At 42.1% G+C, this 57671-nt stretch carries 53 protein-coding genes and 1 pseudogene (1 of these 54 running past the window's edge); 11 read left to right on the top strand and 43 right to left on the bottom strand.

Annotated features, from left to right (window positions below; translation table 11 throughout):
• Positions 1-626: the 3' portion of a Coq4 family protein gene (locus tag RRG12_RS04385; protein ID WP_420758477.1), read on the top strand. Its footprint begins 46 nt before the window's first position; the window shows 626 of its 672 coding nt (coding positions 47-672); its start codon lies off the left edge, out of view; the stop codon is at positions 624-626.
• Positions 627-785: 159 nt separating this feature from the next.
• Here RRG12_RS04385 and RRG12_RS04380 read toward each other — a convergent pair whose 3' ends face one another.
• The 6 genes from RRG12_RS04380 to RRG12_RS04355 form a co-directional block, all read right to left on the bottom strand.
• Positions 786-1160, bottom strand: coding sequence for a hypothetical protein (locus tag RRG12_RS04380; protein WP_420758476.1), 375 nt, complete (start codon positions 1158-1160; stop codon positions 786-788).
• Positions 1150-2157 carry an LLM class flavin-dependent oxidoreductase gene (locus tag RRG12_RS04375; RefSeq protein WP_420758475.1) on the bottom strand — a complete coding sequence of 336 codons (1008 nt, stop codon included), beginning with the start codon at positions 2155-2157 and terminating at the stop codon, positions 1150-1152. Before RRG12_RS04375 ends, RRG12_RS04380 begins: the two co-directional genes overlap by 11 nt.
• A 136-nt stretch (positions 2158-2293) precedes the next feature.
• Positions 2294-2656, bottom strand: coding sequence for a hypothetical protein (locus RRG12_RS04370; protein WP_069068421.1), 363 nt, complete (start codon positions 2654-2656; stop codon positions 2294-2296).
• Positions 2657-3093: 437 nt separating this feature from the next.
• The gene (locus RRG12_RS04365) at positions 3094-3405 is read right to left on the bottom strand and encodes a hypothetical protein (RefSeq protein ID WP_069068422.1); all 312 of its coding nucleotides are present in this window, start codon (positions 3403-3405) and stop codon (positions 3094-3096) included.
• 2 nt (positions 3406-3407) lie between these two features.
• The gene (locus RRG12_RS04360; RefSeq protein ID WP_420758474.1) at positions 3408-3689 is read right to left on the bottom strand and encodes a hypothetical protein; all 282 of its coding nucleotides are present in this window, start codon (positions 3687-3689) and stop codon (positions 3408-3410) included.
• 39 nt (positions 3690-3728) lie between these two features.
• The gene (locus tag RRG12_RS04355; RefSeq protein WP_069068424.1) at positions 3729-4151 is read right to left on the bottom strand and encodes a hypothetical protein; all 423 of its coding nucleotides are present in this window, start codon (positions 4149-4151) and stop codon (positions 3729-3731) included.
• Between the two features lie 1019 nt (positions 4152-5170).
• On the opposite strand from RRG12_RS04355, the gene cysK reads away from it, so the two are divergent.
• Positions 5171-6130 carry a cysteine synthase A gene (gene cysK / locus RRG12_RS04350; RefSeq protein WP_069068425.1) on the top strand — a complete coding sequence of 320 codons (960 nt, stop codon included), beginning with the start codon at positions 5171-5173 and terminating at the stop codon, positions 6128-6130.
• 82 nt (positions 6131-6212) lie between these two features.
• Here cysK and RRG12_RS04345 read toward each other — a convergent pair whose 3' ends face one another.
• From RRG12_RS04345 to fdxB, 9 genes are all read right to left on the bottom strand, one after another.
• Positions 6213-6683 (bottom strand): GAF domain-containing protein, encoded by a 471-nt coding sequence (locus tag RRG12_RS04345; protein WP_420758473.1) that lies wholly within the window; start codon positions 6681-6683, stop codon positions 6213-6215.
• A 626-nt stretch (positions 6684-7309) separates the two neighbouring features.
• Positions 7310-7789, bottom strand: coding sequence for an ArsC/Spx/MgsR family protein (locus RRG12_RS04340; RefSeq protein WP_069068426.1), 480 nt, complete (start codon positions 7787-7789; stop codon positions 7310-7312).
• 95 nt (positions 7790-7884) lie between these two features.
• On the bottom strand, positions 7885-8496 hold the full coding sequence (locus RRG12_RS04335; RefSeq protein ID WP_069068427.1) for a cupin: 612 nt from the start codon (positions 8494-8496) through the stop codon (positions 7885-7887).
• A 5-nt stretch (positions 8497-8501) separates the two neighbouring features.
• A complete protein-coding gene (locus RRG12_RS04330) occupies positions 8502-8672 on the bottom strand; it encodes a hypothetical protein (RefSeq protein WP_176726902.1) in 171 nt (56 codons plus the stop codon).
• A 129-nt stretch (positions 8673-8801) separates the two neighbouring features.
• On the bottom strand, positions 8802-9287 hold the full coding sequence (locus tag RRG12_RS04325) for a hypothetical protein (RefSeq protein WP_420758472.1): 486 nt from the start codon (positions 9285-9287) through the stop codon (positions 8802-8804).
• 135 nt (positions 9288-9422) lie between these two features.
• The gene (locus tag RRG12_RS04320) at positions 9423-10019 is read right to left on the bottom strand and encodes a cytochrome c oxidase subunit 3 (protein WP_069068429.1); all 597 of its coding nucleotides are present in this window, start codon (positions 10017-10019) and stop codon (positions 9423-9425) included.
• Between the two features lie 321 nt (positions 10020-10340).
• Positions 10341-12029 carry a cytochrome c oxidase subunit I gene (gene ctaD / locus RRG12_RS04315; protein WP_069068430.1) on the bottom strand — a complete coding sequence of 563 codons (1689 nt, stop codon included), beginning with the start codon at positions 12027-12029 and terminating at the stop codon, positions 10341-10343.
• 153 nt (positions 12030-12182) lie between these two features.
• Positions 12183-13172, bottom strand: coding sequence for a cytochrome c oxidase subunit II (locus RRG12_RS04310; protein ID WP_420758471.1), 990 nt, complete (start codon positions 13170-13172; stop codon positions 12183-12185).
• 527 nt (positions 13173-13699) lie between these two features.
• Positions 13700-13993 (bottom strand): ferredoxin III, nif-specific, encoded by a 294-nt coding sequence (gene fdxB / locus RRG12_RS04305; protein ID WP_069068483.1) that lies wholly within the window; start codon positions 13991-13993, stop codon positions 13700-13702.
• A 930-nt stretch (positions 13994-14923) separates the two neighbouring features.
• Here fdxB and RRG12_RS04300 point away from each other — a divergent pair.
• Positions 14924-16519 (top strand): helix-turn-helix domain-containing protein, encoded by a 1596-nt coding sequence (locus RRG12_RS04300; protein WP_420758470.1) that lies wholly within the window; start codon positions 14924-14926, stop codon positions 16517-16519.
• 181 nt (positions 16520-16700) lie between these two features.
• Here RRG12_RS04300 and RRG12_RS04295 read toward each other — a convergent pair whose 3' ends face one another.
• Both RRG12_RS04295 and RRG12_RS04290 read right to left on the bottom strand, forming a co-directional pair.
• Entirely contained in the window at positions 16701-17678 is a 978-nt protein-coding gene (locus RRG12_RS04295) for a sucrase ferredoxin (protein ID WP_420758469.1), read from the bottom strand.
• Between the two features lie 323 nt (positions 17679-18001).
• Complete coding sequence (locus RRG12_RS04290) at positions 18002-18334, bottom strand: hypothetical protein (RefSeq protein ID WP_420758468.1); 333 nt, start codon at positions 18332-18334, stop codon at positions 18002-18004.
• Between the two features lie 710 nt (positions 18335-19044).
• On the opposite strand from RRG12_RS04290, the gene RRG12_RS04285 reads away from it, so the two are divergent.
• On the top strand, positions 19045-19659 hold the full coding sequence (locus RRG12_RS04285; protein WP_420758467.1) for a Uma2 family endonuclease: 615 nt from the start codon (positions 19045-19047) through the stop codon (positions 19657-19659).
• A gap of 50 nt (positions 19660-19709) precedes the next feature.
• Here RRG12_RS04285 and RRG12_RS04280 read toward each other — a convergent pair whose 3' ends face one another.
• The gene (locus RRG12_RS04280) at positions 19710-19832 is read right to left on the bottom strand and encodes a hypothetical protein (RefSeq protein WP_420758466.1); all 123 of its coding nucleotides are present in this window, start codon (positions 19830-19832) and stop codon (positions 19710-19712) included.
• 43 nt (positions 19833-19875) lie between these two features.
• Here RRG12_RS04280 and RRG12_RS04275 point away from each other — a divergent pair, with 43 nt between their 5' ends.
• Both RRG12_RS04275 and RRG12_RS04270 read left to right on the top strand, forming a co-directional pair.
• A complete protein-coding gene (locus tag RRG12_RS04275; RefSeq protein ID WP_420758465.1) occupies positions 19876-20847 on the top strand; it encodes an ROK family protein in 972 nt (323 codons plus the stop codon).
• Between the two features lie 19 nt (positions 20848-20866).
• Entirely contained in the window at positions 20867-21508 is a 642-nt protein-coding gene (locus tag RRG12_RS04270; RefSeq protein ID WP_420758464.1) for an HAD family hydrolase, read from the top strand.
• 55 nt (positions 21509-21563) lie between these two features.
• Here RRG12_RS04270 and RRG12_RS04265 read toward each other — a convergent pair whose 3' ends face one another.
• The 11 genes and pseudogenes from RRG12_RS04265 to RRG12_RS04215 all read right to left on the bottom strand — a co-directional run bounded on the left by RRG12_RS04265 (position 21564) and on the right by RRG12_RS04215 (position 31344).
• Entirely contained in the window at positions 21564-22166 is a 603-nt protein-coding gene (locus RRG12_RS04265; protein WP_420758463.1) for a Uma2 family endonuclease, read from the bottom strand.
• 51 nt (positions 22167-22217) lie between these two features.
• Positions 22218-23321: a glutamate 5-kinase gene (proB, locus tag RRG12_RS04260; protein WP_420758462.1), complete on the bottom strand. Its 1104-nt coding sequence runs from the start codon at positions 23319-23321 to the stop codon at positions 22218-22220.
• Positions 23322-23607: 286 nt separating this feature from the next.
• The gene (locus tag RRG12_RS04255) at positions 23608-24147 is read right to left on the bottom strand and encodes a YqeG family HAD IIIA-type phosphatase (RefSeq protein WP_069068441.1); all 540 of its coding nucleotides are present in this window, start codon (positions 24145-24147) and stop codon (positions 23608-23610) included.
• Positions 24148-24200: 53 nt separating this feature from the next.
• A pseudogene (locus tag RRG12_RS04250) lies at positions 24201-24827 on the bottom strand (hypothetical protein).
• Between the two features lie 233 nt (positions 24828-25060).
• Complete coding sequence (locus RRG12_RS04245) at positions 25061-25633, bottom strand: DUF3727 domain-containing protein (protein ID WP_069068442.1); 573 nt, start codon at positions 25631-25633, stop codon at positions 25061-25063.
• Between the two features lie 143 nt (positions 25634-25776).
• Positions 25777-26274, bottom strand: coding sequence for a Holliday junction resolvase RuvX (ruvX, locus tag RRG12_RS04240; RefSeq protein WP_069068443.1), 498 nt, complete (start codon positions 26272-26274; stop codon positions 25777-25779).
• Positions 26255-27511 carry a GNAT family N-acetyltransferase gene (locus tag RRG12_RS04235; RefSeq protein ID WP_069068444.1) on the bottom strand — a complete coding sequence of 419 codons (1257 nt, stop codon included), beginning with the start codon at positions 27509-27511 and terminating at the stop codon, positions 26255-26257. The genes ruvX and RRG12_RS04235 overlap by 20 nt, the downstream gene beginning before the upstream one ends.
• 204 nt (positions 27512-27715) lie before the next feature.
• A complete protein-coding gene (locus RRG12_RS04230; protein ID WP_069068445.1) occupies positions 27716-27922 on the bottom strand; it encodes a hypothetical protein in 207 nt (68 codons plus the stop codon).
• A gap of 150 nt (positions 27923-28072) precedes the next feature.
• Positions 28073-28561 (bottom strand): hypothetical protein, encoded by a 489-nt coding sequence (locus RRG12_RS04225; RefSeq protein WP_420758461.1) that lies wholly within the window; start codon positions 28559-28561, stop codon positions 28073-28075.
• 118 nt (positions 28562-28679) lie between these two features.
• Positions 28680-30818 carry a pentapeptide repeat-containing protein gene (locus RRG12_RS04220; protein WP_420758460.1) on the bottom strand — a complete coding sequence of 713 codons (2139 nt, stop codon included), beginning with the start codon at positions 30816-30818 and terminating at the stop codon, positions 28680-28682.
• 181 nt (positions 30819-30999) lie between these two features.
• Positions 31000-31344: a hypothetical protein gene (locus RRG12_RS04215; RefSeq protein ID WP_420758459.1), complete on the bottom strand. Its 345-nt coding sequence runs from the start codon at positions 31342-31344 to the stop codon at positions 31000-31002.
• A 592-nt stretch (positions 31345-31936) separates the two neighbouring features.
• Between RRG12_RS04215 and RRG12_RS04210 the strand changes: the two genes are divergently transcribed.
• Positions 31937-32368: a hypothetical protein gene (locus RRG12_RS04210; protein WP_420758458.1), complete on the top strand. Its 432-nt coding sequence runs from the start codon at positions 31937-31939 to the stop codon at positions 32366-32368.
• A gap of 42 nt (positions 32369-32410) precedes the next feature.
• Here RRG12_RS04210 and RRG12_RS04205 read toward each other — a convergent pair whose 3' ends face one another.
• From RRG12_RS04205 to petB, 6 genes are all read right to left on the bottom strand, one after another.
• Positions 32411-32782, bottom strand: a complete 372-nt coding sequence (locus tag RRG12_RS04205; RefSeq protein WP_420758457.1) for a hypothetical protein — start codon at positions 32780-32782, stop codon at positions 32411-32413.
• A 44-nt stretch (positions 32783-32826) separates the two neighbouring features.
• Positions 32827-34014 (bottom strand): glycosyltransferase family 4 protein, encoded by a 1188-nt coding sequence (locus RRG12_RS04200; protein WP_069068450.1) that lies wholly within the window; start codon positions 34012-34014, stop codon positions 32827-32829.
• Positions 34015-34024: 10 nt separating this feature from the next.
• Positions 34025-35038, bottom strand: a complete 1014-nt coding sequence (locus RRG12_RS04195) for a GDP-mannose 4,6-dehydratase (protein WP_420758456.1) — start codon at positions 35036-35038, stop codon at positions 34025-34027.
• 546 nt (positions 35039-35584) lie between these two features.
• The gene (locus RRG12_RS04190) at positions 35585-36028 is read right to left on the bottom strand and encodes an ATP-binding protein (protein ID WP_069068486.1); all 444 of its coding nucleotides are present in this window, start codon (positions 36026-36028) and stop codon (positions 35585-35587) included.
• A 430-nt stretch (positions 36029-36458) separates the two neighbouring features.
• Positions 36459-36941 (bottom strand): cytochrome b6-f complex subunit IV, encoded by a 483-nt coding sequence (petD, locus tag RRG12_RS04185; protein ID WP_069068452.1) that lies wholly within the window; start codon positions 36939-36941, stop codon positions 36459-36461.
• A gap of 255 nt (positions 36942-37196) precedes the next feature.
• On the bottom strand, positions 37197-37844 hold the full coding sequence (gene petB, locus RRG12_RS04180; protein WP_069068453.1) for a cytochrome b6: 648 nt from the start codon (positions 37842-37844) through the stop codon (positions 37197-37199).
• Between the two features lie 406 nt (positions 37845-38250).
• Here petB and ctpA point away from each other — a divergent pair, with 406 nt between their 5' ends.
• Positions 38251-39495 (top strand): carboxyl-terminal processing protease CtpA, encoded by a 1245-nt coding sequence (ctpA, locus tag RRG12_RS04175; RefSeq protein ID WP_069068454.1) that lies wholly within the window; start codon positions 38251-38253, stop codon positions 39493-39495.
• A gap of 166 nt (positions 39496-39661) precedes the next feature.
• Here the strand turns inward: ctpA and RRG12_RS04170 are convergent, their stop codons facing one another.
• Both RRG12_RS04170 and RRG12_RS04165 read right to left on the bottom strand, forming a co-directional pair.
• Positions 39662-45988 (bottom strand): AAA family ATPase, encoded by a 6327-nt coding sequence (locus RRG12_RS04170; RefSeq protein ID WP_420758455.1) that lies wholly within the window; start codon positions 45986-45988, stop codon positions 39662-39664.
• A gap of 183 nt (positions 45989-46171) precedes the next feature.
• The gene (locus RRG12_RS04165) at positions 46172-46906 is read right to left on the bottom strand and encodes an MBL fold metallo-hydrolase (protein WP_420758485.1); all 735 of its coding nucleotides are present in this window, start codon (positions 46904-46906) and stop codon (positions 46172-46174) included.
• Positions 46907-47176: 270 nt separating this feature from the next.
• On the opposite strand from RRG12_RS04165, the gene RRG12_RS04160 reads away from it, so the two are divergent.
• A complete protein-coding gene (locus RRG12_RS04160) occupies positions 47177-48703 on the top strand; it encodes a site-2 protease family protein (protein ID WP_420758484.1) in 1527 nt (508 codons plus the stop codon).
• A gap of 197 nt (positions 48704-48900) precedes the next feature.
• Here the strand turns inward: RRG12_RS04160 and grpE are convergent, their stop codons facing one another.
• The 3 genes from grpE to RRG12_RS04145 all read right to left on the bottom strand — a co-directional run bounded on the left by grpE (position 48901) and on the right by RRG12_RS04145 (position 52631).
• On the bottom strand, positions 48901-49701 hold the full coding sequence (grpE, locus tag RRG12_RS04155) for a nucleotide exchange factor GrpE (RefSeq protein WP_420758454.1): 801 nt from the start codon (positions 49699-49701) through the stop codon (positions 48901-48903).
• Positions 49702-49771: 70 nt separating this feature from the next.
• Positions 49772-50068, bottom strand: a complete 297-nt coding sequence (locus tag RRG12_RS04150) for a molecular chaperone DnaJ (RefSeq protein ID WP_420758453.1) — start codon at positions 50066-50068, stop codon at positions 49772-49774.
• Positions 50069-50141: 73 nt separating this feature from the next.
• Positions 50142-52631 (bottom strand): tetratricopeptide repeat protein, encoded by a 2490-nt coding sequence (locus tag RRG12_RS04145; RefSeq protein ID WP_420758452.1) that lies wholly within the window; start codon positions 52629-52631, stop codon positions 50142-50144.
• On the opposite strand from RRG12_RS04145, the gene RRG12_RS04140 reads away from it, so the two are divergent.
• On the top strand, positions 52620-52778 hold the full coding sequence (locus RRG12_RS04140; protein WP_420758451.1) for a hypothetical protein: 159 nt from the start codon (positions 52620-52622) through the stop codon (positions 52776-52778). The genes RRG12_RS04145 and RRG12_RS04140 overlap by 12 nt on opposite strands.
• A gap of 157 nt (positions 52779-52935) precedes the next feature.
• Here the strand turns inward: RRG12_RS04140 and RRG12_RS04135 are convergent, their stop codons facing one another.
• Positions 52936-54195, bottom strand: a complete 1260-nt coding sequence (locus RRG12_RS04135) for an FAD-dependent hydroxylase (protein WP_420758450.1) — start codon at positions 54193-54195, stop codon at positions 52936-52938.
• A 330-nt stretch (positions 54196-54525) separates the two neighbouring features.
• Between RRG12_RS04135 and RRG12_RS04130 the strand changes: the two genes are divergently transcribed.
• Positions 54526-55737, top strand: a complete 1212-nt coding sequence (locus RRG12_RS04130) for an endonuclease (protein WP_420758009.1) — start codon at positions 54526-54528, stop codon at positions 55735-55737.
• A gap of 153 nt (positions 55738-55890) precedes the next feature.
• Here the strand turns inward: RRG12_RS04130 and RRG12_RS04125 are convergent, their stop codons facing one another.
• On the bottom strand, positions 55891-56778 hold the full coding sequence (locus RRG12_RS04125) for an N-acetylmuramoyl-L-alanine amidase (protein ID WP_420758449.1): 888 nt from the start codon (positions 56776-56778) through the stop codon (positions 55891-55893).
• Positions 56779-57224: 446 nt separating this feature from the next.
• On the bottom strand, positions 57225-57671 hold a 447-nt coding region (locus RRG12_RS04120; protein WP_420758448.1), incomplete at its 5' end, for a leucine-rich repeat domain-containing protein.

Here is a 57671-nt window from a genome sequence, read left to right as displayed (position 1 = left end):
ACATTCAATTTCTAGCATCTAGCGCCCAAAAAATTGGAGATGGTAATACTGATAGAGTATTTGACTTCGAGGACGCACTCGACCAAACAGAAATGGCACAGCTAGCTGTTGATGAACTAAAAAAAATCCCTGAAGTCAAGGCATTATTTACAGAACGCTGGCTACCAGCCCCTTTCAATTTAGATGATTTAGCCAAACTCCCAGAAGGGACTTTAGGTAATGTTTATGCCAGAGGAATGAAAGCCAGAGGATTCGATCCCTATTTTTACAAAAAAGTTCCTGTTGTTGATGACATTTCCTATCTCAAAATGCTTTGGAGATCCACTCATGACATATATCATGTAGTTGCTGGATTTGACACCGATGTAGTTGGTGAAATTGGTCTACAAGCTTTTTTCTTAGCTCAGACTCCAATACCTATCAGCGTCATGCTTTTGAGTTTGAGTATGGTAATAATTAGCCTTTATCAACCGAATAATTTCAAAGCTTTAATGACAGAAATATCTCGTGGCTACAAGGTGGGTTCTCATACTCCAGGCAAGTTTATCGGGCAAAAATGGGATCAACTTTGGGATGTACCAGTCAGTGAAATTCGTGAGCATCTGGGAGTATATTCTACTCCGTAAAACGGCTATTTTAAGAGTAGATTTGTTGAATAAGAATTCATTCTGAATTCTGACTCCTGACTCCTGAATTCTGTTCAATAAAAATTGCAACACCCTGCACTTTAGGAGTACAGGGTGTAAGACAGCTATATTTTGTGTGATTCCCAGTTTCTATTTACCTCAAAGCCAATCTCGGTAAGCTGATATTTCATTTACGCTGATTTCAAATGGCATCCCCTTGCCAAATGGCGGATAAACGCGGATTTTGCCATTGCTAGCAAACCGCTCTAACCTATTACCCAACTGGGCAATATTGCTAACAATATGCCAGTAAGATACTAAGTTAGGGCAGTCAACAATTAATGTGAGGATGCTAGCATTTGTTGTGATATACCATTGACAATTAGATAACAGGACTCGCGTAATGCGATCGCAAGCTAGAAAAAAACATCTGCCAGTAGACTGTTCTAGCTCCATTTGCAGCATTCCATCCTGTTTCGTTACCTCAGTGGGAGGTAAATCATCCGGAGGAAGCAAGTATAGTTTAGAAGACATAATTTCGCACCTCTTGGTTGTAGCGCGTCAAACTGTCCAGGTTTTTTTGCAGATCCGCAGACGAGGGTTTGAGTGCTAGCGTACCTAAATCTAATTCGTCCTGAAATTTCTTGATTTTGTCTCGACAAGTCTCCACATCACCGATAATTGAATTCTCAATCAAATAATCTTCATCGAAACAAATATTTGTGCGATCAAATGGTTTTTGGTTGGGATTCGCACTATTTTGCAATACTTGAGCCGTATTAGCTTTCATTTTCTGGCTAAATTGGCGAACGAAAGGTAACGCTTCACTCACAGCCTCATCAAATGTTTTGCCAACAAAAAAGAAGCGTGCCAGCACCAACTTTTCCGCACCACTAGAATTTAAGGCTCGATATTTGGCAACAGTATCTTTCAATCTCTGTAGGGAAAATGGCGGCCCACCCATCAAGCTGAAGGAATGTTTAGCGGCAAACTCGATACCATCATCGCCGCCAGTAGCAACATACACTGGTATTTGACTCTGCAATGGTTTTGGGTAAATTGTCAGGCGATCGCACTGATAATACTTGCCATTAAATGATACATCAGTTTCATATAACAGCTTGTGAATCAGTGCGATCGCCTCTAGCATTTTAGGACGGGCTTCACTGGGGAGTGTCGCAAAATGCTTATTTTGTTGGGGAAAGGGGCCACCTTTAGCAACTCCAAACAATAATCGTCCATTGCACAGATTATCCAAGGTAGCGATATCTTCCGCTACCCGAATCGGGTTATGGAATGGCAGCAACACCGCCGCAGTCCCTAATTGGATAGTTGAAGTCAATCCCGCCAAGTGTGCCATTAACAGCAACATAGACGGGCTGAGATTGGATTCACTAAAATGGTGTTCACTCACCCAGGCTTCCTCAAAACCTAAGCTTTCTGCCTGTTTTACCAGCGCGACTTGCTCAAACATGGCACGACGAGCATCTTGGTGAAAATTATCGTAATTGCAGAAAATTCCAGTTTTCATTACTTGCGTTAATACTTTGTACTCACCGTAGGTGCTGGCTATTCTGGTTTGTAGTAAGCACTTTAGTGCTTAAATATTTGAAGACTAAATTCCTCTCTACAAACACATTTCCCCTCTTAATTAATGCGATGAATTACTAAGTTGCAACCCACTGCAACTCCAACCATAGGCGTGGGTTGTTCTCTTTTACCTTCGACATCGGATCGCGCAACAATCGCTTGGCATTCATGCAGACAACCTGGATTAAACCCATATTGTCTGCTACTTCTCTGAGTATTTCTTTTTGAGCTTGCACACAGGAAATCATTTCGTCAGAGCAATAAATTCCTATATATTGCAAACGTCTGGCAGGTCGTCCCCAAAAACAGGTGATGACTTTCACATAACACCCATCCAGCAATTCCCCAACTTGCGGATAGTAATGGTTGACGACTCTTGTGAATTCTTTGGCTAAGATATCTTCAGCAATCATTGGAACTGATATTTCTGTAGCGTCCATCACGCTATTTAATATAACATAATTTTGTCAGTTAAATATGACAAAATAGCCTAATAGGGTTAAATAAAATCTTAAATATTAATTGAATAATAATTCAGGAGTCAGAATTCAGAATTCAGAATTCAGAATCAAGATGCGATGCTCGAAAATACTCGCTATCTGCTTTTTCAGTCAGAATTAATTCTGTTATACCATTTCACTCAAATCTTGATACATATAGATTTTTCGTAGGGGTTTAGCACTGCTAAACCCTTACCCATGTATTTGTATCATTATTAAAGTGAAATAGTATTAGCGGTAACGGGGCGTTTAGCCCATTCTGGCTCCTGACGCTTGAATTCTGCTCAATAAAAAAAGAGGTGTACCTTATTTAGGTATCACCTCCGTGCGTAAAGCATCTTTATTGTTGAATCCTAACTTTTGAATTTTAATTATTATTATCGAGCATTGCGTTCACAAACTAAAACCTCTGCTACGATATCCGGCACATTCATACAGTCTGTGAATCCTTCAGAACCACGAATTGGTGATATGAATGTATAGTTTGGATCACACTCTCCATTGTCATATACTTGAATAAACCACCGATCGGGAAATCCTTCTACACCTAGTTCCACAGTGTACCAACTCTCGCCAATCAGACGAGAGTTAAAGATTGTGAACCACTCTCTATTTTCTTCTGAGATATTCCAATCTGCCATGAGCAGTTCTAAAGCTATTTGTCCTGCATCCGTTGAAGTCAACAGCATTTTTACTCCTTATTTGCAACTTCAGTATTTGCAACTTCAGTACTGGAAACTTCCGGGTATAAACCCAATTCTTTAGCTAGTTCACGCGCCACAAAAAATAAAAATTTTGCACCATCTTGATTGCCTTCATGGGCAAACATAGTTGCTACTTGTAACATTGTTTCTACGAAACCAGAATCAATCAATTCTGGCTTTGATTCCAAAATTTCTGGTTCTTGGCCATTAGGACATCTGAGTAATTCGTCAATCAGATTAAAATACAGTTGTTGGCGTTGTTCTGACATGGTATTTTTGTTGATTTGATTGGGTAAATTGTGAATAGGTTACTGTTCGATACTTTGCTGCCACAGCCTTTCCAACATTTCAACTTGTTCTTTTAAAACAGCAGCACGATGAACAAGATACCTGTCGTAAAAGAGAATCCCTAACCCAACACAAATCGGGGTTAACAAGAAGAACCATTGCAGGATAGTAGCAAATTTATATTGTTCAGCAACAGTCAGCATTTGATGAACCACATTACGATCAGAGGATTGAATGTTAGTCTGAGGGGAATGTGTACCCTCTATCCGGGGAGCCAAGGCGGGAGAATCTGTATTAGTGTTGTTAACTTCGTAAGCTAAATTCTGGGATTTTATTAACTCCAGATGTCGCTCCCAAATTATGCCAAATACTACTAGCCCTGGTGAAAGCACTGCTAAGGTAACGACGAAAACTGTAAGGACATTTAAAAGTTTGGCTTTCATCTTGGCTCTCCCTTGCTAGGTAGTATGCACCCAGTAAGAAAATATCTTTTGCTGTTTAGCTAAAGTAGTTATATATTTCTACCTCTGAAACAGTTTTGATATTAAAATATGTGTAAACGGTAATTTTCATAATTGTTAGTTCTCAGTTATTTTTATAATCACCACTGATCACTGACTAATGAAAATTTACCAACTTTTTCACAAAATGTCGGATTATTCAGTCAGAAATAACGCACTTAGATTCTGGAACCTGCTTGCATCCTACTCTCAAAAGAGAGATTAAGAAGTCCCCCCTAGTTCACTCAGCTTGCGCTCAGGAATGTTGGGGGGTAGAGGGGAATCTCTGCGTAAATCCTATACGATTTATATCAGCCCCTCTCCACCAAACAGTTTACCCTAGCCCTGTTAAGATTATTAAATTCATTAGAATAGTACTCAAAGGCTGTAATTCCCATCTGATAAGTCTTATAAAAATTAATTGGGGTATGGGTGCTAGTGTTTTTGAGACGAGGCTCTAGTGTTTTCGAGGTGGGGTTCTGGTGTTTTTGTACTCAACCTAAATGCAATGTAGACAATGATTAAGGACTGTTTTTGATGCAATTTTGGACGGGCAAAATCTGCACTCAAAAGAGAATACCAATGCCTCTTGATCAAGATAGACTAATAATTTAAGAAAAGCAATTAAATGTTTTGAAAGCAAATTATATTTCCATAACAAATAGAAAAAATGGTGAAAATTATTCATATATACAGAATTACAGAAATCGAATCTCAACCAAAGAGACAATAGTCAGCAATTCCAAATGGTAAAATAGAAGGATGCTTCCCCAGTCCTCTGCTGAAGTGAGAATCAATGGGAACATCTTATAAAAGTTCTTCCTAAACTTTCATATTTTGTGGTTTAGTTAGAATACATAGTATATGCACTCATTGACACTACACTACAAATTAAATACACAAAAGCTTATTGTTATAAGTAAATACTCTGTACTAAGATTTAGGATTTTAGGAGTTAAATAATGCGGATTGCTCAAGACATAACAGAACTGATCGGACGAACTCCTTTAGTTCAATTGAACAAGATTCCTCAAGCTGAGGGAGTAGTAGCAAGGATAGTTGTCAAATTAGAAGGTATGAACCCAGCGGCTTCGGTGAAAGACCGCATTGGTTTAAGTATGGTACTCTCAGCAGAAGCCGCTGGCTCAATTTCCCCTGGAAAGACTATTTTAGTTGAACCCACCTCTGGTAATACAGGAATTGCTTTGGCGATGGTAGCAGCAGCGCGTGGCTACCGTTTGATTTTGACAATGCCAGAGACGATGAGCCAAGAACGACGAGCTATGCTGAGAGCTTATGGTGCATCTTTAGAGTTGACACCAGGTGCAGAGGGAATGCGGGGAGCAATTCGCAAAGCCGAAGAAATTGTGGCTAATACTCCCAATGCTTTTATGTTGCAACAGTTCCGCAACCCTGCTAATCCCAAAGTTCACCAGGAAACTACCGCCGAAGAAATTTGGGCCGATACAGACGGGGAAGTAGATATCGTTATTGCTGGTGTAGGTACTGGTGGGACGATTACTGGGATTGCAGAAGTACTCAAACAGCGCAAGGGGACTTTTAAAGCGATCGCAGTTGAACCCAGCAACAGCCCAGTTCTCTCTGGTGGTGAAGCTGGATCACATAAAATTCAAGGTATCGGTGCGGGATTTATCCCAGATGTTCTCCGCCTAGAATTAGTTGATGAAGTAATTAGAGTCAGTGATGAACAAGCGATCGCTTATGGACGACGCTTGGCAAAAGAAGAAGGCTTATTATCTGGGATATCCTCTGGTGCAGCTTTGTGTGCTGCAATTCAAGTAGGTAAACGTCCAGAAAACGCCGGACGTTTAATCGTGATGATTCAACCTTCCTTTGGTGAACGTTATCTCAGCACACCTATGTTTCAAGATTTGTCCTTAGAAACTGCTGGGGTGCGTTAAGGAGATAAGGGGCAGAGAGGCAGAGGGAAAGGTGCAGAGGTGCAGAGGAAAAGAGTTTTCCCCCTACTCCCTTGCCTCTTTTTCAACTGACTATTTTCCGACTTATGGCCTCTCCAATCTCCATCAATGTATCTTCCTCTTTGGGAGTAAATTCGTAGGGAATCGGCTTGGCAATGCCCAAAGTTCCATGCAATCGGCCATTCAACATCAGAGGCACCGTGATTGAGCCTTCTACCTTGGTTTCTTTTGCTGAGGGTATAGCCACCCCCGATTCGTCGGTTTGCAGGTTGCAAATCTGTACAGGTCGCTTGCGTTCGGCGGCGACACCGGCCATCCCTTTGCCAATGGGAATTACCGTCATTTTAGGCAACAAGAATTCTGGAATACCCTGGTAAGCCTTTAGGTGCAACAACTGGCTGTCCTGATCCAGGGTATGGATAGTACCTGTAGAGCAGTCAAAAGCGCTCAGGATTTCAGCCAGCAGGCCATTCCAGCCGATGGCAGATCCTTCGTCAGCCAAGGTTTCAAAAATGGGTTTGGTATCTAAAGTCATAATGGTAGAAAAGTTTTTTAGAGTTCCATAATTATTGTGAATTTTATGTCACACTTTTGTAATATAACTCCGAAAAATTGTAGGCTTAACTCACTTTTTGGAGCAAACGATTGAAATTATGGTTATTTAGGGACTTCCAAGTAAAAAATATTCCATTGGGATTGTTGATCGTTGACGGTTCACAGTCAACAGTCAACAACTTTAAGCGGAATAATTTATTTTTTGGAGTTCCCTAAGATAATGCCACACTATAGCAATCCGATAGCGAAGCGGTAGCGAGTCTTGTCTACGACACGCTACGCGAACGAGCGTCTTTGATTTCTGAATCACTCGTAGAGGTAAGGGACTGGGTATTGGGGACTAGGGACTGGGAAGAAGGAATAAAGGTGTACTGAGTTTTGTTCAAAAATCAAATATGATTCCTATAGATAAATCCAAATATTAATAATTAAAAATTATAAAGCTACAAATAGAAGCCGAATGGCAGAATAACCCAGAATCCCCGCAATTAGATTGCGGGGAGTGCGTTAAAAAGACTAATTCACTCCAAAGTTGTATATTGAGATTTGGGAGCATCGTCGCATCTCAAACTCAATAACTCACGATTTTAACGCAAATATCCTGTACTAATGTTTACAGTTGCCTTTCTTTTGGTGTTCATGACCATGTTCATGATGACCATGACCGTGGGAGCAGCCTTGCAAATTCTCTTTCATCAGATTGTCGCTAATTTGTTGCAAGGATTCATCCACAGCTTGTAAGCCAATCCAAGCATCAATCTTTTGTACATCAAATCCTACCTCGCGCTGTTCGCCTACTTCTAACAAAGGACGGCGAATCAACAACGGCTCTTTCAGCATCAGCGCCAAAGCGGTTTGTTCATCCACTTTTTCAGGAACTACCTCACCAGATTTTACCTTTGGGGCGGAAGGATTAAACCATTCAGCTACGGGGCGATCGCCAAAGAATGAGCGCAACCGTTCAACTGTCCAAGGTTCTGTTAGCAGGTTGTATGGTATCACCTCATGACCAGCAGCCGTAAGCAAAACTTTTTGCTTAGTACCACCTTTACAGCCTGGTTTGCTATAGAAACTTACTCTCGCCATGAAATTATCTCCTAATTACTCAATTGTTTGTAGTTGGCGCTTTAGCGCTAAAACGCCAACTACGAACCGATGAAATTAATCCCAACGATTCCTAATTAAAAATTCCTAGCCTGATGATTCACTAAGTCAAACTCAAATCTCTCATCTGGATCAGTTTCGCCGTAGATATTAAAAGTCACAGTTGGTTCATCTCCCATTGCTTCTACGCTGTGAATTGCATCGGAAGTGAAGCTAATAATATCCCCTGGAAATAGAGTTATCTCTCCCGTCTGTTCAATTTTGTCCTGAAATTCTGGGTTATTAGTGCGTCGCCAAAAAGTATTTTTTTCCTCACCTTTTAACACCGCCACTATTCCCCATGTCCCATGATTATGAATGGTTGATCGGGTTCCTGGTGCAAATGTTACTGTTTGCACCGTCAACGGAAAACCCAATTCATCATATAGGAGTAAAACAGAGTTTCCCGTTTTGGGTGAAGGCTCTAAATTTTGACTTTGCACCCAGTAGGAATTTACTATCAAGCGCCTTACGAGCATCCGAATTTCTGGCAGACAATTTGCTTCATTGTCACCACTATTGAGAACATCTTCCACCTCAGTTAAAAACCGATAAAGGCGGTAATTTTCTCTCAATAAATCCCATGCTCTCACAGATTTACAGGCTTGATACTGACCGTCCCCCGTTAGCAGCCAATCCCTACCTTTCATAACTTTTAAATTGATAACGGCGAAGATTGGATAATCAGGATCGGAGAGACATTAGGAATATTACCTACAGGAAGTTTAGTAGGTATGGTGATGGGAGGAAAGATAGAGTTACTATCAGTAGTCGCTCCTAACAGCGAGTAAGAAGAATATGATCTAGTAGATAACCAATTGTTCATGATTGTTCACCTTGATTTTTGATTGCTGACTAATTAACGAACTTTGAGGGTTTAAGTCCCCAGCAAGACAGGCAGCCCGTTTTGAGTCGGGGTCTAAATCTCCGTCACAAAACGTAATTGCGAATTGTTTTAATCATCTTCTTCTGGCGGACGTGTCAAAATATCCAGCAGAATCCCAGCACCAAAATCATTCTTGTCGTCTATCTGTTTGACTCTGGTACTGATTTCTTTTGCTTCCTCGATTGCCCCTAAATTTGCTAGCACTAATCCAGAAGCAGCATAAGCGTTTAAGTACAATCGAATTTGTGGGTCTTCTTTGCGATTGACTAATATCAACTTAAGTTGCTCCCAATCATCAGGCAATTTTTCTAGTTCTTTAATTTTATCTAATAATTTGATTGTTGTTTGTAGTGCAAGAGAATAATTATTTTTATAATAGAAAAATCTATATACTGCTACTAAGACATCTGTATTTTCACCAGTCTGTGCTAAAGCTTGTTGAATATACTTTTCCGACTCTGATGTGTTTTCCCAGTTTTGTGCAGCTAAAATTAATAGATTTTTGATGTCTTCTGGAACCTCGAACCATGAGAATTTGTTTGTATTAGCTTGCATATTGGTAACTGGGGAGTGGGGAGTAGGGAATAGGGAGTGGGCAATAACTCAGCATAATTACGAATTACGTTAGCGCAGCGTTAGCGACGCAGGAGCGTCATTACGAATTACGAATTGTTAATGCCCCACTCCCCTTTAAAACAAAGTAAGAACGTACACCAAGGTGAATAATACAATCCAAATAATGTCTACGAAGTGCCAGTAAATTTCTGTCATTTCGATGAAAGTATGATTGGTTGCAGAATATTCACCGGGAAGACGCGATCGCCACAATACTCGTAAAATCAATAACAGTCCCACAAAGACGTGCAAACCGTGGAACCCTGTCATGATATAAAAGCAGTTGGCGAAGACGTTGGTAGTCAGACCGTATCCTAAAGTTGAATACTCATAAACCTGACCACCCAAGAAAATTGCCCCCATGATTGCAGTAATCGCATACCACAGTTGCATTCCCTTGACATTATTCTTTTTAATCGCCTTATCACCGAAGTGAATCACGAAACTACTAGACACCAGAATAATGGTGTTAATTGTCGGCACAAGTAGTTCTACTTCAGTTTCTTCTGGAGGCCAAACTGCTGTAATACCTCTAAAAAACAAGAAAGTGGCAAAAAATCCGCCAAACATCAAGGATTCAGAGGCGAGGAATGTCAAAAGTCCCCAAACTCTTAAATCGGGATGTTCTTCGTGTCCTGCACTGTGATCTTCGCTTGTCGTAGCTATGGTCATATTGTTTACCCTTAAAGGTGAAGCGTCGGGCAATTGAATTCTTCACAATCTTGATTCTCTTGTGGGATGGGTGTCTCACCCGTCTTAGATTCAGGGCGAGTAGGATGCCATTGGTGTCAACTTAAGCCAAAAATAGCGTACTGATTGGGTGTTGTTCACCCGCCAGGGATTGTAAATCCCTGACTAATTGCTCAAGTCTACTGAAGTAGACTGAAAATTTTTGCGCTATGAAGTCCTCTTCAGAGGACTTTAGCTATGAGACAGGGATTTACAATCCCTGGCAGTGGCTTTTCGGCCCACCCCACAAGAGTTATTTCATCACTAAGCACTAGCTTCCGGCGTTGCAGATGTCTCTACTTCATTACTATGACCATGACCGTAGTCATAAGGGCCATGAGTCACAACAGGCAACACTTCCCAGTTTTCAATTATGGGTGGTGAGCTAGTTGTCCATTCTAATGTCAAAGCTTGCCAAGGATTATCACCAGCCAAGGGGCCTTTCAGCCAACTGTAGATCATGTTGATGGCGAAAGGAATTACCGATATCCCCAAAACAAATGAACCAAAGGTGCAAATTTGATTGAGGTCGATAAATTGGGGGTCATACATTGCCACTCGTCGGGGCATTCCTTTCAAACCCAATTCGTGCATGGGTAAAAAGGTCAGATTAGTACCGATGAAGGTGAGGGCAAAATGAATCCGTCCCCAGGTTTCATTCAGCATTCGTCCGGTCATTTTGGGGAACCAGTGATAAATACCGGCGTAGATACCAAACACGGAACCGCCAAACAGAACGTAATGGAAATGTCCGACAACATAATATGTGTCGTGGACGTGAACATCAAAGGGGGCTGTTCCCATCGTCACACCACTTAAGCCGCCCATGACAAACATGGATAACAAGCCAATGGCGAAAAGCATCGCACCTGTGAAGCGGATTTTACCACCCCAGAGGGTAGCAACCCAGGCAAAAATCTTCACGCCAGTGGGAACTGCAACTATGAGGGTGGAGATGGTGAAGAACATCCGCATCCAGCCGGGTGTACCACTGGTGAACATGTGGTGTACCCAAACGAACAAACCCACAACGCAGATGGCTACACTAGAATAAGCGATCGCTTTATAACCAAAAATTGGCTTACGAGCGTGAACTGGAATTACCTCCGACATGATGCCGAAGATGGGCAGAATCATTAAATAGACTGCCGGGTGAGAATAAAACCAGAATAAGTGTTGATAAATTACAACGTTACCGCCTGCATCTGGTTTAAAGAAGGAGGTGCCAAAGTTGAGGTCAAATAACAGCAGAACTAAACCGGCTGCTAATACAGGTGTGGAGAGAAGTGCCAGGATTGAGGTTGCCAAGATTGCCCAGCAAAACAGGGGTACTTGATCCCATTTCATGCTAGGAACCTTCATCATCAAAATGGTGATCACAAAGTTCAGTGAACCCAAAATTGAAGAAGTTCCTACCAAGACGATCGCAAGTATCCACATAGTTTGAGCGATTGGTGCTGTCACCAAACTCAATGGTGGGTAAGCTGTCCAACCAGATTGCGAACCGCCAAAAATGAAACTACCTAATATGAGTAATCCGGCTGGTGGGTTTAACCAAAAGGCGATCGCATTCAGCTTCGGGAAAGCCATATCCCTAGCACCAACCATCAACGGCACTAAATAGTTACCAAATCCGCCAATAGCGCTAGGGACAATCCACAGGAAGATCATGATCGTCCCGTGATTGGTCATGAAAGCGTTATACAAATTGGGGTCGAGTACGTCTGCATCTGGTGTTGCTAATTCGACACGGATAGCGATCGCCATCAGTCCGCCGATAAGATAGAAGACAAACGCCGTCACTAGGTATTGGATACCAATAACCTTGTGGTCAACATTAAATGTAAAATAATCTTGCCATTTCCACGCCTTCGGATGAGAGGTGTGGCCAGCCACCATTTCCGGTTTATTTCCTTCTGGTGGAGTATTCCGTGGAAATTCTACCTGTGTCATATTTTTTACCCTTATGCAAAGTCCAGGGTTAAACGTCCTGCAATTTTAGATTTTGGATTTTGGATTTTGGATTAAAAGAATTTTTTGGTTTATGCCTCAGTGGCGTAGCGGAACCAATCTAAAATCGTAAATCTAAAATCCAAAATCGTTTGACTAATGACCAATGACCATTGACTCTAGAGTTGCTGCACTAATTCCCATTTCATGGGTGTGGGGTGCGAGAAACTCTGATGTTGATAAGTCAGCCGGATTAATTGCAACAACTTGATTTAGGTTTTGTTGTTGAGCAATCTGGTTTTCTGTCCGCCAGCTATCATATTCTTCCGGTGTGTGGACAATTACCTGTGTCCGCATTGAACCGTGATAACCGCCGCACAACTCAGCACAAACTACGGGATATGTACCTGGTTTGGTGGCGACAAATCTTAGCTCGGTAGGGATACCGGGAAGTGCATCTTGTTTCAAGCGGAAGTTTGGAACCCAAAATGAATGAATTACATCTTGTGCTGAAAGGTTGAGTTGAACATCAGCACCGACGGGTATGTGCAATTCCCCAGAGGTAATGCCACTATCAGGATAGTTAAATATCCAGGCATACTGTATGCCTTTGACATCAACAACTAAGTCGGCTGGTTTCCCCAGGGTTTGAGGAGATGCGCCAATCCCAATTGTTGGGGCAATTGTTGGAGCAGTTGTTGCTTCAGAAGCATCACTTAATGTAGCTGCAATCGCTGTTCCCGACTTATGAGCAACATGAGCTGCTGAATGAGGATGACCGGCAGGTTCAAAGCCGCCCATTTGGTTAAAAACATCTACGCTGTAGATGCCCAAACAGAGAACAATCACTGTTGGAATTGCTGTCCAGAAGATTTCTAAGGGAACGTTACCTTCTATTGGCAAACCATCAGTATCATCACCGCGACGGCGACGAAACTTCACCAAAAAAACTACAATTGTTCCTTCTACCACCAAGAAGAGTGCGATCGCAATGGTAAGCATGACGTTGAAAAAACCGTCTACCAAAGGCGCTTGGAGCGATGCTTGCACCGGCATCAGAGTATGATTCTGACCAATCCAAATACTGATTGCTGTAACTACTATCCCAGCAACCAGAGTCCATAGTGAAACAGGAACTTGTTGCATACATGCTACCTGTGTAAACAGTCTTTAAAGGTGTGATTTTCTGGTATTAGGTTTTAGGGGAGAGGTTACAGGTTACAGGTAATAGGAATTCATCTATTCCCTGTAACCTGTACCCTATTCCCTTGTTCTTTCCCATTCCCTATTACCCATTTCCTTTTCACTTATTAACTTTCTAACGTGTAGCCATAAAAAAAGGGGGAAACTTCCAGATTTTTTCCATATCTTTCCCCCAGAAAATTACAAATTATATTTCAACTAATACCACAAAGTTAGCCCCCTGCTTTCCAAAAAGCTAGTTGTTCCAAGAGGGCACTGTTAGTCCTAATATTGATTAGGCTATATTAGCAGCAAGTTTAAATTTGTTAATAGCTAGCATTTTGCGATTTACGGATTTGTTTACTGTGAACTTTTTATTAGTTTCAGTAAATATTTTGTATTCCCCTCAAGTTACCTTGCCTATTGCTATAGCGCTTTATACAAACAGTGCCTCCTTGAATGAACAACAATTTTGACTAACTTCAAAAACCTTAATTGTTTAATACAACGTGGGTGTAGCAATTCTTGGGGCAAATCCGCGAACAAGCTTCACAACCAATACAATTCTCTGGAGAAGTAACTGCCATTACTTTCCGTTCGATTTCTTCATCATCTTCATCTTCCACAAATTCGCCTTCTTCATTGAGCGCCTTCAAACCTAGCACATTGTAGCCGCATACTTTAACGCATCTGCCACAGCCGATACATTTATCCTTGTCAATTTCTTGAGCAAATTTTGGCGTCCAAGCCTTACCACCAAATGTCAAACCTGTTAGTTGTGCCATGAATAATTCCTCGGCAATTTTGCCTGTAAATCTGTTTGTGCATTAATCATCATATTATCCTAACCTTTTCTTTTTTTTGTATTAAAAACTTACTTTTATCTCATCAAAAATCGATGACTTTGAACACAATTGCGCATTGTTTTTTATTTAAAATAATAGATGAAAGTTATTGCCAATAATTATTATGCATATTTGGTTAGAAACCTAAGCTCTCAGCCCCAAATCCTAGTAGATAATGGCGATAAATCAAAACCTCTCTCCTTGTAGAAAAGAGGTTTTCCAAATAAAAATGATGATATTATTTTTCAAATATATTTAGGTTTAGGCAGATATATATAGATAAACTGTATACATAAATACAAAAAAATATGTTCGTGAGTTACAGTTTGATATATGCAATATGTATTTTATAAAGCAACAATTTTCAATTCGCTTTGGATTCAATTATTTAGATAAATGATGACATTTTTCTTTCATGTGAAGAAATCGAATTGATTTATGAAGGAACTGTAAATTTAATGGCAGAATATGATCATGCATTAAATATTAAAATTATTAATAAATCAGATGAAATCAAATCGTCACAGGCTTAAATATGTCCTAAAAACACTTTATGGTCAAATCTAAAATGTTCATTAAATACGTAATTAAATAAATGTTAAGGTTTTTTTCTAAGCTCGACACGAACAAATTAATCATTTTTTTCATGAAATGTATAGTTAATAAAGAAGTTTCATCAGGCTCGGTTTAAAAGCCTTAAATAGCTTCCAATTGGATGCAAAGTCAAAATATGGATGTGGGAAGTGAATTTGGTGAGAAAAAATTATTCTCGCCAGAAAGATAATGTGGTGGCGAGTCATGAATAAACAGGACTCATCCAGGGGAGAACTGAGACAGACATCTCAACGATTAGAGTGGGAAAAGAGCCTTATGCCTTATACAATTCCTAACAACAGTTGCGTTGGATGTGACAACTGCCGCCCCCAATGTCCTACGGGTGCAATCAGAGTAGAGGACAATGAATACTGGGTTGATCCTGGTCTTTGTAATAATTGTGAGGGCTATTATCCAGAACCACAATGTGTAATAGCTTGTCCAACTAAGTCTCCCATTCCTTGGCAGGCGAAAAAGGGGAGATGCAAAGTGGAACCGAGAGATGCTACCAGTTTAGACTTGTTTTCTAATGGTAAGAATAATCCATTTGCTTCTGCGATCGCAATTTGGGAAGCTTGTAATGTACTAGCGCAACGTACATCGCTACATTGGGAAACCGATGAAGAAGGCTACATCAGTTATGGGCGACAAGTCAATCAAGGCCGAGGTGCGATCGCTTTTCACATCCAAGATCCCTTCAAAGTTAACGACAAAGCCACAGATATAGCCGCAATTGAAGGGCTTGACATCAGAGCCACTTGCATACATCTGATTTTTGCAGCTTACGCCACAGCCTTAGATCAACCTTGGGAGCAAGAATTTGCGATCGATGAGCGACAAATTGAGAAATATTTGGGGATGGAGAAACGCAAAGATTTAAGCAAAGCTGCCAAACTAGCTTTGATGAAAAATCTTGTCCAGCAAGCTTGTTCCCTGATTATCTCCATTGACTGGCCCCAACAAGGCCGAATCAACGGATTCTCAGTTACAAACAGCCGCTTATGGCACTTAGTAGACATTCAACACCACTTTCAAGAAGACAATCTCGGATGCAAATATCTGATTGGGCTAACTTTTAAAATAAAAGCAGGTTTATGGGCACAATATTTCTTAAATAAACAAGCGTGTAAAGAGCGAACCGCCTTCTATCAATACGGTAGTCTCCCCAAAACGCTGCTAACCACAGTCATGAGCATTTGGCAGCAACATGAAGGCGCAGTCCGACTAATGCTGTGGTTGCTGTTTAAAACCAAAATGGGCAAAGAACAACGCATCACCATTCCTACCTTGCTACGTATTGCTTATGGTGAGGAAAAAGTTGCCCTTGCATCCAGACAACGAGAAGAACGTAAACGTCTGCTGCGAACTTTTGAAAGTGATTTGGAAATTCTCAATCACTATGGAATGAAACCACTTTTCGATCCAGTTACTTACCCACCAGAAATTCAACCTTTGTGGGCGAAGTTAATTGATCTTCCCGAAGATCCAGATGAAGCATTAGAATTTTGGACTAATGACGGTGGTGCTGAAACTCGCCTCACAGACACAGGCCCCCGTGGTAAATGGAATCTACTAATGAATGCGCGGATTTTGGCTTTTGAACTTCCAGCAGAATGGGAACAGCAAATCTCAGAATCAGAAAAAAAGCAACGACGAACTGCTAAAGCTAAAAAAAAGCCTAAAACTACAAATGATTTACTAGGTGAACAGATTTTGCAGGCGCGAAAAAATTTGAATCTTTCCCAAAGAGAGTTGGCAAAACTCACAGGTAAAAGCCAAAGCTGGATTCGAGATATTGAAAGTGGCCGTTTAAAAGCCAAATTAGAAGACCAAGTATTGTTACGAAAAGTGCTAAATATCGGTCAATCTTAATTTGGTATTTGGAATTTAAATGCATAGGGGCGCAAAAATTGTATTCCGAATTTGTGCAGCTTTATACTAAATAGAGCATTTAATGAATTCGTAGCGAACTAAACTTAGCAATCCTCTGCATTCCTCTGCGCTTCCCTTTGCGTCCCTCTGCGTTTAAAAACTCACCTCTTCCTCACCTCTTCTATGTACTATAACTCATGACCTTACTAGAGGTAATCCAGAGACTACCTACAGCATATTTAGTAACTACTAACTCTCGTGTAGCATTACATGAACTCTTCAGTTGTTGAGTCTTAGTTTCATCTTTCACAAATTTAGCCTGGTAAGTGTAGAAAGAACCAGAAGGCTTTTCAAAACTTAGTTCAGCTAGGATAGTATTATTGTCTAAACTTTGCTCCAAAATTTTGCCTGCAACTTTGTAGTTAAACCAATCCCATCCATTGCAGAGGATTAGTTCTCTTTCCAAAACCTGAAGTGCAGCAGGCAGAATTCCCCAGCCGCGATAGACTTTATTTAAGCATTGAATATCGCCAGTCCGAGTCAAAATTGATCTAAATGAATCTTGTTCAAGCCGACCATAGTATCTTGCTTCAGGCAAATCTATGACTGTTGGTGCAAACCGATGTCCACCAAAGTGCGATGATTTCCAAATTCGCACATTATCCAAGCACAAATCAGCATTACTCGCTGTAATTTTGAAGTAAAAAGGAGCGCCATATCTGGCACAGCACTTATCATGGCTACCGTGGGTACAAACTAAAATATCTCTAGTTGTACTAGTTTCTACCTCAGAATTAGAACTGATACCCCATAACCATTTTTGGACAACTTCTGCTACTTGCTCAATATTGTCTAGCTTAAACTCTTGCTTATGGTATCCATTACTTAAACCTTCTTTTTTTTGATAAATCAAAAGCGTAGTGTGGTTTATTTTGTGTGATACATCATTAGCAATTAAGAGGAATCTAATCGGTAATTTAGCACGCTTCACTTCATCTACCAAAATCCTTAAATTCTGAGGCACCCATTTGGAATTCAAGGCTTCTGATGTCCAAGGTAAAGGACACTCAACTAAAATATAAGTTTGATAATTGGTGGCACTACCAATAACATCTTCTCCTACTTGCTGTGAATCGTCAGAACAAAAAAAAGTATTCATCTATCTATACTCATTAGCGTATTTTATGGACAAAAGGTATTACAAACTACAATTGTGTTCTGGGCTACAATATCCTTCAGTCAAGGAGATAAAAAAGAACAATATGTATTTCCCAGTCAAAACTAGGTAGCCACTTTATAACATCATTATTGATCAAGGTCTTTCCGGTTAATAAATTCTCCATAATAGAAATAAATAGTGTCAAGATAGATTTTTCCGTATAAGCGGCGTTAATTTTGTATCTAGTTTTATTGTTATTTGGTATTTTATAAATTTTCACTTGCTGAAACTCGGCTTTTCTGAACTTGGTTTCTTTCTCCAAATCAAATATATTCAATGCTGTGTGTATACGCAAAGCGGCTTGAAAAGTTACCAACTATTAGCTTACTTGCAATATCGATGTAGCTGATATTACAATTCAAGATATTGCTAGCAGCAACACACTTATTTAAAGTTTTGCTGAAATTATCTACATAACTAGTTACAAATCCTGTTTTTACACATAAAGATATAATGCTGTGTCGCTCTTGTGAAAAACATATTCCTAAAGGTAGATGCGGAAATATTTGATAAGTAGACATCACTTTAGTAAGCCAATACTGTTTTAATACTTCTTCCACACTATCTGCTTTTAATGCATCTATTGAAGTGTTCATGTTGCAAATAATTCTCAATTAGATGAGAAAAATAAAAATAACAAAGTTAGGGGTAAATCCTTTACTGCCCCGTACTCCATGTGCGATAAGTTAAGAATCAAAACTAGTGACTAATTATTAGCAGCGTCACTGGGATTAACCTTAACAAACCTACTATTTACCTTTTAACCTAATCTAACTTCCTGAAGTTAATGTCAGGGTTTGATGATAGGTATCTGCTTTGACTGTAACTGAAGTCAATTAGAAATGCAAGTATTTAGGAATCTTTATGGCTTCTTTACAGTTTGTTGCTTCCAGGAGGTTGGTGAAATCAAGTTTAATGGGCATTTGATAGTGGAGATAGCTGATTAGAACAAGTATTTATACTTTCAATATAATAGATAAAGTTTTGCAATTGTGACAAATTGTTGCTAGTCAGGGTGTATAGTTGTGTGCCTCTACTAATCGAAATAACTGTGGTTATGGCGATCGCATATTTTTAATTTCATGCAGAATTGAATCATTTTTTACCAAAGCACTCTCATTTTGTTGAGGATAAAGCCTCAATCGACTTTCTTGAGCTTGGGTTTTACCAAATCAGCGATCGCAAAAGGGTAAAACACCTTGATATAAATACTATGAAAGTCAAAAAATATATATTAAATATATTGAATTATCCAACGGAAATTGTAAATATTTTGATAAAGTAAAACAGATGTGGAGGTAAGATTATGACCCAAGCCTTGCCCAAATTACTCACCTTTAATGAATTTAGCGAATGGTATCCCAACGATAGTAAACGCTATGAATTACACAAGGGAATAATTGTTGAAATGCCACCCCCAACCGGAGCGCATGAAAAAGTTGTTGCGTTTTTGTCGCGGAAATTAACCGTGGAGTTTGATCGTCTTAATTTACCCTACGGAATTCCCAAAACCGCATTAGTCAAAACTCCTACTGCCGAATCAGCTTATTCGCCTGATGTGCTGCTACTAAATCTTGATAATCTCGACAATGAACCGCTTTTTCAAAAACAGTCAACAGTAAGCCAAGCAGCATCGGTTCCAATAGTTATTGAAGTTGTTTCAACTAACTGGCGAGATGATTACTACAATAAATTTAGGGATTATGAGGAAATGGGCATTCCTGAATATTGGATTGCTGATTATGCTGCATTGGGTGCAAGAAAGTTTATTGGCAATCCCAAACAACCCACTATTTTTGTCTGCGAATTAGTTGATGGTGAATATCAAATGACACCGTTTCAAGGTAACACCCCAATTTCATCACCTACTTTTTCCCAATTAAATTTAACCGCACAACAGATTTTTGATGCGGCTAACTAAACCACATCTTGCCATCATTTATTATTAATCTGCACTAAAATCTCTTCTAACTATCCATCAAAAGCTTTATTTAATCTGACAAAATCACCTTGGTCTAGGAATCCATTATTGATCAACCGCCAGAAAAAGTGCGATCGCTCCTTGATGAATTTCAGCGTTGCCAAGACTGCCATCGCATTTATTGACGAAGTGCTTGACTTAAGGATGAGTGAGTGAATGACATTAATTTTAGCTCTCGATTTTGGCGGAACTAAGCTGGCGGCAGCATTGGTAAATGTTGGTTCGAGAAAGTGGTTACGTTATGAACGTCGTCTATCGCCAGCGAATGCAGATGCTAAAACTGACTTAGAAATTATGCGATCGCTCATTTACTCTTTGTTAGAAGATGCAAAACCTGCTGCGATCGGTGTCAGCTTTGGCGGCCCAGTGGATGCTTCCACGGGGACAGTGCGACTATCTCATCATGTCGCTGGATGGGAAAACATTCCTCTCAAAGCCTTGTTGGAGGAGGAGTTTGGCGTGAGTGTTGGTGTAGACAATGATGCCAATATCGCTGCTTTGGGTGAATACCGCTTTGGTGCGGGACAGGGATACGATAGCCTGTTTTACATTACTGTCAGCACTGGCGTGGGTGGTGGTTGGATACTCAATGGCCAGCCTTGGCGGGGTGCTGGTGGGATGGCTGGCGAAATTGGACACGTGGTTGTAGATCCGGCTGGGCCAGTTTGTTTGTGTGGTAAGCGGGGATGTGTGGAACGTTTGGCTTCAGGGCCTTATATGGCGCAAAATGTTAGGGAAATTTTGCAAACTAAACCGCAGAGGCGCGAAGAAATCAGAGGCGGAGAGGTTTTGCGGCGTTTGGTGGGGGATGATTTAACATTGCTGACGGGACAGTTGGTAGCTGAAGCGGCGGCGGCTGGGGATGATTTAGCAAAGGAAGTTTTGCACAAAGCTGCTTGGGCGCTGGGTGTGGGTATTGGCAATGTAGCGAACTTAATGAATCCGCAGCGCTTTGTGTTGGGAGGCGGTGTAACGAAGGCGGGGGAGTATTTTTGGCAAGTGGTGCGTCAAGTGGCGCGGGAGACGGCTTTACCGGAAGTTGATTTTGAAGTTGTGCCGGCGGTTCTGGGGGATGATGCGCCATTGTGGGGCGGTGTAGCGATCGCTTCTATGACAGTAAATGAGTGAGGTATGGAGCGATAAGTAAGTGCAAACAGAATTAGTTATTTTTGATTGTGATGGAGTATTGGTAGACAGCGAAGGGTTAGGCAATCGCGTTCTTGTGGAATTTGTTGCTGAGTTTGGGCTGGCAATGGAACTTGAAGAAGCTATTTTGTTATTTAAGGGTTGCAAAATGGCTGATTGTATTGCTGTCATTGAGCAAAGACTTGGGAAGAAGATGCCACAAGATTTTGTAACTCAGCTTCGTACCCGTACTGCTGAAGCATTCAAGCGTGAACTACGTCCTGTAGAAGGAATAGAAGCAGCTTTAGACAAGATTAATCTACCTATTTGCGTTGCTTCCAGTGGCCCACCCGAAAAGATTAAGTTAGCTTTGCGTGTCACTAATCTATTGCCTCGATTTGAAGGACGTATCTTTAGCTCATATCAAATTGGAAGTTGGAAGCCAGCACCCGACTTATTCTTACATGCGGCTAAAAATATGGGGTTTCAAGCTCCATCCTGTACGGTTGTAGAAGATAGCATTTTGGGTGTACGTGCAGGTGTTGCCGCTGGGATGAGAGTTTTAGGTTACACCGAGCAAAGTGAGGCTCATCTACTTGAGGCATCTGGAGCGAGTGTCTTTTACTCCATGTATCAACTGCCTTCTTTGTTGTCTCATCATTAGACTTATAGTCTGTCAAGAACTAATTGACGGATAAATTCCTTGTAGAGACGGCGATTTATCGCGTCTCTCTAACCTGTTGAATGTTTTGACGAAACTCTCTAATAGCTTCCAAGGGAGACGATAACAAAACACAACGATTGAGCAAGGATAAATCTAATTCTGCTAAAAACTCACTGTTAACAACTTTCTCATATTCTTGTTCTCGTAAGCAGTAGACTTCAATTGTGCCATCTTCCCAAAACCAAACTTCCGGGACTCCCATTAATTTGTACTTCTGTAACTTAATGGGACTACCGCTAGTAATCACTACTTCAACACAGAGGTCTGGTATAGGTTTGTCGGTTCCAAAGCAATAAGATAAGTCAGCTTGATATTCTACTATCTCAGGAATAATCTGGCTAAAACTCCCACTGGGGAAAAATTCAATCCCCTGTTCCAGGAAATACTGCCCCAAGAGCAAAGCAATTAAACACTTAATCACCTCATGAGGCTTACCAATACTCACAATTTCTAAAATTCCCTCACAATAAAACAACCGCACCCCTGGCACATTTTCAAAGCTAGCTTGAATTGCTTTAAACTGTTCCCAACTTAACCCATGTCGAAAAAAGCGTTGTTCTTCTGGTAAGTTAACAGCATTTTCTAACGTTTGAGTCATAATATTTGTACTCTCTCAGTTAGTAGTTACCATATTTATCTAATTCCCATTTTAAGTCAAAACCAAATTATCTCGGTGAATCACGGTTTCCACACCTGGATAACCTAAAATTGTGGAAATTTCTCGTGAATGACACCCACGAATCTTTTGCAGTTCATTGCTGTTGTAATTCACAAGTCCTCTGGCAATTTCGTTACCGTTGCTGTCACATAATTGCACCGCATCTTGTGTGTCAAATTCTCCTTCTACGGCTTTAATTCCAGCAGCTAATAACGATTTTCCCCCTAGAGAAATTGCCGCGATCGCACCTTCATCTAAATACAATTTTCCCGCAGGTACTAGACCGTAAGCTATCCAACGTTTACGCGCCGAAGTTGGTTCTGGTTGCGGTTCAAAATGCGTCCCAATCAGTTCACCTTGGATAATTTTTTCGATATTCCGAGGAAATCGCCCTTGGGTAATTACAGTCCGCACTCCAGCCGCGATCGCAATCCTCGCAGCCGAAATTTTTGTCACCATCCCACCAGTACCCCACTGAGAACCTTGGGAACCTATTTGTAATTGAGCTAATTCTTTAATGCTACTAACTAGAGCGATTGGCCGCGCATCGGGTACAGAACGGGGATCGGCTGAGTACAACCGATCGACATCGGTGAGCAAAAATAGCCAATCTGCTTCTACTAAACTGGCAACCAATGCCGAAAGCGTGTCATTATCACCAAATTTTAGTTCGTCTATTGCTACGGTATCATTTTCGTTGACTATGGGGATTACTCCCAGTCCCAGTAATTCCTGAAAGGTGTTGTAGGCGTTGAGATAGCGGCTGCGCTGTACCAAATCACTGCGAGTCAATAATACTTGAGCTATCGCCTGTTGTAAAGTAGTAAATAAATCATCATATATACGGATTAATCTACCTTGTCCAACTGCTGCTACAGCCTGTTTGAGTGCGATCGCTTTGGGACGTTCAGTTAAACCCAACCGCGCACAACCCACCCCCACAGCGCCAGAGGAAACCAAAATTACCCGATGTCCTTGGCGTCTTAAATGGCAGAGTGTTTCCGCCAAAGTAGCGATGGTAGAAAGTGCTAATTGTCCCGTTTCTGGTTGGGTTAGGCTAGAAGTACCGATTTTGACAACAATTGTTTTATTCATTGGTCATTAGTCATTGGTCATTGGTCATTAGTCATTGGTCATTAGTCATTGGTCATTAGTAACTGACGAATGACAACGGACAAATGACAAAGGACAAATGACTAAAGAAATTGTAAAGCGCCAATCCCTCTATGGTGAAGGTTGACGCTTTACGGGGTATATTTACTTAGTATGAGTTAGGGTCTTTTTTGGCTGACCCCATGTTATTAATACTTATGATCCCCGATTTTTGGGTTCCATAAAGATTCCTTAACTATTTCTTTAGATTTACTTTCCTGATCACTTCTCAACTTTTGTGAATCTTAGTTTTCTTGGGGGTGATAGAGGCTCCCAGAATTTCAGATATCCAAACTTCAAAGTTGCGGACGGGATGAGAGCGGAGAGCCGCGTCGGCATGAACAATCGGCTCAACTAAAATGGTAAACATTCCCAGGCGATTACCTGCGATGACATCGGTAAACAAGCGATCGCCTACCATACCCACTTGATGCACTGGTAGATCCATTCCCCTGAGTGCTGCCCTAATTTTGCGTCGGGAAGGCTTGGCTGCACCCAAGTAGTAAGGCAAGTTGAGCGATCGCGCAATGCCACCAATTCGTGCTTCACTGAGGTTGTTACTGACCAAGCATAATGCAGTACAGGTACGGATTTGCTCTACCCACTCTCGTAGTTCTGGGGAAGCTATCCCGACTGTAAAGGGTACTAAAGTTTCATCTACATCCAATACCAGCCCTTTAAGCCCGTATTTTTGGATAATATCTGGGGTTAGGTTCAACACTGAACCCTCTAAAATCAAATCAGGCTGTAAAAGATTGTTCCAGACCATAGTCAACAGTCAAATGTAGATAGCTAAGACAAATGAGCATAACCCAATATAGTTTAGTTAGTCGAACCCGATCCTGGAATATCTCCCTGAACACTTTGAGATAAAATCCCTAAAATTTTATCTATTTCTTTGATGTAATAATTACTCAAATCAATAAATATATCGTTTTCTTCTAACTGTAAAAATTTCCAAATATCCCCTGTTGTTACCGCGCCATAAATTTTTCTGATTTCATTTCCTTCTTGTTGATTAAATAACTGTGCTGCCAACATGGCTGCTGCACATTGACCTAATCCACCTTTAATATTTTCATTTTTGGCTTCAATAATAACCACTACAGGCACATTAATTGTTAGTTGCTCTTTAGAACGACTGATGATAAAGTCACAATAGCCATTCAGACCCTTTTCTGGATCTACATTAAAATCTGTTCCTGAAAACAAACTAATTGGATAATTAGCCCTGCGTCTTACCTCCAACAATATCGGAGTGATAATCATTTCTGAACGAGATTTTTCAGTATTAATTGCTAAAGCCAGTTCTGTAGTTTATTCTAAAGAATTTTTGAGTTTTTCGCTTGCCTGTAGAGGTTCTATGTCCGCACATAAATCAGTTTCTTCATCAATGCGGATGCTGAATGACTTTTTAAATTTACTTAATGTAAAGTCGCTATAAGCCATTTTCAGCACCTCATAGCAATTTTGGATTGTAGATAATGAAATTGAAAATCCCTGCCAACTAAAATGCTTTTTTCAGGATTTTAAACAACATTAATTGTCGCAATTTAGTGTTAGTGTTTCATCACTTCCACATTTAATGAGACATGGTAAAAGGTTTAACTGGATTGTGATGACAATCAAAATTCCCAATTAAAAAATTCAAAATGAAAATGTAACATTTTGAATTTTTCATCTTATTCCACTTCATTAAAAAGATGTTCTTCCAACAAAGGCTGCACTTGGCGGAACTCCTCTGGAGAAAGTAATTCAGGTTCACCTGTTTTTGCTATCCGTGCAAAAAACAACAGTGGATCAAGCGGTGTATAAATTGCATACTCCTGATCTTCATCATAGAAGCTAGCGAGTAGCTGTAATTGCTCTGGCTCTAAATCTTCACCTTCGTCTTCGATTTCTAAGGTGAAGAGTTCTGATTCTTCAACTGGCGGTAAATCACCTGCAACTGTCAAAGCATAAGCTGTGTTCTTTAGTATCAAGTTTTGCTCAGATAGCACAGCTTGAGCATTAGCAAAAATTTGCTCAATTATGTTGTCGTCTTCTACTAGAACTGCTTCTTCTTCCTCATCGTCGCCTTCCCAAGAAAAAATTTCTACAGGTGAGTCTACAGGAAGAAGTAAAACGTATTCTTGTCCATCTACCTCCAGGGAATGCTCTATGTAACAGTCGAGCGATCGCCCTTTGTCATCGGTTAAAGTGATGGAACCCGCATGAGCGTTATCATTTTCTTCAGGAAATGGAGGGGAAAACATAGCCGAAATGTAAAAATTTAATAAATACCAGCAACTTTGAAAATCGCTTCACTATCATTAATGACATATTATGTCAATCAAATAGCTTTATACGTAGATACAACTGCTGGCTAATCGTTTTCAGAATATCATGTTAAAAGGTATCAATACTCAATAACCGCCACTGAACTACGCGAACTGGCACGCTTCACATCCAGCCATTGTTGCAAAATCAAAGCGGCTGCCTTGCGGTCAATCAAACCTTTATGGCGTGACGGGGAGCGGTTTTCAGCTATCAGCAGTTGCTCTGCTTGAAATGAAGTTAATCGCTCATCCACATATTCCACAGGCAGTTTTAGTGCTTTAGCAAGTCTTGTAGTAAATTTTTGAACTTGACGCGCTTGAAATCCTATTGAGCCATCCATTGAATAGGGTAAGCCCATAACTAGAACTTGCACTTCGCGTTCATTAACTAGTTGTCGGATTTGCTCGACATCCTGCTCAAAAGATGTACGCTCAATTGTGGTGATCCCCGTGGCAATTAAACCCGTGCGATCGCACCCAGCTACACCAATTCGCTTGCGACCAAAATCTAGTCCCAAGGCTGAAATAAACGGTTTTGCTTGCTCTTGGGATATCACACTAATTCTCCTGTTGTACATCTGCTGATTCAGGAATCGGCGATGCTTCAATGCTAGGGTTTTTTCCCGAAAAGTTAATCGGTTCTGACTTAATTGGCAGTGGTTTATCTGACAATGGCAGCTTTACTGGTTGTATCCATGACATCCCACCTGGTATAGGTTTACGTGCCGGTTGTAAACCTTGTAGCATATCAGTCCACTGGATTCCTTCTAGGGAGACGAATTTAGACTCCCGTAGCTTGTGCCACACAGAGCGAGACATAACCAATGTATGTTCTATGCGTTTTGCCCCAATTCGCTCCAAATACTCTTCTCGCTCTGCCTGATAGTCTGATGAGGCTAGTTGTAACCCTTGCTGGGGAAAATCTTGGGCAATACGAGCCAGTTGGGATAGTAATTCTGGATATAGCCAGGTGTAAGCAGGATGAACTGTCAGCGTTGCAGCATGGGGAACTTCACCCTTACGGTCAAGTTGCACCTGAAAATAGCCGATCGCAGCTTTGCGTTGGGGTTCAAATACGTAACCACTCACCACTTCTGTTTTGGTCAGCCATTGCTTCACTGCATCAGTTAAAGCGCCGAACAAGCTGGTTTTAAAGTCGCGGGTATTGCGGTCAAAAACTTGACGTACCAAAGGTGGCATCGATGCCGTATCCAGTTGATATAGCAACTGGGCATCAGCATTACTCACTGGCAAGAGATTGGGCAAATCTGGCTCTGCTTGTGCCAATTCAGCCAGTAATTCTGGCCCAATTTCCCAGTAAGTCATTTCTGCTAGACGCTGGAATCCATTTTGTCGATATAGTGCCAGCGCCTCAATGTCGTTAATATTAACTTCCAATAGCCAAGTGCGAGCTTCCAAAATCGATTCAAAGCAATGACGCAAAAGTTGCGAACCAATTCCTTGCTTATCGACACCACGCTCTAGTAGCACTTGATCAATCCGCCAAGTGCTGCGTGTCCGATTAAAGGGTGACACTTGAATCATTCCTAGAAGCAACCGCCCTTGCTCTGCTACATAGGCGCAGAGGCGATACTGGAGCGGGTTAGGAAACCAGCTTAAAAATTTGAGTAATCCATACCAGCGACGCAGCCTTTGCATCTGGCTGATGGCAAAACCTGCTCCCTTGGGAGTTAGGGCTGCGAATGACTCTTGAGTTATGCGCTCAATCCCGTCCAGATCCCGGTATTGGACTGGTCGGATAATAACGCTGAGGTTTCTGGGAAGTAATGAAGTCATTTTTATTCGAGCCGACATTTAGCCGTAACTAACTGCTCTTCAAAGGAACTGCTGCAATTATCTTAACTAGTTTCTGCTTTCTACTATTGTGCCAAAAGGGTGATTTTAGTAACTTAATACTTAAAGAAGCAGAAAAAGCAGACCTTGTGAGAACACCATTGGCATTAACCCAACAACATCTGCCCTTATTTTATTTGAATTTTGATTAAAACTTGTATATATTTATAGTCCTTGTCGAGAAACTAGCTTTTCAAAGTTGGCTTGGGTTTGATGGAGTAATTGCTGGCGACTATCTACCAGTGTTTGCTTCAGGGTTGGAACAAGATTGCGAGCTTGCAGAGTCATGTGAAGTTGCAGGTTGGCGACATATTCACTGAAATCTTGATTCATTTCATCTGCGCCCGCATCCGTCAATAAATTTGATTCCATTGCCACTGTGTTCTCCTGTGTTAATCCTGTGCTATCTCTCTTCATGACCAAAAACTATCACGTTGTTTGGACTAACTTCTTAATTTGCAATGAAGTTTAACGCTTCTTAGGGATAGGAATAGCGATCGCTATAGGATTTTCATCTGCCTATTAAAATCTCAAACCAACACCACCCTGTACAGAGATAGCTGTACCACCGCTATCACGGTAGGCATCAAAAGCAATGATGGCGTTGCCAAAAAGCACAGTATTGCTATTTGGGATCATATAATCAATGCCCGGTTGTAAAGCAAAACTAATTTTATCGCCCACAGGAGAAGAACCACCACCAGCCAACACTAATCCAGCGCCCAGGTAGGCATCAGTTTGCCAATTCAGGGGGAAATCGTAGGAAACCGTTGGCACAATTGCCGTATTATTACCAACCAACACTTGAGCGCGTAGTGAAATCGGTGCTTCCAAAAGCTTGTATCGTCCCGCTATCACCCCTCCGAGTTGGATACCATCGGTAACACCAATAGTCGGGCCTATACCGATATAACTACCATAGGCTACTTGAGCTTGTACTGGTTTAGTAGTCGCCAGACTCAAGACCAAGCCAGCCCCCAGAACTGAAACCAAATATGGAATATATTTCATCACCTAACTCCTCACACCATTTTGAATTTGGGCATTGGGCATTGGGCATTGGGCATTGGTTATTAATTCTTCTCCCCCTGCCTCCCTTGCCCCTCTGCCCCTCTGCTCCCCCTCCATTCTACGGGCAACGGGGATGAATGCCTCCTTGAGTACAAATGTATGCTAATTGCTTGGCATCTAAATTTTTAGCTTGTGAAAAATCAACACCTTGGACTACGGCAGATACTGAGCCTAAATCTGGGGTTTGGACAAATTGATCTGCTGGATCTTGTTTGCTAGGGGCGAGAATTGCTCCCTTAAAATCTGCTCCGGTGACATTCGCCCCCCGTAAATCTGCAAGACTCAGGTCGGCATTTTGCAAGTTAACGTTTTCCATCTGGGCAGAACGCAAAACAGCACCAGCTAAACGAGTGGCACTCAGATTAGCATTGCTGAGATTAGCACGATCCAAATAGGCTCCTGATAAATCTGCCCCTTGCCAATCAGTGTTAGTTAAATTGGCAAAGGATAATTGTGTTCCTATAGCAGTGGCGCGACCTAAACGCGCGGCATATAGATTGGCTTCGTTCAATTTGGCGTCACCTAAATCAGCCCCAGTCAAGCTGGCTTTTTCCAAAACTGCGTTTCGCAGATCGGCTCCTACTAGTTGGGTGCTATTGAGTTTAGCGTCATATAGACGCGCATTGGATAAGTTAGCTCTATTGAGAGTGGCGCGGCTCAAGTCGGTACGGTTCATCAAGACGCGACTGAGGTTAGCATCAGTAAGATTGGCTTGCTGCAACTGAGCTTGGCTTAAATCAGCCATCACATCGTCGTAAGTATCCCAGCGTCCATCCTCACCCGCACTCCGGAAGCGGCTACCCTTAAAGCTGGCTTGGTTAAGATTTGCAGATTTAAACTTAACTCCTGATAAATCAAGGCTGTCTAGTACCAAGTTGAAGAAGGAACTTCCAGGAGTACCGCTTTGACCTAATTGGGTGCTACTAAGGTCAACGCCCTCGATTTTCCCACTGTAAACAGAGAGAATCTTGTTGATCGTCCGCTGGTTTCTTTGTAGCCGCCCTTGCCGCAATTCGCGCTCTTTGGTTGCAGTGCTACCCACAGATTCCAGTTCGCTAACCAAAAACTGATTCTTATTTTTTAATTCAGGGATGGCTTGAGGCCCAACAGTTGTCAAAGCTTGTTGAATCGTATCCAGAAGACTGGAGTTGGTTTCGCTAACTAATAAATCTGCCAGGAATTTAATGGATTGTGGGTCATTAAGACCACCCATAGCTAGAATTGCGCTTTGGCGTTGCTCATTAGTCGCCCCAGAGTTGGGACTTAATTGTTTGACAATTTCAAGGAACTGTTGGCTATTAATTTGCTGAGTTGCTCGCTGGGATTGTTGAATTTGGATATAAACTTGAGTGCCGATTAAAGTTGCCAACACAGCAGTCATACTCGTCAGCCCTACCCCAAACAAAGTTAGATTGGGATTTTGCTGTATCCGCCGCCACAGATTGGGCGACTTGTTGCTTTGGACTGCCACTAATTCTTCATTTCCCTCTTGCCATTCTTCTGCTTCATCGTTACCACCAGCAGATTGAGCTTGTCTGTTACTAGCTAAAAGTGCATCTATTGTATGAGTGCCTGCGAGTTGATCGTGCAGTGCGCGACGCCCCCGACGTGACGGTAAGCCTATCCCTTCACCCACAATCATTAACAAAGACAAAAATGTGAATAATCCTAAATTCGGAAAAGCAAAGCTGTAGCGCCACAGCAGATAAGCGATGGAAATGGGTACAGTCCAACGCCCAACTCCTTCTCTAATCACCACTGCGCCCAAACCAGGTGGCTTTCCTTGCTCGTTGACAACCCGCACTTTTAACCAACGTTTAGGAATTGTGCTACCAGTCTTAGCTAGTAAATATAATTGCCACCATGAGAGAGTTACAGGTGCTAACAGGGCGATCGTCCACAAAATATTAGTTGGCCATGCGACGTTACGGATGCCATAGCTCACAGGCAAAGCTAAGGGTCTAGCGATCGCTCTTTCTGTAACTACCAACACGGGGTTAAGCGGTACTCGGTTCAGATCGCTTCTAGAATTGGCATAGACACCAATGCCGAAGGGAATCAACCCACTAGTAACCACTAGTGTGATTTCAGCCGCCCAAGCAGCAAAACGCCTGCTTGCTAGCAACAGCGAATTGGCTCTTTCCGGTTTTTTTGACTGACCAGATTGATTACTTCTCCTGACAATTGGTGACGTCATTGCATAATTCCCTTTGATATTATTTCTACGCCGTTCTCGGCACAATTAAAATAGACTAAGCTGATCAGCAAAAAGAAAAGCATATTGAAATAGAATTTAGAAGTGATAAGTCAGGAACAGTTTGTATTCTGGCTCCTGACTCTCATAACTCCGGCAGAATGCCAAGTAAATGCATATCAACTTATTGCTTACGTTGAAAGCTACCAGACACAAAAAATTTGTATCCAACATACACTAACACTGCCAAAAGTGCCAGACTAATTACAGATGCAACTAGTTTAAACACTGCTTGCAGCATCGCCAAGCCCACTAGCACCGTCACACCCGCAACTACCAGCTTTTTTGTTCCAGATAAGCTGTTGAACCAAATCTGAAATCGCTCCAGTTGCAAGTTCAAGTTAGCAAAAACAGACTGGGGCGTTTGTTTTTTTTCTTGTGGTTCGGAAACCACCCCAGGTGGGGAATTAATTTCTGCCTCTAGCTGATTGAGGCGACGCTGTAAGTCTTCTTCTGGTTGAGGATTCATCAATTTTTCTACCTCAGTTAGCACACTTATCCAACAAACCAGCCAAATTCTATTTTTGGTGGTTGTTTTAGTGATTTTAGCTAATGTCTGTGCCTGTAAGACCTGTCTGCACAGGGAAAAATTATGTTTTTTTCTTGTTGCCTTCCAGACATCATATTTCTCAGGAGTTACGCAAACAATAGCCGAAACCCTTTTTTCAGGTAGGGGCAATTGATGAATCATATGGTGTCAACTTAAGCCTTGGCGAATGGAATTCGCAGCTATACAAGCAAAGTCCGCCTGCGCGGACTAAGGTTAAATCAAGGTTTTGTTTGTGTAGACGCGGTTTCTAACCACCTGTTTCGCGTTAAGTTGACACCTATTGTTGATGAATTTCCCCCTACAGCATGTAGTTTTGCGTAAGTCCAATTTCTGATGTAAAGACTTTGCATTGCAACGTCTCTACACACATCTATCAAATCTTCACAAACAATCCTTAACTGAACGGTATTGCTTTATACGGCAGATTTTGGAACCAAGACGGCTTGCCGTCGTCTATTAAATCAGACTATATAACAATATTGCTCTAAAAAAATCTGGAGCATTAATTAAAATGAAGACGCTTAGGCTACTTGCAATTGTTCCCACAGCTTTGGCGATGAGTTTGGTTTTCACTGAGGCTAATTTGGCACAAACACCAACAATCCAAATTAATCGGAATCTCCAACCAGATCCACTGATTTTGAACGGAAAGTCTGGGGGAACTGTGAAAAGCAATTGTGGCAATATTACTACTGAACCTAATCAATTGATCCAGGTTACGGAGTCACTACCTTATTTGCGATTAACAGTAGAGAGTCAAGGGAAACCAACACTGTTGATCGACGGGCCTGGAGGGCGCTTTTGTGTACTAGCAGATAGTTACTCTGGAGGGAAGTCAGAACTTTCTGGTTACTGGCAGACAGGAAAATACTCGCTTTACGTGGGCGAACTATCACAACAAGAGTATAACTACACCCTCTCAATCTCGCAAAAAAATAAATAGTCATTAGTCATTTGGACTTCGCTAATGACTAATGACCAATGACTAATCTTCCAGCGATTTGGCTGGAACTTCCACAGCAGTGACATCAATTGTGCCTTCTGGTGTGAAGCGCTGAAAATGACTATTTTGTACTAGCAGTGACTCTCCACAGCTAGGACACTGCAACTGACTGTTGTTTAAACCTGTAAATTCATATCCACAGACGGGACACTGATCGGCAACCAAGTTGCGTTGCAGCCACCAACGAAAGCCAAAAAAAGCCACAATGGGTGCCAAAAACAGCAACCCGACAATAATTAGTAACGAATTAACCAACCAACCTAAGCCTAGTGATGCCAGCAACCAAATAACTGCCAGCAGAGTGAGCCAAGGTCGGAGATTTAAAAGGTTCAATTGAAATGACTTAAAGCTCATTTTTTAAATGTCGTCCTGCTCTCCTTCTAGGATAGCGATTTTAGTCATTTGTTATTGGGACTCAAAACTGAGGATATAAGCATTTTTTGCAAGTGCTGTTGGAAGGCATCTATGCCAAACAGAGCGATCGCTTGTTCTCGCAGCCACTTTCCATCACATCGCTGGTCATCCCCTTGAAGCATTTCTATACAAGCTGCTGCTACGGCATCAGGACTGCGGTGTGGTACTCGCCATCCCAGTTTACCATCCTGCAAAGGGTCTGCGGAACCATCGTCGTCACCGGATAATACAGGTACTCCACAAGCCATTGCTTCCAGATAAACAATGCCAAAGCCTTCTTGCGAAGGCATAATATAGGCATCAGCAAGGCGGTAATGTTGCATTAATTCTTCTGTAGCCACGAAACCAGCAAATACGACGCGATCGCTCACACCCAAATCTTTTGCTAGCTGCGCCAATCGTGGTTGGTCATCACCGCGACCAATTACCAAATATTTGACTTCTGGAAAAACCTGAGCAATTTGTGGTAATGCCCGAATGGTGACATCTACACCCTTGTAAATATCCCCTGACCATAACCGCGCTACTGTCATTAAAACTTTAGCACCAGTTAAGCCATATTTCTGGAGTAATTCTGGCTGCTTGGAACCAGGTGTAAATTTATCTCCATCAATTGCACAAGGCATCATCTGTACCATTTTCGGGTTTAGACTATTAGCAACACAAGCGCGATCGCGGCTGTAGCGACTAATTGTCCAAATTCCAATTGCTGATATCAAGGCGCGACGTTCTTGATTTTTCAGCGGTTCCCAGACTTCTTTACCGTAAGTTAGTACAGTGTAAGGAATCCCCAAAGGCTGGCAAAGAGTTTGTACTAGTACTGCTAAGTTTATATGACCGCAGAAAACTTGCTGGGGACGGCTTTGCAACAGACATTTAAGTAAAGCCGCTGCCATTTGTAGTCTCCCCAAATAGGGAGACTGATTTTTAAAGTAATGAAATTTTAAGTTCTCGTCTTCAAACGCATTTAAGCTATCAGGACTATCTCGTAGCAAAAAGACTTCTGCCTTGTAGTCTTGGCTTAATCCCAGATAAGCGCGAAAAATATCTTTTATATATGATTGAATACCACCTTCGTGAGCAAAAATTTCTAAGAACACGAAGACATGGTTAGTTTTTTTGTTAACTTTATCACCTAACTTGAGGTTTTCTGCCACTGTAGTGATGTGCATATTAGATTATTTAAACTCGCGGTAAGGGTGCGATGCCTGTGGCAAGGACTTCATCCAAAGCACCACTCTGTAAGCGCTCCAAATCTGTTTTGACCATTTTTTCTAAAAGTTCCTCAAAGCTCACTTGGGGTTCCCAGCCGAGGTTTCTTTTCGCTTTACTGGGGTTAGCTACTAGTTGAAAATGCTCATCTTGCCGCAACAAGCTGGTATTTAGGACTACATGGTGTGTCCAATCCAAGCCAACAGACTCAAAAGCTGTGGCAACTAAATCTTTAACACTATGCAGTTTACCTGTACCAATCACATATTCTTCGGGTTCATCAACTTGCAACATCAGCCACATTGCTTCTACGTAATCTCCCGCAAACCCCCAATCGCGTTTGGCGTCTAGATTACCCATTTCTAAGGTGTCAGTTAAACCCAATTTTATTGATGCGACTGCTAAAGAAACTTTTCGTGTGACAAACTGAGGTGCGCGTAGAGGAGACTCGTGATTATATAAAATTCCGCTACAGGCAAATAGTCCATAGCGCTGTCTGTGATGCACCATCGTCCAGTGAGCGTGCATTTTAGCCGCAGCATAAGGATTTTTAGGACGAAAAGGAGTTTCCTCATCTTGAGGCGAGAGGAATACATCGCCAAACATTTCTGAACTGCTGGCTTGATAAAATCTGGTAGACAAACCAACTTTTCGTACTGCTTCTAAGAGTCTAGTAGCTGTACCAGTTATCAAGTCTAGGGTTCCCAACGGATCGTTCCAGGAGTCGGGGACAAAACTGGGAGCCGCTAGATTGTAAATTTCTTGGGGACGTAGTTGTTCAACTGCGGTCAACAGCGCTGCACTATCCCTCAAGTCAACCGTAAAAATTTCTACCTGATTTGCCAGTGTGCCCAGTTTTGTCAAATTCGGTTGTCGATGTGGGGGTACTAATCCTACAACTCTATAACCACGGTTGAGAAGCAAATGGCTGAGATAGTAGCCATCTTGACCAGTAATTCCTGTAATTAGGGCTGTCTTAGTCATATTTTCTCCCCTACTCTCTCTATCTCTTTAAGCACAAAATGGCACTTGTTGGAGAACAAAAATAAGGCTCTCAACACTGCTGACAAATCTTAACAAGTGAGCTAGTGTAACTCGAATGCTATCTTTACTGTATTCACTAATTTTTTTTATACAAAAATATTCTTGGAAATTTTACAAAAAAATCATAATTACTAAGCAATTTCACGTAAAAAATATATTACTCCAATTTAAATAATTTTGAAAAAGGAGTATACTCTTATCAATCAAATAACTTTATATTTGAGCAAAAACCCCTTCTGCTGGTGCTTCTGTTTTAAAGTGAGTAGCTGAAATTTAGCAGCAGCGACACAGGAGAAGTTTTGTTTGTCTTGCTCTTAAGTATAACCAAGCTAGCAAGAGCATCTGTCTGCGATACGCTGCGCGAACGTAGAGAAGACTTGTCTTCGCACTCTGCCGATACTCCCTCCCTACGCTTCGCCTCCGCTCAAAAGCCAAAATTGGCATCAGAAGTATTCTTATCTTCCTTTACCCTTGACTACTTCACTTTTATTTTTGTGCTTCTACAGAGTATTTGACGATGAGCAGGCAATTTCTACCATCTGTACCGCGTTCGTATACAACACGGTCTGCCAAGCGCCGGAGGAGAAACCATCCATACCCGCCTACTTGTAGAGTACCTGGGGCTGGCTCTGCGATCGCATCAGGATTGAAAGGTTTTCCATAATCCCAAATTCTAATCTCTAGTCGGTCAATCCACAGATAAACATTAATCTCAATGGTTGTTTCCGGCGGTAAAGCATGATGAGCGTGACGAACAGCGTTGGTAAAGCCTTCTGCTAATGCTAAATTGAGGCGATCAAGTTGGGTTTTTGACCAGCCAAGTTGAGACAAATGTTGCAGACAAAATTGCTCAAACCATTCTTGCACCTGGTTTAGGAGCCTGAGTTCGCTCTTAACCGTCAGATGGTCTTGCTGCACTATAGTAAGCATTAACTGTGACTTGAATATAAGTAAACCCAAGTTGCTAGTTATTAAATTTTGCGCTACTCGCAAAATTTCTCTGACATAAAAAAATCTAAATTTACATATTTTGTGTACCAAAATACAAAACATGAAGGATTTTGGCATTCGGAGGGTTGTAACTAGCAACTTACGTTAAGTAAGTAAAAAATGTTTGTATTTGTTGACTCTTGGTAATTTGAGATTTTGGAAGAGTTTTTTCATCCAAAACTTCAAAATCCCAAATGGAATCTGAATTATTTCAGAATTCAGAATACAGATCAGAGTTTAATTCTGAATTCTGGCTTCTGAATCCTGAAGTTGTTTCCTGTTAAAATTGACGCCTGTTAATTGTTTTCAAAAGCACATCTGCATCTGCTCTTGAAACTCACAGGCGTCAAAACACTTTGTGGTGACTAATTTAGAATAGTCCCAAGGTCAAAGATTTATCCAATGGCAAAGCAGCGCCAATACCCAGCCACAGGGTGACAAGAGTACCAAAAAGGAATACTGTGGTTGCAACTGGACGGCGGAAGGGGTTTTGGAACTTATTCACGTTCTCAATAAAAGGAACGAGGATTAGACCCACTGGTACAGAACCCATTGCTAACACTCCTAAAAGTTTGTTAGGAAGCGATCGCAAAATTTGGAAGACTGGATACAAATACCACTCTGGTAAAATTTCCAATGGTGTGGCGAAAGGATTTGCTGGTTCACCGGTCATTGCTGGATCTAACACGGCTAGAGCCACAATCGCAGCGAAGGAACCCATGATCACAATTGGAAAGACGTAAAGTAAGTCATTAGGCCAAGCGGGTTCACCATAGTAGTTGTGACCCATGCCTTTAGCGAGTTTGGCTCTTAACTGAGGATCGCTCAGGTCAGGTTTCTTTTGTGTTGACATTTTGAAATGTGCTCTCCTGCTTAAGTTAAATTAAAGCATTTGTGAAAGCTATCAGCTACTAGGCAACCAACAGCCGGCAAACAGCGTTTGTATATCTACAGTAAGCCGCCTGGAGGGTGTCTACAGCTTTAGGCTTCAGATACAAGTATTTGTTTTTTGGAACTTATGTGCAATTAATTTCTTGTGTTTCATAAGTTTAAAACAAACAACTCGATCTGAAAACTGACAAATGTTGCCTTTCGCTAATAGCTGAGATTACAAAGGCCCGGAAATACCTTGCTTACGGATCATCAAGAAGTGAAACAGCATGAAGACTGCAATTAACCAAGGCAATACAAAGGTGTGGGCGCTGTAGTAACGAGTTAGTGTTGCTTGACCAACACTCGAACCGCCGCGCAACAGGTCAGAAATCAGAACGCCAACCACGGGAATTGCTTCTGGTACGCCGCTAACGATTTTCACAGCCCAGTAGCCAACTTGATCCCAAGGTAGAGAATAGCCGGTAACTCCGAAGGAAACGGTGATCACAGCTAGGATGACACCACTTACCCAGGTGAGTTCGCGGGGCTTTTTGAAACCACCTGTAAGATAAACCCGGAAGACGTGCAAAATCATCATCAACACCATCATGCTCGCAGACCAGCGATGGATGGAGCGAATTAGCCAACCGAAGTTTACTTCATTCATGATGTACTGCACTGAGGAGAAAGCTTCAGTGACTGTTGGCCTGTAGTAGAACGTCATGGCAAATCCAGTAGCAAACTGGATCAGAAAGCAAACCAGGGTAATTCCACCCAGACAGTAAAAGATATTGACGTGGGGAGGGACGTATTTGCTAGTAACATCTTCAGCGAGCGCCTGAATTTCTAGGCGTTCCTCAAACCAGTCGTAAACGTTGGCCATACAATCTCAAGTTCCTAAAAGTCGGTTGCGGTTGATAAATTCCGAAGTTCTGAATCGGCAGAAGCCTTCGCTCAGACTTCTCTCCCAATTAGCAAGTTTGGGATTTTAGTAAAGGGGAGTTTTTTTGTTTGCTTTTTAGCTTTTGGCGTGCTAAGAGACTTCAGAAACTTTACACTCTGTAAAGATAGAATATATTGCGATCTCTTTACGCCCCTACACACAAAATAGTGGACACAAAGTAGATTTTATCCTTTGGCGAGTGGATACGATGCATCAGTTGACTGAACAACTTGATGAGAAAAATGCACCACTTCTATAAAAAAAGTAACATAATCGAGAGATAGATTTCATCAACAACAGGGGAAGTGAGCATTTATAGCCAATTTGGGTTGAGGTGGAATTGATAATGGGGTTCATGAACAAACAAGTCTTTCGGGTTGGATTTTCATTGCTAATGGCGTTTTGGTTGGCGTTGGGTACGCTCACCCAGCCGGCTCTAGCTTTGACGACGGAACAAAAGCTGGTTTCGGAAGTTTGGCGAATTGTTAATCGCACTTATCTAGATGAGACGTTTAATCATCAAAACTGGGCAGCAGTCAGGCAAAAGGTTCTGGAGAAGCCTTTGGCAGACTCAAATGCCAGTTATGCGGCAATTGGGAAGATGCTCAAGAGCCTTGACGATCCTTTTACCCGCTTTTTAGATCCAGAACAGTACCGCAGCTTGCAGGTAAATACTTCCGGGGAATTGACTGGGGTAGGATTACAAATTGCTTTGAATTCTGAGAATGGGAAGTTAGAAGTAGTTGCTCCTATCGCCGGTTCACCGGCAGATAAAGCGGGGATTAGACCACGCGATCGCATCCTCAAAATTGAAGGCGTCTCTACAGAAAATCTCACCCTTGATGAAGCTGCAACCAGAATGCGCGGGCCGAGTGGTAGCCTTGTCACTTTACTGATCGAACGGGACGGAGAAGCAGAAACAGAAATTAGACTAACACGCGATCGCATTGCTCTTAACCCTGTGGTTTCCGAATTGCGTGTTTCCACTGACAATACGCCTATTGGCTACCTACGACTGACTCAATTCAATGCCAACGCCTCAACGGAATTGGCACACGCTATTTCTAGTCTAGAAAAAAAAGGGGCTGCTGCCTACATTCTAGATTTACGAAATAATCCTGGGGGGCTATTGCAATCAGGAATTGAAATCGCCCGTCTTTGGTTAGACTCCGGCACTATCGTTTACACTGTTAACCGACAAGGCATTCAGGGCAGTTTTGAAGCCTTTGGCCCAGCCCTGACGAACGATCCTCTGGTGATTTTGGTGAATCAAGGAACTGCTAGTGCCAGTGAGATTCTCGCCGGCGCACTCCAAGATAATGGTCGCGCCCAGTTGGTAGGTGAAACCACCTTTGGAAAGGGCTTAATTCAATCCTTATTTGAATTATCAGATGGTTCGGGCTTGGCAGTCACAATTGCTAAGTATGAAACTCCTCAACACCGGGATATTAACAAACTAGGTATTAAACCGGATACAGTTATTTCCCAAGCAGCCATTAACCGCGAACAAATTGGCACTGAAGCGGATCTGCAATATCAAGCAGCAGTACAACTTTTGGTGAAAAATTCGGTGGTGGCGGGAAAGGCATGAAGAGTGATGAGTAATGAGTAATGAGTAATGAGTAATGAGTAATGAGTGATGAGTGATGAGTGATGAGTGATGAGTAGGAAATCTCACTTATTACTCAGCATTCACAAAGGCATAGTTAGGGCAGGGGCAAGTTATTTTTATCCTAGAATAACTGCGATTTTCTCGTTTATATCGACAATGGTAGCTGAATCACAAATTCAGTTCCTTCGCCAAGTTGAGAATTAACTTCGATCGCTCCGCCATGTTTTTCCACAATAATTTGACGGGCGATCGCAAGTCCTAATCCTGTTCCTTTGCCAACAGCTTTCGTCGTAAATAAATGGTCAAATATCTTTTGTTTTACCTCTTGAGCCATTCCCTTTCCATTGTCAGCAATTGTAATTTTTACACCTTTAATTTCTAGTGATGTTTTAATTGTGATGCGGTTAGGATTAATTTTAATTTCCTCAAAACTCCGATTTGTATTTGATTCATCCAATGCATCAATTGCATTTGCTAAGATATTCATAAATACTTGATTTAATTGCCCAGGAAAACACTCAACTTGAGGTAAAGTGCTGTATTCAGTTATCACTTCAATTGCTGGACGTTGCTCGTTAGCCTTGAGACGATGTTTCAAAATTAAAATCGTGCTGTCGATGCCTTGATGAATATGAAACGGCACTTTATAATATTTGTCGGCACGGGAGAAAGTTCGTAAACTGGTGCTGATATTTTTTAGGCGATCGCACGCCATAGTCATAGAATCAATCATCTTGGGCAAATCTTCTAAGCTATAATCCAAGTCGATTTCTTCGGCGTGGTGAAGAATTTGATCATTTTTGTTGGGTAAACTTTCTTGATAAAGCTTTAAGTGTTCAAAAATATCAGCAACAGTGGGTTTAGCTTGCTTGAGACTAGCAGCAATAAAACCAAGGGGATTATTCATTTCGTGAGCCACACCAGCAACTAGATTCCCCAGTGCTGACATTTTTTCACTTTGGACAATTTGTAATTGGGCGTTTTGTAAATCGTTCAATGCTTGTTGCAAATCTTGTGATTTTTGCTGTAAGGCAAGTTCAGCTTGTTTGCGGTCGCTAATATCTCGCATCACAACTACCGCACCAGCTTTGTTACCCGCAGGATCAAATATTGCTTGTCCGCTAGCTAACAAAATTCTCGTAGAACCATGCTTTGGCGCAATTACCATTTCGGCATTTTCGACTATTTCCCCTTGCAAAGCGCGAAACAAAGGAATTTCGGTTTTTAATAGAGGTGTTTGACCATCAGGTTGATAAAGATCGAAGTATTCTGCCCATTCTTCTGCTGGTAATGATTCTAGTGGTAAGCCATGAAATTCACGAGTTGCTTTGTTAAATAGAGTCAATTTACCATTAGTATCACAAACAACAATCCCATCTGTAATATTGTGAATGATGGCATTCAAAAACTCTCGTTCTTTGGCTAGAGATGCTTCAGCCTGTTTGCGTAAGCGCAGCTCGTTGTAGACATCGCTAATATCAATCATCACCCCATCCCAGACGATTGCGCCATCGACTTGCCGCTCTGGCCGAGCAAGAGATTGAATCCATTTGACGGTTCCTGAAGGCAGGATAATCCGACATTCTATGTCAAATGGTGTCAGATTTTGAGCAGAGTAGGCGATCGCTTGGGCAATAGCTGGCTGATCGTCAGGATGATTCATGGCGTAAAGGCTATGCGTCCCTGTCATCACTGATTCTGGTTCTAAGCCATACAAGTCCAAACAGCCAGAACTAACGTATGGCGTTGAAGTTGAACCGTCAGCCGCTAACCGGAATTGGTACACCATACCAGGAATATTATTTGTCAAATTTTGGAAGCGGATTTCACTAGCTTGCAATTTTGCTAGAGATTGTTCCAACTGTTGAGCATAGTTCTGGGAATTGCGGTAAAGGCGGGCATTTTCCACAGAAATGGCAGCTTGAGCGCAAAGTAAGTTGAGTAGCTTGACGCGATCGCTTGTAAATGCTCCAGTTGCCAAATTGTTTTCCAAATACAAAATGCCTAGCAACTTACCCTGATGCAAAATCGGGATGCACAAGATGCTTTTGGGCTGCTGTTGCTGAATATACGGGTCATTAATTAATTGCGGATGCACCGTGGCATCAATAATCACTACTGGTTGTAAGTTGCGTTTGACGGTATTAATTAAGCTAACTGGTAGATCGGGGGAGTCTTCAACAGGCTGTGGGTTCGACAACATTGGGTAAAAATCGACTTCAGCAGTTCCTTTGTTCTGTAGAGATGTGCCACCAAAGGAAAGCTGGGCTAACGCCTGAATTAGTAAACCACCTGACTCCAAAAGCATGAACACACACTTATCAGCTCCGGCATTTTCAATGACGATATGCAGCAACGTCGAGAGCAGCTTTTCGAGTTCGATTTCGCTAGAAAGGGTTTGGGAAGCTTTGAGAATAGTAGCTAAATCTAAAGCAACAGAGACGTTGCTACTACTGGAAGTGGCAGAACTGGTGGAGGTGATACTTTCTAATGTGAAGATAGTTTCGTTAGTTGAGAGGGGAGAACGAGTTGGCTGGAGAATGGGAGCGAGGAGTTGGGGATAGCGTCGTTCCAAATCGGCGACTTTGGCTTTAGCTTCCCAACGAGCATAGCCGTAGTAGGCTTGGGTCATGTATTCTTGAGCAATCCGCTCTTTGCCCCAGTCGAGGTAAAATTTGGCAGCTAGTTCATTGGCAAGTGCTTCTTCTTGGATGTAATCGTTTTTTTTGGCTCCTTTGATGGCGCGATCGTACAAATCTATTGCCTCGGCTTTGTTGCCTTGGACTCGTTCTCGTTCCGCCTCGACTAGATAAAACTTGTGCAAGAAATTCATCGGCGCATGAGTTGCCCAGTCTTTGAGTTTTTCTTGATTTGCAGCGATACATTCCTTGATTGGCTGCTGTTCTGGGGTTGAAAGTTCTCCCAAATATGCTATTTGGGCTAAAGATTCATAGAAATGAAAGATGGGTACATATAAAAAAGCCAGGACAGCATCCAAATACCGTCTTGCTTGTCCAGCCTGTTCTACGGCTTGTTTAAACTCTGAAAACAGATAAGACAGAACTAGTTTGTTAATCCACAGCAATGCTAATCCGGTGCGATCGCCCGCTGTTTCATGTAATGGAAGTTGATGCTGTTCATTGTAGGCTGCACCGCTCAACACCACTACTTCATCCCCATTCCCCATTAAATTCAGCAAAATTTGTCGAATCACCTGGGAATAGGTCAAACTGAGATTTTGCTTGAGGTGCTTGAGGGCTTCACAATATCGGGCAAGTTCTGACTCCAGTTGCGTTAAATTCTTTCCAGCAAAATAGGAGTAAAAACCGTAATTATACGCAGAGTAACCCGCAAAAGCAAAATCGCCTACATCTAAACAACTACAATAAGCTATCTGCAAGGGGTTTAATGTCTCACGCAGGTGCATTTTCCAATGCCTTGTGTACACATAGACTAGTAATAAAGTTTTCCCCTTCAATTCGGAATTTTGCTGACGTGATAGCAGATCGAGGGCTAACTGACCGAATTCATAACCTAATTCAACCTTTCCGAACACACCACACATCAATATTCCATAAGAGACATAGCTAAAGGTCGAGGTTGACTCATTGCCATATACAACAGACAAATAAACCTTTTTTAAAATCACCAATAAATACAGTAGTGGCTGATACAGATAGGCGCAGGGTGCTACTGATGTCAAAATTCGAGCCGCTGCCAGGATGTTTGCATTCTTTGCTTCGCTGAGGTTGAGTAACTCACCAGGTAGACGCTCTCCAATCGCATCAGAAACGGTACTAAAGGCAGCTGCCACATCTTCCTGGGTAGGATCTGCGGGCAGTTCTACTCCTAATTGCTTTAAAATGGCAAGTGCCGCTGCGATCGCTTGAGAAAATTGACCCTGGGCTGTGAATGCTTCAATCTTCACTTCATAGACGCTAATTTGAGCTAACGGAGTTTTGGCGTGATTCAAGACAAGGCTGGCATTAGCTGCCATCTGCTCTAAATCACCACTCAGATAGGCGGCTTCTGTGGCGACTTGATGGAGTGCTAAGGTCAACTCATACTGATGCTGCCAATTGTTTTGGGCAAGTAACCCAATGCCTACCTGAGCATATTTACAGGCGGCAGTATAGGCTGTGGCCGCCTTTGCCTTGCGGCTTGCCATCAGGTTAAATTCGGCTAATGTTTGACGTTCTGCGGATTGGGCGATCAATTCAGTCGCAATATTGAGTTGACTGACTATTTCAAAAATCCGTTCTTCTCGGTTGCTTTCGGGAGTATTGCTTAAGAGTAACTGTCCAATCTTCAGGTGAACGGGTTGTTTTTCATCGGCGGGAATTAGTGAGTATGCTGCTTGTTGCACCCGGTCATGTAAAAATTTATAAGTAACTGTCATTTGTCCTTGGTCATTGGTCATTTGTTTATGACTATTGACAAATGACTCCTGTTGATAAAACTTATAAACTTCATTTTGGGGTATAATTAAGCCTTCTTGTAAAGCTTTCCATAAACTTGTAGCCGCTTCAATTTGCGATTGTTCAGAAACGATCGCCAATGTCTTCAAATCAAATTGATTACCAATACAGGCTGCCAGTTTCAAGATATCTTGAGTGTTGGGTGGCAATTTCTGAAGTTGTTGTGCCACAAATTCCACCACGTCATCAGTGAGAGCGAGCGATCGCACTTGTGCTACATCACATTGCCAGAAACCTATCTCCCAATCAAAGGTAATCAGCCCATCCTCATGTAGCGCTTTCAAAAACTGAGTTGTGAAAAAGGGATTACCTTGGGCTTTTTGATAAACCAACTCTGTCAATGGCAATGCTTGGCCTGTTGCACAACTGAGGGAGTCGGCAATTAAATGATTCACATCTACTTGACTCAAGGGATCTAGAGTTAAAGTCTTGACGCAGGAAGATGCCTTTTCAATTTCATCTAACGTCAACATCAGTGGATGAGCTGCAAACACCTCGTTATCGCGGTAGGCGCCAATAATGAATAGATAACCCCAATCACTCTGAGTCATCAACAGTTTCAGCAAATTGAGCGATGCCGAATCTGCCCACTGCAAGTCATCAAGAAACATCACCAAAGGATGCTCTCTTGTGGTGAAGACTTGAATGAACTTTTGGAACAGCAGATTAAAACGGTTCTGTGCCGCACTACCCGATAATTGTGCGATCGCACCCTGTTTGCCGATCAGCTGCTCTAATTCAGGAATTACCTCGATCAGGAGTTGCCCGTTGTCTCCAACTGCCGCTAAAATCTTGCTCTGCCATTGCTTCAGTTGGCTATCACTTTCACTGAGCAACTGTCCCATCAGGTCACGAAAAGCTTGCACAAAAGCAGATAGAGGAATGTTGCGGTTGAACTGGTCGTATTTGCCCTTGATGAAATTGCCGTTCCACCGGACAATTGGCTTATGTACTTCATTGACAACTGCGGTTTTACCAATACCAGAGAAACCTGCTACTAGCATCAGTTGGGAACCACCATTAGCAACATAACCAAAGGTATCCAGTAACGTTTGCACTTCCGATTCTCGCCCGTAGAGTTTTTCGGGTATGAGGAAGCGATCGCTGATATCTCGCTGTCCCAAATCAAACCAGGTGTGCTTACCTGTTTCTCGCCACTGTTCTACGCAAGTCACTAGGTCATGTTTAATTCCTAGCGCACTCTGATAGCGGTCTTCGGCGTTCTTCGCCATCAGTTTGCGGACAATCTCCCCCAGCATCAGGGGCAAATCGGGGTTGAAATCGCAGAGAAAGGGTGGTTGTTTGGCAATGTGACAATGCAGCAATTCCATCGGCTCATTGGACTCAAAGGGTAATTGTCCACTCAACAGTTCAAAGAAAGTTACGCCTAATGAATAAAAGTCACTGCGGTAGTCAATACCCCTGTTCATCCGTCCGGTTTGCTCTGGTGACAGATACGCTAGCGTTCCCTCTAGTCCGTTGGGACTTTGGATCTCCTGGGTTTCTCGTGGTAAGAGCGAGGCAATACTGAAGTCAATCAGCTTGATTTGTTTATTCTGAGGGTGAATTAGGATGTTGGCTGGTTTTATGTCTTTGTGAATGACACTCTGTTTATGCAACTGGTGTAAGGTGTCTAATAATTGCAAAGCAATAGGTAGAAATTGCTCTAATGTCAGTATTTTTCCTTGAGTAAATTGCCGCAAGGAAACACCACCAAAGTCTTCCATGACCAGAACATAGCCATTATGATAGGCTTCCAGACTATAGGGTTTGATAATGCCGGGAATATCTATGTTTTTAGCGATCGCATATTGGTTGCGAAACTGTACTAATTCGCTAAAAGTCGGGTATTCTCGTTTTAAGAGCTTGATGACAACTGGCAGGCGATCGCATTCTCGAACTGCCCGATACACTTGGGTGCGAGAACCTAAATATAGTTGTTCTATAGTTTGGTAGCCAGCGATCGTTAAAGTTCCATCAACTTTGGCACTCATAAGTTTTTACGAGAATATCTGTATACTAGCGTTATAATTCCCAGGACAATATCTTGGTTAACAAACGTTAGAAAACTGGTATTGGGCAAAACAGTTCCTCTTTTCCGTTAGTGCTAGCGGGGCATTGAGCAGTGCTAAGTAAAGAAGTGAGATTCCCTCCCCACTCCGAAATCCTGCTTGCTTCTAAAGTAGAGGCTCTATCCGCAGCAAAGCTGGTAAATCTAGAGAGGCGAGGTGTTGATAAGCTTGATCTATGACTCGCTTGCCTCTAAGAAAGCCTGTATTAGCTCCAGGACAAATATACCGGAGAGTTTCTGGTGTAAAATGTTCTAACAATAATCGAAGACTCTGAATTTGCCTTGGCCAGTGAAAGGTTTTAGCTGACCGTAATAATACTGGATTACCATGCTGATTGGGGAGTAAATGGCGACCAGAAAACAATATACCTCCAAGTTGACTGTAGTAGAGGCAAGATGAGCCGGGAGAATGACCTGGTGTCCAAATCACTTGTGTTGCTGCATCAAGGGTAAATTTCTGCCTAAATGTAGTCACGGTTAAACCTGGTAATAGATAAGCTTCTTGCTCTTGAATCAGCACCTCGCAGTCAAAGGTTTGCTGAAATTCAGCAGTCTTGCCAATAGCGCCGCGATGAGTGATGAATAACCAACGCACGCCTCCATGCGATCGCAAAAAATCTTGATTTGTTTGGTCTAAAGCAGGGCAATCTATGAGGATATTCCCTTCATTTCTTACAATAAAATAAGAGGTTCCCCCTAATGTGTCCCGATTGGGTGGAAAGGCAAAAATACTCTCTTGTGCGAAGTCCGATTGCAGAGAACTTCCGCTAGGAACTTCGTCAGGGAAGACAGCCCGTGGTGACTTAGTTGTATGACTTGGTTTTTGAGGTAAAGGGCACATGATCAAAGAACCGAAACTGAGGAGTTGTGGACAATCTGGTGGTAGTGTGGAAATTCTCAAGAATTGAATTGGGGATTGGGAATTGGGCATGGGGCATGGGGCATGGGGCATTTGGGTATTAGTTATTCTTGTCTCCCAGTACCCAATCCCCAATACCCAGTCCCCTATCAACCCTTGTGAAAACAATTGGGATTTGAGGTCTGCCTTGTAGTTAATGCTATGGTGCTGAAGCTACTGGTAGGGCATTTTGTCAAAATTACTGAAGATAACATGGCATTTTGGTTTCTATTTATCCTCCTACTGGGGTTAGCTACCTATATAATGGTGCAGCACAGCGTCGCTAACATCACTCGGACGCCAGTATGGTTGTTGTGGCTGGTTTTAATGACACCAGCATTTCTGTTGAGTGGATGGACGCTGATATACGGGGCAAAACCACCTCCGCCACCAGGGCTGATCATTTGGTCGTTATTTGTCTGCACACTGTTGTACTGGATGTTGTTTCACTGGGGGCGTCGAGTCCCAAGAGATACACAGACCGAAACTGAAGCCCAAGCCCAAGCTTCAGAATCACAGCCGACTATCCAGCCTACCCCAGAGCCAATAGTGCGTCCCATTGAGCCAACGGAAGAAACCCAACTGCGAAATTGTTTTCCTTGGTCTGTATACTACGTTCAAAATATTGAGTATCGACCACAAGCTGTAATTTGCCGTGGTCAGCTGCGAACTAAAGCCAGCAATGCGTACCAGCAGATTAAGACTAATATTGAAGCACAATTTGGCGATCGCTTCTTGCTGATCTTTCAAGAAGGTTTAAATGATAAACCTTTCTTTGTGCTAGTTCCCAACATTCAAGCTGCTAAAGAGAGAAATACACCACGACGCGACCAGGAACGGTTAACTAAACCAGGATTAGCACTTCTACTAGTAGTAGCTACTTTGCTAACTACTACCTTGGTGGGAGTGGAAATTGCTGGTGTTTCTCTGCCGCCTCTCTGGGAAATTGGCTCTTTGTTCAAAGTTCTATCTAACCCAGATGTCCTGTTTAAGGGATTGCCTTATGCTTTAGGACTAATGACTATTTTGGGCATTCATGAACTGGGGCATTATTTGACAGCTAAGTTTTACAAAATTCGCTCGACGTTGCCTTACTTTATTCCCGTACCTTTCTTTTTGGGAACTTTTGGGGCATTTATTCAGATGCGTAGTCCCATTCCCAACCGCAAAGCTTTATTTGATATTAGTATTGCTGGCCCAGTTGCAGGTTTTGTTATTACTTTGCCACTACTAATATGGGGCTTGGCTAATTCTGATGTGGTTCCCATCACTGAAAAAACCCGACTTTTGAATCCTGATGCCCTTAATCCCAAATATTCGATTTTACTGGCGTTACTCTCAAAGTTAGCTTTGGGAAGTGAGTTAACAGCAAAATCAGCCCTTGATTTACATCCAGTTGCAGTAGCAGGTTTTCTGGGATTAATTGTGACGGCGTTAAATTTAATGCCTGTAGGACAACTAGATGGAGGTCACATTGTCCATGCGATGTTTGGACAACGAACTGCGATGGTAATTGGTCAAATTGCTCGCGTGTTGTTGCTATTGCTGGCTTTAGTTCGGGAAGAATTTTTGGTGTGGGCGATTATCTTATTATTTATGCCGTTGATTGATGAACCTGCGCTAAATGATGTCAGTGAATTGGATAACAAACGTGACGTTTGGGGATTATTGGCAATGGCTTTGTTGATTATAATTATTTTGCCATTACCGCAAGCGATCGCTAACCTTTTGCAAATTTAAGTAGAGTATTCACCAATTCTGGATTCTGTATTCTCACTCCTGATTTATTTCCTTCATGCAGTACTAGTACAGCGCAGCGTAAATAAGCTACCCATTTGAAATGTCTAAAACCCTTACGGAACAGTAATTACGAATTACGAATTACGAATTACGAATTACGAATTACACAAATCAGTACTAGTTCCATATTTGCCTTGTCAATTCTCCAAGTCCTCATTCCCTCGTGCTGCTACGATGACCTGTGCTTCTCTCAAGACGCGCATGGCTCCGTCGTTACCAGTGGTATCGCCCCATAAATAACCGCGTACTACTTCCTGAATCACGGTGTTATCTGCAACATCTGCTCTTAACTCACGTCCCACAGCATACATCGTTTGGGAGTTAAAGGGTTTCCCCTGTGCTGCGATCGGAACAACCCGCCGTTGTCGTAGTACTTCTAAAAGCGATCGCCTAATTAACTCTACTCCCTGTTGATTGCTGATTAAAATTTCGCTTAAAGATTCTGATATTGGTGATTTTTCAGACACCGTTGATTGAACTTCTTTACCACCAAACCACTGTTTTAGCTTTTCCCAGAAGTTTTTTTGTGGGGGAGATTTTGGTATTGAGGTAGCAGATAATGCTTCTATTTCTTCTTGCCAGTAAGTACAAGCCTGATCTAAAGCATCCAGGATACCCAGCAAATCTTTTAGTAGTTTTTCTTGCTGTTTTTCAAATTTATCCAATGCCTGTTTTTGGCTTTCTTCCAGGCGTATTTGCAGCTGTTCTTTATCTGTACGAGTTACTTCCAATGCTTGCACCAAAGCATCTTGAGTAGAACGCAATAATTTACCCTGTTGCTTAACTTCATGGCGCAGAGCAGTCCATTCTGCCACCATTTGATAGGCATCAAAAGAATTAGTAGATTCTGGCGCTTTAACCAGATACTCTGGTGGCGTTTGTTCTGAATGTAAATAATCTAAAAATTTGTTAAATAAAGCTTCTTTGTCATTTGTCATTTGTCATTGGTCATTTGTTATTTGTCATTTGTTTTCAATACCCCATTCCCCATTCCCCATTTCCAAACAATTAAAATGTGGCACGAATTAAATCATCTAGGCTAACTTCTAGTTGAGCGATCGCTTTTTCTCGTACCTGTTTTAATATTTCTGGGTTCAGTTCTGCTTCTAAGGGACGAATCTTCAATAAATCCTCATTTTGGATTGTCTCTCCTTTGCGAAGTGCCTCGTAAGATCCTCGAATTGCCTTAAATTCTTCTGGATAAGTATGAGCGGGAAATTCACGCAGCTTGGAATGATACGCCGCTTTAATTTCAGCGGGGGTAGCTCCTGGAGAAATTCCTAAGTGTTCGTGGTGGGAAGTCATAAAGAGTGCTAAGTTAGGAGTTAGGAGTTATAAAAATTCTCTTGTCCCTAGTTTAAAATAAATCCTGAAAATCTCATCTTCTTCTCCCCTTTGGCTTTCTAGAGGTAGGTGGTAAGCTTCTAAAGATAAAGTCTAAGTCGATCTCTGATTCATCATCTTCTTCCTCATCATCATCAAAGAAATTAGGCATACTGTTTAACATCATTTGCTTAAGTTCTGGAAGCATCTTCTCAAACTCAGCTTGAGGAATTTTGCTACCAAATAATTTTTTAAGCATCCCTTCTAATAAATCATCAATATTTGACATATTCAGATTGTCAAATTTCTCTGGATCTGGCATTATGCTCTGAGTTTCTTTGGCGGCAAGAAACGCCTGTTCTTCCCGAAATGCTTGTAATGCTTTGGCATCTTGTAGGCGACGAGCTAATTCAAATCCCTCTTGCTTCAATTGTTCGTATTTTGGTTGATTGATAGGGTAGGTAGTGGCTCTAGCTAATAGCAATAAAGGGTTTTGTGGTTCCCGACGTAATGCTTCTTCTAAGGCAGGAATCAAGGTTGTAATCCAGCCAAAACGGCGTGCTTGCAGTTGGATATTTGCCAGAGCATTGCCTGGTTGGGGCATGGTGTCGAGGTAGGCACGCAGAGGAGATTCTAGTTTTTGGGGACTTCCTTCTTTGACAGCTAAGACAACTAAATGGGCAACTCTGGCTTCTGGGTGTTCTGCTGATAGGTTGAATAACTTTTGCAGATATTGATTTGTTAAAGCGGCGATGCCTTTTTCGCGTTTGGCGAATAGGTGGATAGAAAGAGCGATCGCTTGCAATACAGAAATTTGCTCATTTCCAGATAATTGTTCTAGGAGAGCTTCCCATGCTTCGGTGGCTGCTTTTTGGTTTAACGAGACTCGTCCGCCTGAGTTGAGAGAACTTTGTACTGCATTCACAAAAATCTGACAGGCACGCAAAGCCGGATCTTTCTGATCTTTGCCCTGCACCAGACGACTAAAGAAGGGATAACTTAGCGTAGAAATAGCATCCACCCAGGGTAATACTTCTACTTCCGATTCAATACTAAAGTCGCCAAAGTGCTTGCCAAAACGCCGACGAGCTTCATTACGTGCTTGTTTGTCTCCTAGTTCATCCCAACAACTCAGCAAGCCATCATAAATTTCTTGATAGCGACATCCACCTTCAATAGCTTGGGTAATCAGTGCGATCGCTTCAGTATAATTTTCCTCCATTGCCGCATAAAGTCCCTTGCGCCCCAGTAATTCGGGTGATGTGGGACAGATACGTTCTGCTTGTTGTAAAGCTCCTAAAGCGGCGCGATCGCGATCCAGTGCCATGTAGGCATCTGCCATCCGGCAATGGAGGTGAGCTAAGGTTGGTTTCAATCGTTCCGCAGGCCATTCTTGAGGCTTTTGTTTTCCTTCCTGCTCTAACCATTTCAATAACTGAGTCAACAAACGTCGGCGTTCTTGCTCAGAATCATTAACTTCAAAGACCTCTAACAGGTTAACTGCCAATTGCGAGTTAAAGGGTTTCTCTGTTAATAAAGGCTGCCAAAATAGCTCTGCACATTCTGCTTGTCCTTGATTAAGTGCTTGTTGACCTGCAAGGGTTAAGAGCGATGTCCGCAGAATATTTAGTTCCGGGAAACGATCTGCACACCGTTCCATCCGTAGCAATACATGGGCGGCATCATGATGATTGCCATCATTAATTAGCTGTACAATTGCCAACGCTGATATTGCATCCTGGATCACCTGATCTGATTGTTCCAGATTTTGGGGATTGAGGGGTGGTTCTCCGGTCTTTGCTTGTTGGGAAGTTGCCAACCGCTCTAAAATTGGATGTTCCAAATACTTTGGTCTGCCAAAGGTGAATCTGGATGATTGCAAACCCAATAGATTAGCGGCTGCACTCCAACTACCACTCACTTGCTGACTGTAAACAAGCCAAGCATTTGGTAAATCTCCTGGGGTGATGGGGCGTTTAATTTTTTGAAAAGATGTCAAAGCGGCTTGTGGTTGTTCATTTTTGAGAGCAATCACTCCTCTTACCCAGTGGAGTTGGGCAGCGCTGAAGCGTTTAGATTGTTGGTTGATTAACTGCTCAACTGTGGCGATATCTCCTTTGAGCAATAGGAGCTTGAGATAAGAGATGCTGTAGTCTTTGGTGAGATTGCCTGCTTCAAAAGCCTCACGGAGCAAATTCAGAGCTACGTCCAATTGATTCAACTCTAGCAAACACCTTGCTTGCCAGTAGTGAGCTTCTCCTGCTAGACCCAATTGTAGAGCGCGTCCAAAAGATTTTTCTGCCTGTTTAAAATCTTGCTTTTGGAATTCCTGTTGACCCCGCAGTAACCAAATCTCTGATTCTTTGGGAGTGAATTCAATATCAGGATGCGATCGCTGATTTTTTTTAATTTCTTCTAACGCCTGCCGATATTTTTTCTGCTTCAGCAATTCTTGCAGTTTTACCTGGAAGGGGTTTTCAGCAAGTTTTGTACCTGTGCTAGAGACGTGTTTTGGTGAGTGGTGTTTGGACTCATGTTTAGCCATCCTTGCCTCCAGTTTGGTAAAACTGTTGATACACCCTATATATATTTAATCAAGATATCAGCGATCGCGATCGTTTCATCGGTAGTTGCTGACATGAAGAAGGCAGGAGGCAGGAGGCACGAGGCAGAAGGTTGCAATGAGCTTTAGAACTCAGCACTCTTCATGATACTTGTGTGTAAACCCCAGCCCAAAATGAGCGAGGCTTTGATTTTTCCTCACAAGACAGTGGTGGTGGGTTTAAATATCCCACATTCCTAAATTCTGATCAATTCTGACTCCTGAATTCTGACTCCTGAATTCTTCTTCAACGTTTTGCTAATTCTGGAGTCCGCCCTTTCAAACCAATCATCAATTTCAGCATAAACACCTTTAACATCGGTACTCGCTGCAAAAGCCATAAACCCAGGCGACGAACCAACACCACAGGTAAGAAATTATTAGAAAACATCCGATCTAACAAATCGGTGAAACCTAAAATTGTCAGATTTTCTAACTTACGCCAGCGTTCATAACCTTTGAGAATCTGGATGTCACCAATATCTTTACCCGCTTTGTGCGCTGCTTGAATGACTTGCGCCAAAGCTGCTGCATCTCGAATACCCAAATTTAAACCTTGTCCGCCGACGGGATGGCAATTGTGCGCCGCATCACCAATTAATGCTAGTCGGGGGAGAACGTAGCGATCGCTTTGCATGAGTTGTACCTGGAAAACAAAGCGATCGCCTAATAATTCCAATTTCCCCATCTGATCGCCATAGCGGCGGGTTAGTTCTGCCAAAAATTGCTCGTCATTTAAAGCACACAAAGCTTTTGCTTCTTCATGGGGGGCTGTCCAGACAATGCGGCAACGGTTCCCCGGTAAAGGTAAAATCGCAAAGGGCCCGCTAGACCAAAATCTTTCGTAAGCGGTGTTATTGTGGGGTTTTTCTGGTTTGACAAATGCCACAATGCAAGACTGCCAATATTTCCAGCCCGAAGTTTTGATTCCAGCAGCTTGCCGAATTGGCGATCGCGATCCATCTGCTGCTACAACTAATTTGCTGCGAACTGTCCTTAGCTGATCGGCAACTTTTATATCTATGGCGACTATATTCTGCTGGTATTGCGTATTTACCACTTCCGCCGGACACAGATAAGTCACATTTGGGCAATCTTGGACGAAATCTTGCAACGGCTGCAATAGGGCTTGGTGTTCCGCCACATAACCCAACTCTGCTGTATTGATATCATCTGTGGTAAATTCCACCACATTGGGATAATCGGCATCCGAAAGACGAACTCGGCAATACTTGGCAATTTGAGGCAACATTTTGTCCCAAACTCCAATTCCTTTATAAATTAGTGACGAAAGCTTGTGAACTGCATAGGCTTGTCCCTTCGCTACCGCCGCTGATGCCACTTTCGCCTCAATTAGCAAGACACTCAAACCAGAATCTTTTAAAGCAGAGGCTAGAGTTAACCCAATAATCCCACCGCCGACAATTACCAAATCATATTCATATCCCCGCTCATTTGGCGGTGTTGGTTGAGGGGAAAGAGTTTGCTCAAGCTGCGTTATGGTCATTGTTAAGTTAGGTTACAGCGTCTTAACTCTTATTTTGACGCGATCGCGCCTCCTTGAGCAAGTTAACAATTCAAAATTAAATAGGATTTACGCACTCAAAACCTGAAAACTTGATCCCCCCTAACCCCTCTTAAAAAGGCTACGGTGTATACACAAGTCGAATTACCCCCTCTAACTCCCCCTTGCAAAGGGGGAGAACCGGATATTTCCCCCCTTTGCAAGGGGGGACTAAGGGTCTTTCAAGGGTAGGTATTTAATAAAGGCGTATTTTTGCAGGTAAAATACTATCTAGCTTTTATCAGCAGAATTACTACGGGTGCAGGAGGGTGAATGCAAGTAGGAAAAAGCGAGGAATTAAGAGAATGGACTAGAAAAGTAATTGAAAAAATGCCAAATCTCACAAAACCTCAAGCTGTTGTACTGGCAATGTGGACTTTTGGGATAGTAATGACCCAATCAAGTGGACTGACAACGGTTTCAGTATTTTTAGCAGAACTACTGGGTAAAAAGGAGAATACTATACGTCAGCAACTGCGGGAATGGTATCGAGACGCAGAAGATAAAACAAAAACTGGTCGAACTTCATTGGATGTGACATCTTGTTTTAGTCCACTACTATCTTGGATTCTAAGTCTTTGGCCTAAAGGTGAAAAACGTCTAGCATTGGCAGCAGATGCTTCAACTTTAAGCGATCGCTTTACTGTATTAGCAATTAGCATTGTTTACCGTGGCTGTGGAATTCCAATTGCCTGGAAAATAGTTGAAGCTACCATTCCTGGAAGTTGGAAACCTCACTGGGAAGAATTATTTCGCCATATAGACAAAACTGTACCACCAGATTGGTTTGTAATTGTCACCACAGATAGAGGGCTTTATGCTGAGTGGTTGTATCAACAAATCTTGAACTGTGGTTGGCATCCTTTTATGCGGATTAACCTTCAGGGGCAGTTTCAAATTAAAGGTACTGTTTCTTGGCTACCTCTAAATACTCTTGTTCGAGAAGTTGGTCAGTCATTTGAGTCATTGGTAACTTGTTTCAAAAGTAACCCGATTGAATGTACATTGTTAGCCCGTCATGACGAGGGCTATGCCGAACCTTGGTTAATTCTCACCGATTTACAACCCGAAGTTGCGGATGCTTGTTGGTATTCGATGCGCTCTTGGATTGAATGTCTATTTAAAGACGGTAAAAGAGGTGGTTTTGCTTGGCATCAAACTAAAATGACAGATACCAAACGAGCCGAGAGACATTGGTTAGCGATCGCAATCGCTACTTTATGGCAGGTTAGTGTTGGAGGTGCTATTGATGCCAATTTGCCTATTAGTAGTTTAGACGAATTACCACAAACCCACGTTGCACGACGCAATTTGAAAAATAGTGTCTTCCATCGTTGTCTCTCATGTTTCCGTCGTGGATTTTTAGTGATTAAGGCTGCCGTTCTTAATCGTCTTCCCCTACCTCAAGGTAGCTTTTTCCCTGAACCTTGGCCTTCCTTGACTCCACAACTCCATGTCTCTCAAATCACCCTCTCTACTGCCTGATTTTTAAATACCTACCCTTGAAAGGGGACTAAGGGGGGTAAATCCAGGGTTTGGGCTTCATTACCAAGATGTGTGTACACCGTAGCCTTAAAAAGGTGGGGATATAAAAAGCCCCCTTTTTAAGGGGGTTGGGGGATCTCTTATTCATCTGAATTATTTACTGACTCGATAGATTGGTCTAACCTGACGATAAGTATTAAGTAAGTCTAGAAATTTATTCCCATCAAAATTTATCGGGTCAACTTTTTTACTAGAACGGTCTACTAGTTTATGGGTAGTGATGCGATCGTCTGGGACTTGACTTTGAGCAATTAACCAAGCAAGAGAATTATATTGAGCTTCCGTATAACCGCTATGGCTTTGTTGGCTGCTAGCGTCATAACCATCTGGTGGTGTTTCCAAAGAAACGTGATAGGCAAAATTATTCACAGATGGGGGCAAATTTGGATTAGTCTTCACAGTTTCCACGCCATCAGGACTATCAAATACTGAGTTAGCTGCACCAAAAGCCCGCTTGTCTGGCGGTACTAGATAAACCACCGTTCCATCTAACTTGATTAAAGCGTGGTAACTTGCTTGCACACTTTCATCATCATGGGCTACTTGAAAGAAATTGATGGCGCTAGAAGCTGAATAACCAGTTTCATGGAGGACGATAATCGGTTGGTTGGTGAGAGGAAGTCCGTTAACATCTTGGGCGTAGCGTTCTCCATAGTTAGTTGGGTTAACTGCGACAACTTGATAATTAGGTCTGTATTGTGCAAAAGCTTGAGTGGTTACGTACCTTGTTGCAGGCTTGTTAGTCTTGACTGGGGACTTGACAACATCTTGAGATTTATTTTCTGGCTCTTTCGCTGATTGCAATTGTGCCTGGGGATACTGACTCCAGGCTGTAACCTGTGGATTGGATGTATTGGATGTATCAGATATTGTCGGATTATTTTGTAATTTTGTCGCTCGTCCAATTAGCAGCACTATAATTAGAGCCATGAACATCAGCGAGATTAGTAGCACCCTAGTCGCCCAGTCTTTAAACCTCATTTTTCTGATACCCGTAAAACAGTAGATATTAATTTATAGCTAAATTTGCGTATCCTTTGTAGAGGCGCAATTCTGTAAACCCCTACAGCCTATAGTATCCAAACGAGAATCGCTATAATACCTTAAGTCTAGTTAAATATACGTTACTAGTATATGTTGTAATCCTAAGTCATTGTTTTAGATGCTTCCTTTGTCTAGGAGCTATCTCAATGCTATCAAAACCATCGCTACTGGTTCAGGGAATAGTTGATTGTTTCTCTACAATTCAAGATCGCAATCTAAAATCTAAAATTGTTAGCGTTTATACTCTGCTGCGTGGTGTTCACATAGCCAACCCGAAAAGTAGAAATGATACCGAGACAGATTCAAAACTCTTTTGGCATTGCATGTCTATAAAATGTTTTACCCACATCCCCTTCACCAACTACTAGCAGTTTAGAAAGATATTATCCTTTAGCTTTTAACCTGGCTCGAAGATAGGTCAAAATTGCCTGCGTTCCCTGCTCAACAATTTCAGGCGGCGGCGAGCTTAATTGTGGATTGTTAGAGAGGTCTAGCCATTTCAAGTTGCAGAGTTGGCAGATTTCTAGCGGCAGGCTGCTAAGTTGATTGTCAGAGAGCGATAGCCATCTCAAGTTGGAAAGTTGGCTGATTTCTGACGGCAGGCTACTGAGTTCATTGTTATTTAGGTGTAGCTCACTCAAGTTGGAAAGTTGGCTGATTTCTGGCGGTAGGCTACTGAGTTGATTGCTAGAGAGGTCTAGCCATGATGTCAAGTTGGAGAGTTGGCATATTTCTGGCGACAGGCTGCTGAGTTGATTGTTATAGAGGGATAGCCCTGTCAAGTTGGAGAGTTGAGTGATTTCTGGCGACAGGCTACTGAGTTGATTGCT

This window comes from Nostoc sp. CALU 546 (genome assembly GCF_048836525.1).
Note: the sequence above shows the minus strand (reverse complement) of the source record. Positions and strands in the feature narration are given on the sequence as shown.

What these genes read in the sequence shown, in the direction of transcription:
- RRG12_RS04300 (WP_420758470.1), top strand. Translation starts at nt 14,924, where the DNA reads ATGCCTTATACAATTCCTAACAACAGTTGCGTTGGATGTGACAACTGC.
- RRG12_RS04265 (WP_420758463.1), bottom strand. Translation starts at nt 22,166, where the DNA reads ATGACTCAAACGTTAGAAAATGCTGTTAACTTACCAGAAGAACAACGC.
- fdxB (WP_069068483.1), bottom strand. Translation starts at nt 13,993, where the DNA reads ATGGCACAACTAACAGGTTTGACATTTGGTGGTAAGGCTTGGACGCCA.
- RRG12_RS04210 (WP_420758458.1), top strand. Translation starts at nt 31,937, where the DNA reads ATGAAGACGCTTAGGCTACTTGCAATTGTTCCCACAGCTTTGGCGATG.
- RRG12_RS04205 (WP_420758457.1), bottom strand. Translation starts at nt 32,782, where the DNA reads ATGAGCTTTAAGTCATTTCAATTGAACCTTTTAAATCTCCGACCTTGG.
- RRG12_RS04125 (WP_420758449.1), bottom strand. Translation starts at nt 56,778, where the DNA reads ATGAGGTTTAAAGACTGGGCGACTAGGGTGCTACTAATCTCGCTGATG.
- RRG12_RS04215 (WP_420758459.1), bottom strand. Translation starts at nt 31,344, where the DNA reads ATGAATCCTCAACCAGAAGAAGACTTACAGCGTCGCCTCAATCAGCTA.
- RRG12_RS04225 (WP_420758461.1), bottom strand. Translation starts at nt 28,561, where the DNA reads ATGAAATATATTCCATATTTGGTTTCAGTTCTGGGGGCTGGCTTGGTC.
- RRG12_RS04310 (WP_420758471.1), bottom strand. Translation starts at nt 13,172, where the DNA reads ATGCAACAAGTTCCTGTTTCACTATGGACTCTGGTTGCTGGGATAGTA.
- proB (WP_420758462.1), bottom strand. Translation starts at nt 23,321, where the DNA reads ATGAATAAAACAATTGTTGTCAAAATCGGTACTTCTAGCCTAACCCAA.
- RRG12_RS04285 (WP_420758467.1), top strand. Translation starts at nt 19,045, where the DNA reads ATGACCCAAGCCTTGCCCAAATTACTCACCTTTAATGAATTTAGCGAA.
- ctpA (WP_069068454.1), top strand. Translation starts at nt 38,251, where the DNA reads ATGGGGTTCATGAACAAACAAGTCTTTCGGGTTGGATTTTCATTGCTA.
- RRG12_RS04150 (WP_420758453.1), bottom strand. Translation starts at nt 50,068, where the DNA reads ATGACTTCCCACCACGAACACTTAGGAATTTCTCCAGGAGCTACCCCC.
- RRG12_RS04245 (WP_069068442.1), bottom strand. Translation starts at nt 25,633, where the DNA reads ATGTTTTCCCCTCCATTTCCTGAAGAAAATGATAACGCTCATGCGGGT.
- RRG12_RS04325 (WP_420758472.1), bottom strand. Translation starts at nt 9,287, where the DNA reads ATGCAAGCTAATACAAACAAATTCTCATGGTTCGAGGTTCCAGAAGAC.
- RRG12_RS04255 (WP_069068441.1), bottom strand. Translation starts at nt 24,147, where the DNA reads ATGGTCTGGAACAATCTTTTACAGCCTGATTTGATTTTAGAGGGTTCA.
- RRG12_RS04235 (WP_069068444.1), bottom strand. Translation starts at nt 27,511, where the DNA reads ATGTCGGCTCGAATAAAAATGACTTCATTACTTCCCAGAAACCTCAGC.
- RRG12_RS04365 (WP_069068422.1), bottom strand. Translation starts at nt 3,405, where the DNA reads ATGCTGTTGACTTCAACGGATGCAGGACAAATAGCTTTAGAACTGCTC.
- RRG12_RS04330 (WP_176726902.1), bottom strand. Translation starts at nt 8,672, where the DNA reads ATGAACAATTGGTTATCTACTAGATCATATTCTTCTTACTCGCTGTTA.
- RRG12_RS04355 (WP_069068424.1), bottom strand. Translation starts at nt 4,151, where the DNA reads ATGAAAGCCAAACTTTTAAATGTCCTTACAGTTTTCGTCGTTACCTTA.
- RRG12_RS04135 (WP_420758450.1), bottom strand. Translation starts at nt 54,195, where the DNA reads ATGACCATAACGCAGCTTGAGCAAACTCTTTCCCCTCAACCAACACCG.
- grpE (WP_420758454.1), bottom strand. Translation starts at nt 49,701, where the DNA reads ATGACAAATGACAAAGAAGCTTTATTTAACAAATTTTTAGATTATTTA.
- RRG12_RS04140 (WP_420758451.1), top strand. Translation starts at nt 52,620, where the DNA reads ATGTTTAGCCATCCTTGCCTCCAGTTTGGTAAAACTGTTGATACACCC.
- RRG12_RS04145 (WP_420758452.1), bottom strand. Translation starts at nt 52,631, where the DNA reads ATGGCTAAACATGAGTCCAAACACCACTCACCAAAACACGTCTCTAGC.
- RRG12_RS04200 (WP_069068450.1), bottom strand. Translation starts at nt 34,014, where the DNA reads ATGCACATCACTACAGTGGCAGAAAACCTCAAGTTAGGTGATAAAGTT.
- ctaD (WP_069068430.1), bottom strand. Translation starts at nt 12,029, where the DNA reads ATGACACAGGTAGAATTTCCACGGAATACTCCACCAGAAGGAAATAAA.
- RRG12_RS04280 (WP_420758466.1), bottom strand. Translation starts at nt 19,832, where the DNA reads ATGGCAGTCTTGGCAACGCTGAAATTCATCAAGGAGCGATCGCACTTT.
- petB (WP_069068453.1), bottom strand. Translation starts at nt 37,844, where the DNA reads ATGGCCAACGTTTACGACTGGTTTGAGGAACGCCTAGAAATTCAGGCG.
- RRG12_RS04160 (WP_420758484.1), top strand. Translation starts at nt 47,177, where the DNA reads ATGGCATTTTGGTTTCTATTTATCCTCCTACTGGGGTTAGCTACCTAT.
- RRG12_RS04195 (WP_420758456.1), bottom strand. Translation starts at nt 35,038, where the DNA reads ATGACTAAGACAGCCCTAATTACAGGAATTACTGGTCAAGATGGCTAC.
- RRG12_RS04380 (WP_420758476.1), bottom strand. Translation starts at nt 1,160, where the DNA reads ATGTCTTCTAAACTATACTTGCTTCCTCCGGATGATTTACCTCCCACT.
- RRG12_RS04130 (WP_420758009.1), top strand. Translation starts at nt 54,526, where the DNA reads ATGCAAGTAGGAAAAAGCGAGGAATTAAGAGAATGGACTAGAAAAGTA.
- RRG12_RS04290 (WP_420758468.1), bottom strand. Translation starts at nt 18,334, where the DNA reads ATGAACACTTCAATAGATGCATTAAAAGCAGATAGTGTGGAAGAAGTA.
- RRG12_RS04360 (WP_420758474.1), bottom strand. Translation starts at nt 3,689, where the DNA reads ATGTCAGAACAACGCCAACAACTGTATTTTAATCTGATTGACGAATTA.
- RRG12_RS04190 (WP_069068486.1), bottom strand. Translation starts at nt 36,028, where the DNA reads ATGCTTACTATAGTGCAGCAAGACCATCTGACGGTTAAGAGCGAACTC.
- cysK (WP_069068425.1), top strand. Translation starts at nt 5,171, where the DNA reads ATGCGGATTGCTCAAGACATAACAGAACTGATCGGACGAACTCCTTTA.
- RRG12_RS04295 (WP_420758469.1), bottom strand. Translation starts at nt 17,678, where the DNA reads ATGAATACTTTTTTTTGTTCTGACGATTCACAGCAAGTAGGAGAAGAT.
- RRG12_RS04320 (WP_069068429.1), bottom strand. Translation starts at nt 10,019, where the DNA reads ATGACCATAGCTACGACAAGCGAAGATCACAGTGCAGGACACGAAGAA.
- RRG12_RS04340 (WP_069068426.1), bottom strand. Translation starts at nt 7,789, where the DNA reads ATGGCGAGAGTAAGTTTCTATAGCAAACCAGGCTGTAAAGGTGGTACT.
- RRG12_RS04345 (WP_420758473.1), bottom strand. Translation starts at nt 6,683, where the DNA reads ATGACTTTAGATACCAAACCCATTTTTGAAACCTTGGCTGACGAAGGA.
- RRG12_RS04375 (WP_420758475.1), bottom strand. Translation starts at nt 2,157, where the DNA reads ATGAAAACTGGAATTTTCTGCAATTACGATAATTTTCACCAAGATGCT.
- RRG12_RS04370 (WP_069068421.1), bottom strand. Translation starts at nt 2,656, where the DNA reads ATGGACGCTACAGAAATATCAGTTCCAATGATTGCTGAAGATATCTTA.
- RRG12_RS04220 (WP_420758460.1), bottom strand. Translation starts at nt 30,818, where the DNA reads ATGACGTCACCAATTGTCAGGAGAAGTAATCAATCTGGTCAGTCAAAA.
- RRG12_RS04165 (WP_420758485.1), bottom strand. Translation starts at nt 46,906, where the DNA reads ATGTGCCCTTTACCTCAAAAACCAAGTCATACAACTAAGTCACCACGG.
- RRG12_RS04170 (WP_420758455.1), bottom strand. Translation starts at nt 45,988, where the DNA reads ATGAGTGCCAAAGTTGATGGAACTTTAACGATCGCTGGCTACCAAACT.
- petD (WP_069068452.1), bottom strand. Translation starts at nt 36,941, where the DNA reads ATGTCAACACAAAAGAAACCTGACCTGAGCGATCCTCAGTTAAGAGCC.
- RRG12_RS04230 (WP_069068445.1), bottom strand. Translation starts at nt 27,922, where the DNA reads ATGGAATCAAATTTATTGACGGATGCGGGCGCAGATGAAATGAATCAA.
- RRG12_RS04275 (WP_420758465.1), top strand. Translation starts at nt 19,876, where the DNA reads ATGACATTAATTTTAGCTCTCGATTTTGGCGGAACTAAGCTGGCGGCA.
- ruvX (WP_069068443.1), bottom strand. Translation starts at nt 26,274, where the DNA reads ATGTACAACAGGAGAATTAGTGTGATATCCCAAGAGCAAGCAAAACCG.
- RRG12_RS04335 (WP_069068427.1), bottom strand. Translation starts at nt 8,496, where the DNA reads ATGAAAGGTAGGGATTGGCTGCTAACGGGGGACGGTCAGTATCAAGCC.